Annotated in this window: 37 protein-coding genes; 24 read left to right on the forward strand and 13 right to left on the reverse strand. The window is 40.4% G+C overall.

Annotated features, from left to right (window positions below; all coding sequences use genetic code 11):
* Positions 1-176: 176 nt before the first annotated feature.
* Positions 177-734, reverse strand: coding sequence for a hypothetical protein (locus tag Q0954_RS14010; protein WP_299457860.1), 558 nt, complete (start codon positions 732-734; stop codon positions 177-179).
* A 237-nt stretch (positions 735-971) separates the two neighbouring features.
* Here Q0954_RS14010 and Q0954_RS14015 point away from each other — a divergent pair, with 237 nt between their 5' ends.
* The 3 genes from Q0954_RS14015 (at position 972) to Q0954_RS14025 (ending at position 4076) form a co-directional block, all read left to right on the forward strand.
* Positions 972-1412 carry a hypothetical protein gene (locus Q0954_RS14015; RefSeq protein WP_299457861.1) on the forward strand — a complete coding sequence of 147 codons (441 nt, stop codon included), beginning with the start codon at positions 972-974 and terminating at the stop codon, positions 1410-1412.
* Positions 1413-1462: 50 nt separating this feature from the next.
* The gene (locus Q0954_RS14020) at positions 1463-2872 is read left to right on the forward strand and encodes a M20/M25/M40 family metallo-hydrolase (protein ID WP_299457862.1); all 1410 of its coding nucleotides are present in this window, start codon (positions 1463-1465) and stop codon (positions 2870-2872) included.
* Between the two features lie 136 nt (positions 2873-3008).
* On the forward strand, positions 3009-4076 hold the full coding sequence (locus Q0954_RS14025; RefSeq protein ID WP_299457863.1) for a C1 family peptidase: 1068 nt from the start codon (positions 3009-3011) through the stop codon (positions 4074-4076).
* Between the two features lie 23 nt (positions 4077-4099).
* Here the strand turns inward: Q0954_RS14025 and ruvC are convergent, their stop codons facing one another.
* Positions 4100-4666 carry a crossover junction endodeoxyribonuclease RuvC gene (gene ruvC / locus Q0954_RS14030; protein WP_299457865.1) on the reverse strand — a complete coding sequence of 189 codons (567 nt, stop codon included), beginning with the start codon at positions 4664-4666 and terminating at the stop codon, positions 4100-4102.
* 324 nt (positions 4667-4990) lie between these two features.
* Here ruvC and Q0954_RS14035 point away from each other — a divergent pair, with 324 nt between their 5' ends.
* From Q0954_RS14035 to Q0954_RS14055, 5 genes are all read left to right on the forward strand, one after another.
* Positions 4991-6031, forward strand: coding sequence for a glycosyltransferase (locus Q0954_RS14035; protein WP_299457867.1), 1041 nt, complete (start codon positions 4991-4993; stop codon positions 6029-6031).
* Positions 6032-6225: 194 nt separating this feature from the next.
* Positions 6226-7713 carry an ABC transporter permease gene (locus Q0954_RS14040; protein ID WP_299457868.1) on the forward strand — a complete coding sequence of 496 codons (1488 nt, stop codon included), beginning with the start codon at positions 6226-6228 and terminating at the stop codon, positions 7711-7713.
* Between the two features lie 2 nt (positions 7714-7715).
* A complete protein-coding gene (locus tag Q0954_RS14045; protein ID WP_299457869.1) occupies positions 7716-8954 on the forward strand; it encodes a PP2C family protein-serine/threonine phosphatase in 1239 nt (412 codons plus the stop codon).
* A gap of 50 nt (positions 8955-9004) precedes the next feature.
* Entirely contained in the window at positions 9005-9646 is a 642-nt protein-coding gene (locus Q0954_RS14050) for a polysaccharide deacetylase family protein (protein ID WP_299457871.1), read from the forward strand.
* A 78-nt stretch (positions 9647-9724) separates the two neighbouring features.
* Positions 9725-10795 (forward strand): glycosyltransferase, encoded by a 1071-nt coding sequence (locus tag Q0954_RS14055; protein ID WP_299457873.1) that lies wholly within the window; start codon positions 9725-9727, stop codon positions 10793-10795.
* Here the strand turns inward: Q0954_RS14055 and Q0954_RS14060 are convergent.
* Positions 10792-11508 (reverse strand): hypothetical protein, encoded by a 717-nt coding sequence (locus Q0954_RS14060; RefSeq protein ID WP_299457876.1) that lies wholly within the window; start codon positions 11506-11508, stop codon positions 10792-10794. The genes Q0954_RS14055 and Q0954_RS14060 overlap by 4 nt on opposite strands.
* A gap of 96 nt (positions 11509-11604) precedes the next feature.
* On the opposite strand from Q0954_RS14060, the gene Q0954_RS14065 reads away from it, so the two are divergent.
* On the forward strand, positions 11605-12216 hold the full coding sequence (locus Q0954_RS14065) for an RNA polymerase sigma-70 factor (RefSeq protein ID WP_299457878.1): 612 nt from the start codon (positions 11605-11607) through the stop codon (positions 12214-12216).
* Between the two features lie 324 nt (positions 12217-12540).
* Here Q0954_RS14065 and Q0954_RS14070 read toward each other — a convergent pair whose 3' ends face one another.
* Positions 12541-13254, reverse strand: coding sequence for a DUF547 domain-containing protein (locus Q0954_RS14070; RefSeq protein ID WP_299457880.1), 714 nt, complete (start codon positions 13252-13254; stop codon positions 12541-12543).
* Positions 13255-13353: 99 nt separating this feature from the next.
* Here Q0954_RS14070 and Q0954_RS14075 point away from each other — a divergent pair, with 99 nt between their 5' ends.
* Positions 13354-14592 (forward strand): M48 family metallopeptidase, encoded by a 1239-nt coding sequence (locus Q0954_RS14075; RefSeq protein ID WP_299457881.1) that lies wholly within the window; start codon positions 13354-13356, stop codon positions 14590-14592.
* 268 nt (positions 14593-14860) lie between these two features.
* Here Q0954_RS14075 and Q0954_RS14080 read toward each other — a convergent pair whose 3' ends face one another.
* The 3 genes from Q0954_RS14080 to Q0954_RS14090 all read right to left on the reverse strand — a co-directional run bounded on the left by Q0954_RS14080 (position 14861) and on the right by Q0954_RS14090 (position 16685).
* Entirely contained in the window at positions 14861-15490 is a 630-nt protein-coding gene (locus Q0954_RS14080; RefSeq protein WP_299457883.1) for a hypothetical protein, read from the reverse strand.
* A 134-nt stretch (positions 15491-15624) separates the two neighbouring features.
* On the reverse strand, positions 15625-16077 hold the full coding sequence (locus tag Q0954_RS14085; protein ID WP_299457884.1) for a hypothetical protein: 453 nt from the start codon (positions 16075-16077) through the stop codon (positions 15625-15627).
* Positions 16078-16217: 140 nt separating this feature from the next.
* Positions 16218-16685, reverse strand: coding sequence for a DUF4920 domain-containing protein (locus Q0954_RS14090; RefSeq protein ID WP_299457886.1), 468 nt, complete (start codon positions 16683-16685; stop codon positions 16218-16220).
* A 345-nt stretch (positions 16686-17030) separates the two neighbouring features.
* Between Q0954_RS14090 and Q0954_RS14095 the strand changes: the two genes are divergently transcribed.
* The 13 genes from Q0954_RS14095 to Q0954_RS14155 all read left to right on the forward strand — a co-directional run bounded on the left by Q0954_RS14095 (position 17031) and on the right by Q0954_RS14155 (position 39951).
* Entirely contained in the window at positions 17031-17453 is a 423-nt protein-coding gene (locus tag Q0954_RS14095) for a tetratricopeptide repeat protein (protein WP_299457888.1), read from the forward strand.
* Between the two features lie 52 nt (positions 17454-17505).
* Positions 17506-18096, forward strand: coding sequence for a tetratricopeptide repeat protein (locus Q0954_RS14100; protein ID WP_299457889.1), 591 nt, complete (start codon positions 17506-17508; stop codon positions 18094-18096).
* A gap of 136 nt (positions 18097-18232) precedes the next feature.
* Positions 18233-18838, forward strand: coding sequence for a SiaB family protein kinase (locus tag Q0954_RS14105; RefSeq protein ID WP_299457890.1), 606 nt, complete (start codon positions 18233-18235; stop codon positions 18836-18838).
* Positions 18839-19045: 207 nt separating this feature from the next.
* Complete coding sequence (gene thrS / locus Q0954_RS14110) at positions 19046-20998, forward strand: threonine--tRNA ligase (RefSeq protein WP_299457891.1); 1953 nt, start codon at positions 19046-19048, stop codon at positions 20996-20998.
* Between the two features lie 183 nt (positions 20999-21181).
* Positions 21182-22381: a hypothetical protein gene (locus Q0954_RS14115; protein ID WP_299457893.1), complete on the forward strand. Its 1200-nt coding sequence runs from the start codon at positions 21182-21184 to the stop codon at positions 22379-22381.
* Between the two features lie 17 nt (positions 22382-22398).
* Complete coding sequence (locus tag Q0954_RS14120; protein WP_299457895.1) at positions 22399-23610, forward strand: molybdopterin molybdotransferase MoeA; 1212 nt, start codon at positions 22399-22401, stop codon at positions 23608-23610.
* Positions 23611-23701: 91 nt separating this feature from the next.
* Positions 23702-24139 (forward strand): DUF2452 domain-containing protein, encoded by a 438-nt coding sequence (locus Q0954_RS14125; protein WP_002701479.1) that lies wholly within the window; start codon positions 23702-23704, stop codon positions 24137-24139.
* A gap of 249 nt (positions 24140-24388) precedes the next feature.
* Positions 24389-32035: an ELWxxDGT repeat protein gene (locus Q0954_RS14130; protein ID WP_299457899.1), complete on the forward strand. Its 7647-nt coding sequence runs from the start codon at positions 24389-24391 to the stop codon at positions 32033-32035.
* A gap of 17 nt (positions 32036-32052) precedes the next feature.
* Complete coding sequence (locus tag Q0954_RS14135) at positions 32053-33603, forward strand: PorP/SprF family type IX secretion system membrane protein (RefSeq protein WP_299457901.1); 1551 nt, start codon at positions 32053-32055, stop codon at positions 33601-33603.
* A 321-nt stretch (positions 33604-33924) separates the two neighbouring features.
* A complete protein-coding gene (metK, locus tag Q0954_RS14140; RefSeq protein ID WP_299457902.1) occupies positions 33925-35178 on the forward strand; it encodes a methionine adenosyltransferase in 1254 nt (417 codons plus the stop codon).
* 134 nt (positions 35179-35312) lie between these two features.
* Complete coding sequence (locus tag Q0954_RS14145; protein ID WP_299457903.1) at positions 35313-35741, forward strand: alkyl hydroperoxide reductase; 429 nt, start codon at positions 35313-35315, stop codon at positions 35739-35741.
* Positions 35742-35821: 80 nt separating this feature from the next.
* On the forward strand, positions 35822-38752 hold the full coding sequence (locus Q0954_RS14150; RefSeq protein ID WP_299457904.1) for an NHLP bacteriocin export ABC transporter permease/ATPase subunit: 2931 nt from the start codon (positions 35822-35824) through the stop codon (positions 38750-38752).
* Between the two features lie 23 nt (positions 38753-38775).
* Positions 38776-39951 (forward strand): leucine-rich repeat domain-containing protein, encoded by a 1176-nt coding sequence (locus Q0954_RS14155; RefSeq protein ID WP_299457905.1) that lies wholly within the window; start codon positions 38776-38778, stop codon positions 39949-39951.
* Positions 39952-40058: 107 nt separating this feature from the next.
* On the opposite strand, the gene Q0954_RS14160 is transcribed toward Q0954_RS14155, so the two are convergent.
* The 6 genes from Q0954_RS14160 to Q0954_RS14185 form a co-directional block, all read right to left on the reverse strand.
* Positions 40059-40682: a superoxide dismutase gene (locus tag Q0954_RS14160; protein WP_299457907.1), complete on the reverse strand. Its 624-nt coding sequence runs from the start codon at positions 40680-40682 to the stop codon at positions 40059-40061.
* 120 nt (positions 40683-40802) lie between these two features.
* Positions 40803-41267 carry a nucleoside deaminase gene (locus Q0954_RS14165; RefSeq protein ID WP_299457909.1) on the reverse strand — a complete coding sequence of 155 codons (465 nt, stop codon included), beginning with the start codon at positions 41265-41267 and terminating at the stop codon, positions 40803-40805.
* A 21-nt stretch (positions 41268-41288) separates the two neighbouring features.
* Positions 41289-42044: a metallophosphoesterase gene (locus Q0954_RS14170; protein WP_299457911.1), complete on the reverse strand. Its 756-nt coding sequence runs from the start codon at positions 42042-42044 to the stop codon at positions 41289-41291.
* 613 nt (positions 42045-42657) lie between these two features.
* On the reverse strand, positions 42658-43428 hold the full coding sequence (locus Q0954_RS14175; RefSeq protein WP_299457913.1) for a glycosyltransferase family 2 protein: 771 nt from the start codon (positions 43426-43428) through the stop codon (positions 42658-42660).
* Positions 43429-43436: 8 nt separating this feature from the next.
* Positions 43437-44798, reverse strand: a complete 1362-nt coding sequence (locus Q0954_RS14180; RefSeq protein ID WP_299457915.1) for a glycosyltransferase family 4 protein — start codon at positions 44796-44798, stop codon at positions 43437-43439.
* Entirely contained in the window at positions 44747-45520 is a 774-nt protein-coding gene (locus tag Q0954_RS14185) for an FkbM family methyltransferase (protein WP_299457916.1), read from the reverse strand. Before Q0954_RS14185 ends, Q0954_RS14180 begins: the two co-directional genes overlap by 52 nt.
* 547 nt (positions 45521-46067) lie before the next feature.
* Between Q0954_RS14185 and Q0954_RS14190 the strand changes: the two genes are divergently transcribed.
* Positions 46068-48599 carry a hypothetical protein gene (locus Q0954_RS14190; RefSeq protein WP_299457917.1) on the forward strand — a complete coding sequence of 844 codons (2532 nt, stop codon included), beginning with the start codon at positions 46068-46070 and terminating at the stop codon, positions 48597-48599.
* The last annotated feature ends 418 nt before the right edge of the window (positions 48600-49017 follow it).

Raw genomic sequence — 49017 nt, forward strand, 5'->3', positions numbered from 1 at the left:
ATAAATAACCACATGTAGTGGGCTAAACGCTAGATCAGGTAGTTGCCTGAAGATCAGGCAATGCCTGTGGGGGCTACTGACTATGGACTTTCGTAATTCTCAAACTCGTAATTCCTAATGGGCGCGAAGCCACTATGGTCTACCGACTACTGACTATGGACTAATTCGTAATTAAACTACTCTCTATACCTAGCCATTTGAGTATCAAATTTTTTGTGGTAAGAGTTTCCTTTATTCCAGGCCAATTTTAGAAATTTTTCGCTTTGGTCAATCGTGGTCTCGTCAAATACCTGACGGTCTTTGACAATATGAATCGCTTTGCCTTTGTTAAAATAAATAGAAATTTCACCGTAGAGCTTTTTCTTATCGTTGCGCTTTTCATAATAAAAAATTAGTTGACCGTCCAAGTCATACAAAAACTCTTCATAATCAAGCGTTTTTTTCACTACTGTTTTTATGGTAATGGTACGAATAGTAGGGGCTGCCTTACCACTAAAACTGTAAAAATAGCGTTCCAACCTTTTGTAATCTCCTTGCCTAGGCAAGCCTTTTCCGGTAGAGTTAAAGTTATATTCGTTGATATAGTACTTCTCCTGAGTAATTTTATCTTTGATATAATAATATAAATCCTGAATGTAGCGTACTTTTTTGTTTTGAGCTTGCCCCATGCTTTGAGTGCCCAAAAACAACCCTGCTACCAATCCTAAAAGCAACCTCATTTTTCTCATTTTCATCAATATTTAAACTAATCCTGATTGTTGTTTTGTATCATGTACCCAGTTTTATAGCCATATTTTCCTAAAAAGATCATAAGTTTACGGGATAAATCTACACTGAGCAATTTTTTTGCTAACAACGAAAAGCTTATGTGTAACTTACCTTTACGGTGTGAAGGATGATGCAGCTACAAATCTTGTTTTTCTCTGTGTCGTGGTCATTGCTTATCAATGGTTTAATCGCTTGTTTTACATATGAAAAAACTCCTTATTCTTATATACTTTATTGCCTTGGGTAGCCCAGGCTTATATGCTCAAAATCCCTATGCTGTTTGGAAAACCCTTAAAGATATACAAATCAAAACTAAATATGATTCTCAAAAAAGATATGAGGTAGACATCCCACTATTTGGAAGCAAAGTAAAAGCCCTCAATGGCAAAAGTATCACCATCAAAGGTTACCTTATACCTATAGAGGCTTATACCAAGCAAGGCTTTTTTATACTATCAGCGTTGCCTTATAACCTTTGTTATTTTTGCGGAGGGGCAGGCCCCGAAACCGTGATGGAGGTAACCAGCACACAAAAGATTAAATACACTGACAAACCTATAGTGCTCAAAGGTATACTCAAACTCAACGCTACCGACCCCAACCACTTGTTGTATCGTTTGCAAAATGCAGTGGTGGTGAGGTAGTATTTGGTTTTTAACAATTCGTGATTTTCTCACTCGTAATTGAAGTATATATGAAAAAAAATTACTGTAACCATCCAAAAGCAATACTACTACTCATATTGCTCATGTGGTGGGCGGTGCCAGGGCAGGCACAAAACAATCAAAAGCCCACAAAAGACCAGCAACTCATTCGTAAAATGTATAATTTGTCGCTTACCCAACCCAAGGCCTATGAGTGGCTCGACTTTTTGTGCAACAAAATAGGTGGGCGCTTGGCAGGGTCGCCTCAGGCAGCAGCGGCGGTAGAGTTTACCCGGCAGGTAATGGATACTTTAGGGGTTGACCGAGTGTTTTTGCAAGAGGTAATGGTGCCTCACTGGGTACGTGGTGACCAAGAAGTAGGCAAAATTATAAACTCAAAAAACATAGGTTCACAAGAGGTGCGTGTATGCGCTTTGGGCAACTCTGTAGGTACGGGGGGGCAAGGCATTGCCGCTGAAGTAGTAGAGGTAAAAAGCTTTGATGAGTTGCGTAAACTGGGCAAAGGTGCAGTACAGGGCAAAATTGTGTTTTTTAATCGCCCTTTTGACAATACCAAAATTGCTACTTTCAGGGCTTATGGAGGGGCGGTCAATCAGCGAGGCTCTGGAGCCTCAGAAGCTGCCAAACTAGGTGCTATAGGAGTGGTGGTGCGTTCTATGACCGGGCGAATAGATGATCACCCTCATACTGGAAGTTTGCGTTACCAGCTAAATGTACCCAAAATACCTGCCGTGGCAATCAGCACCAAAGGTGCCGAATTGTTGAGTGGCTTGCTTAAAGACGATCGAAAGCTTAAGTTTTATTTTCGTACTACCTGCAAAATGCTCAAAGAGAAAAAATCGTACAATGTAGTGGGCGAGCTCAAGGGCACACAATATCCCAACGAAATTATTGTAGTGGGCGGTCACCTAGACTCTTGGGACACAGGCGATGGCGCCCACGATGATGGGGCTGGGGTGGTTCAGTCTATGGACGTGTTACGTTTGATCAAGGCAGCAGGTATCAAGCCTAAGAGAACAATCAGGGCAGTCATGTTTATGAATGAAGAAAACGGGTTGCGTGGTGGGCGCAAATATGCTGAACTGGCAGCGCAAAACAAAGAAAAACACATTGCGGCACTAGAGTCCGACGCAGGCGGTTTCAGCCCTCGTGCCATTGGGATAAACAATGATTTTAAGAAGTTTGACAAAGTACAAAAATGGTCAACACTTTTTGCGCCCTATGGTGTACTGTTGCGCAAAGGTGGGGGAGGGGCCGATATAGGTCCATTGCGTACCCAAGGCGTAACCATTATGGGGTTGAGCCCTGATGGGCAACGTTATTTTGACTACCACCACACCGAAACAGATACTTTTGATAAAGTAAACCCTCGTGAGCTACAATTGGGGGCGGCTGCCATGGCCACCATGGTGTATCTCTTGTCAGAATATGGTTTATAGCAGGAGCAGCGTATCATCATCTGCCAGACTCATCATCTGGCAGGTTTTGTTTTGCTCTAAAACTATGTAGCAAGCTGTATCGTTGCAAGTATTATTATATTGAACAAATTTTTTCGTTCAAATTAAAAAAACGGCAATGAAATATATCTATACTCTTCTTATGTTTTGCGCGGTAATATCACTCCAGGCGCAGCAACTCTCAGGATTTACCATTGTTAAAAAAAATGATGCTACTTCTATCAAAAACCAAAGCAGATCGGGTACCTGCTGGAGTTTTGCCGCAGTATCTTTTATCGAGAGTGAGTTGTTGCGTCAGGGCAAACCACCCCTCGACTTGTCTGAAATGTATATTGCCCGTATGATTTACCAACAAAAAGCCACCATGTATGTGCGTATGATGGGGCACTCTTTTTTTACGGCAGGTGGGCAACCCCATGATGTAATGAATGCCATACGCGATTTTGGTATTGTACCCGAAGGTGCGTATTCGGGCAGAATATACGGAGAACGGTACCACAACCACGCTCGGTTAGACTCTGCCGCAAAAAAGTTTGTAGTAGGTGTGACGAAGAAAAAAGGCAAGCATCGACCGGCAAACTGGCCAACAGATTTTTCGGCAATATTAGATGCTCATTTGGGTACCATACCCCAAAGCTTTGTATATCAAGGCAAAAGATATACTCCTCAGAGTTATGCCAAAACCCAGGTAGGTTTAAATACCAACGACTATATAACGCTCACTTCTTATAACCACCACCCTTTTTACCAGCCGTTTTGCCTTGAGTCGCGTTACAATTGGTCTTTTGGGTTATACCATAATGTACCACTCAGCGAGTTTATGCAAACCATTGACTATGCTCTGGGGCGAGGGTATACATTGGTATGGAACGGTGATGTTACCGAAAAAACGTTTAAGTTTCGTTCGTCATTGGCCACTATTCCGGGCAATCAAAACATTGACCAGCAAATGCGGCAAGCCAGTTTCGACAACCACGCCACCACTGTAGACCACGTGATGCACATTGTAGGAATTGCCCAAAAAGGCAAAGAGAAATACTACATTGTTAAAAACTCGTGGGGCACCCGCAACCAGTGTGGAGGCTATATGTATTTGTCAGAGGGTTTTATCAAACTCAAAACAGTATCGTTGATGTTGCACAAAAAGGCGCTACCCAAGACGTTAAAGAAAAAACTAAAGCTGTAGCTTGGCTTATTTTTTAGCTTGACTTACTTCTTGGCAATCCTGTTGGGGTTATCTTTCAGAAAACTTCCCCAGCTTTTTGCTTTGTTCATACCCCCAAGCTTGCCTTGAAAGTAATGGCAGAGCGCCACACCTAAGGCATCGGAAGCATCCAGTGTATCATTTTCGTGAAAAGTAAAGTTCAGTTGTTTTTCCAGCATTCTGGCTACTTGTTCTTTGGAGGCATTGCCACTACCCGTAACCGATTGTTTTACTTTGCGGGGGGCGTACTCGGCTATAGGTATTTGGCGCACTAAAGCTGCTGACATTGCTACTCCTTGGGCCCTGCCAAGTTTAAGTGCCGCTTGTACGTTTTTGCCCATAAAAGGTGCTTCCAGTGCCATCTCGTCGGGGAGGTATTCTTCTACTAACTGACTCACCCTTTCAAATATTTTTTTGAGTTTTAGGGCGTGATCACTGTATTTTGCCAAATGAATTACCCCATATTGTATGACGCTTACTTTTTTGCCTTTGACCAGGATCAACCCGTAGCCCATCAATTGAGTACCAGGGTCGATGCCTATGATAATTTTTTCGCCTTCCTTTTTTTCCATAAGTATTGATTTTCTCATTACAGAAACCAATGTTTTGCCTGAATTTTAACCGAGCTAGTCAAGCACTTGTCAGCTTAACCTTGTATCTTGCTGCTCAACTGTATTTGTGAATAAAAAACATTGAATTTCAAATTACCTTGGAGCACACTTTAGATGTGACCATCTCTTTTTATTTTATTCGGGTTTTACACCTCTGGCAACCCCTAAAGTATTGATCCCTTGGAGATTATTATTACCGTAATTCTTACAATTTATGCTTTTTTTGCGGCATATTTGATTTTTGGTTGGATAAAAATCCCTTTTTTTAGTATCCAGTCAAACCCTATGAGTTTTCCTGAAACATCTTGCGTGTTGTCGGTGGTGATAGTGGTACGCAACGAAGCCGAAAACATCCTGGCTTTGTTACATGATTTGAGTGCCCAAACCTTGCCCAAAGACTTGTTTGAGGTAATTATAGTAAACGATCACTCTACTGACCAAACCGTTGCCTTGATAGAAGCGTATGTTGCGCAAGCAGGTTTTAGCCTTCAGTTGTTGCATTTGCACCAAAACGAAGCAGAAGCATCTCCCAAAAAAGCGGGTATTCGCAAGGCAATTCAGGTGGCACAAGGTACCTACGTGGTTACTACCGATGGTGACTGTCGGGTGTTGCCTGGGTGGTTGCAAGTATACTATACGTTTTATCAGCAACATGCCGCACAACTCGTTAGTGGGGCAGTCACCTTTGCTCCAGCCAACCATTTGTTTGCCCAGGTACAAGTAGTAGAGTTTGCCAGCTTGATAGGGTCTGGAGCGGCTTCGCTACAGTTGGGCAACCCCAATATGTGCAATGGGGCAAATCTTTCATACAGTAAAGCTGCTTTTGAGGCTGTAGGTGGTTTTACTGGTACCGAACATCTGGCCTCAGGTGATGATGAATTTTTGATGCACAAAATTGCCCAAAAGTATCCCCACAGGGTCTATTTTGTAAAACACCCCCAAAGTATCGTCAGTACACACCCGGTACCAACCTTAAACAAGTTTTTTCATCAGCGTAAAAGGTGGGCGAGCAAATGGAGCTTTTACAAGGATTATAAAGTCAAAATGCTCGCTTTTTTTATCTTTCTTTGTAATTTTGGTTTATTGTTCGCTTTTTTGGCGTACCTTTTTGGAGGATATTCTGCAAATGCGTTTTTGACGCAAATAAGCATCAAATGCATAGTTGAATTTATATTTTTAAGTTTAGTGCTAAACTATCTCAAAAAAAGAAAGTTTATTTGGTGGATACCTATAGTTCAAACCATTTATCCTTTATATGTTGTTTTTTTTGGTTTATTGGCTCACCACAAGGGAGTTTATGACTGGAAAGGAAGAAAATTGAGTTAGCAAGACGCGAAAAAGAAAGTGTTTCAATAAAACAAAATACCTGTTTGGTGGAGTAAGCTATTTTTGTAGTTTTACTTAGAATAAAGCACCACGAGTAGTACACAAAACTTACTATTCAACCATTACCAGATAAGATTGCCTCAGTTATTTTACATTGTATATTACTATTAAAAAAGGCAATCATTTGCATTGTTATGGCAAAAAAGAATACAGAAAATAAAAGAAACAAAAAGACCAAAAAGTTGAAAAGCCTGATATTATCAGGTAAAAAACAACAGCAGTTAAAGACACCTTACTATTACGTCAAAAAACGACTCTTTGCCAATACTCCGGCAGTGTTTGGAATGATTGTAATTTGTATAGCAGTGGTCATTGCGTTGTTGGGGTATTCTATTATGCCAGACAACACACCCAATGCTAACGACAGGGTAGACCAGATCAAACAACAACCTCCAGGTTTTAGAGCTCGCATGCTCAAAATAAGAAAAGACCGCGCAGTAAAACAACACAATTTTTTTTATAAACTACTCTTTGGGCAAGAAAGCGACTACCGCATTATACCCCTTGCCGATACCTCATATCAGTTGTTGCCACCTCAAATAAAAGCCTTAGAGTCAAAGCTGCCTGCTAACCTGATAGATAGTTTGAAAAACAAACCCAAAATAACCTCTTTTCTGCGCCCCAAGGCTGATTTTGACAATATGTTAAGAAAAATTATAGGTGGTCAAAACACTGACAAATACTTGACTACCATTATCAAACAAGCCAATCAGGTGTTGCCCTATCAGATAGATGGTGTAAGTTTGACTTACCTAGAGTTTGGAGGTATTAAATCATCAACAATACAGTTGGTAGATGTTGTGCATAGTATTTCTACAGCCAAAGATATCAAAGTAAGTGGTAACCGGGTGACTTATTATGACTTGAAAGACCGGGCAAGAATGACTACGGCAGAAGAGTTAAAACAAAACTTTGTCAAGCATAACCTAGAGTATCGTACCTTTATTTTAGGTACCGACCATACCGGGCGCGACATGCTCAGTCGTTTGTTGTTTGGGGTGCGTATTTCGTTGGGTATAGGCTTGGTATCGGTAGCTATCTCATTGATGGTAGGGCTCACATTAGGCTCGCTGGCTGGTTTTTTTGGAGGCATGGTTGACAGTGTCATCATGTGGTTTATGACCGTGGTGTGGTCTATTCCGGGCATTATGTTGGTAATAGCCATTAGCCTTGCTTTGCAAAGTCGTGGGGTATGGGTGGCTTTTGTGGCTGTAGGGCTCACTACCTGGGTAGAAATAGCCCGCGTGGTAAGAGGACAAATATTATCTGTAAAAGAAAAACTATATATAGAAGCTGCCCGTGCTTTGGGAATGCATAGCTTGCGCATTATACGGGTACACATCTGGCCAAATATCATTGGACCTTTGATTGTAATCATTACTTCTAATTTTGCTTCAGCAATATTGATAGAAGCTGGTTTAAGCTTTTTAGGTTTAGGGGTAGCGCCTCCTATGCCTTCGTGGGGTATTATGGTGGCCGATGGTTTCAGGCTTATGACTACGCCTGGTGGTTTTTATCTGGTGTTTTTCCCAAGCTTTTGTATCAGTCTAATGGTGTTGGCGTTTAATTTGTTTGGTAATGGACTACGTGACGCTTTCGACCCTAAAACGATAACTCGGTGAGTATGTATCAGAAGAAATTTCATTTGATTGAACTAGAGCTTAACTCAATTCTTGAGATTACTCAAGTAATTAATAACAATGCTCCGGAAGACTCTTTGTACAAAATGTACAAATTTACACTTCAGGGTAATTTACAAGTAGAAAAGCTTGCCCTCTATGTTTTTGAAGATGATGACAACAAGTGGCAGTGTAAGGTAGACTTTGGTACCAATCTCGATTTTTCTCACATAGATCTGGAAGCGGAAGCCCTTTCCGACATTCGTGACATTTCTCCGGTAGACCATGTAGACTTTTCTACCGAATCTTTTAATGAGTTTGATGTAATTATTCCGGTTTTTCATAAAGACAAGGTGCTTGCCTATGTGTTTCTTGATTCTAATGAAAGCGATTCAGAGCTAAATGATGTAGATACCCGCTTTGTGCAAACCTTGAGTAATATCATCATTGTGGCCATTGAAAATAAGAAGTTGGTGCGTAAGCAAATCAGACAGGAAACCTTTAAAAAAGAACTTGATATTGCCAAGCAAGTGCAATCTATGCTTTTTCCTAAGTCGTTGCCCAAAACCAAATCTCTGCAGATTGAGGCTACCTATTTTCCTCACCATATAGTAGGGGGCGACTATTACGATTACATTCCTGTGTCAGACGAAGAGTTTGTACTGTGTATTGCCGACGTATCGGGCAAAGGAGTACCAGCAGCCCTGTTAATGTCTAACTTCCAGGCATCGTTGCGTACCCTTACCCGCCAAACGACTGATTTAAACGAAATTATTAGTGAGTTGAATAGCCTGATCTGGCAAAATGCCCAAGGTGATCACTTCATTACCTTTTTTATAGGGCTATATAATACCACCACCCGTCAGTTTAACTACATCAATGCGGGACACAATCCTGCGTTTTTGTTGTATAACAATGAAGCACACCAACTACACAGTGGCACTACTATTTTAGGTATTTTTGATCCACTGCCTTTCATCAACCAAAAAAGTGTAGACAATATAGACGAGTTTTTGTTGTTTAGTTATACCGATGGTATTACAGAAACCTCTAACCCTGAAGGCGAAGAATACGGCATTGAGCGTTTGATGGAGTTTATTACCAAAAACCGTGATATGGACGTAACCAAACTACACAATCAACTGATTCGAGAGATTCAGATGTTTAAACAAGAAAACCAGTACAGTGACGACATTACCATGTTATCTTGTCGTTATACCCAAGAAGAAGATGATGAAGGCTAAACTTTGTGGAAGATAAGTACTTCTTACAAAGGATGATTTAATACAATAATATGCGTTTTTTTAGAACTGCCTGGTGGGTACGTCAAATGTTTCCTCAGTATACCTGGAAAATAGACACTCAACACCCCACTATTTACCTCACCTTTGACGATGGACCTATTCCAGAAGTAACCGAATATGTGCTGGATCAACTCAAGCAATACCAGGCAAAAGCCACGTTCTTTTGCGTGGGTGACAATGTTCGAAAACACCCCGATATTTATCAGCAAGTGGTTGTCCACGGACACCGCACAGGTAACCATACTTACCACCATCTCAACGGATGGAAGACCGAAGACAAAGAGTACCTGGCCAATATAGAACAGTGTTATCAAACTATGAATGCTGCCAGCCATTCGCCCCATAAACCCTTATTTCGCCCACCTTATGGTAAAGTAAAGCGTAGCCAAATGAAGTCTCTTGTTACTCGTTATCAGGTTATTATGTGGGATGTGCTTACCTATGATTTCGACCCCACCCTCGAGCCTGAGGTGTGTTTGCAAAAAGCTATAGACTATACCACTTCTGGTTCTATTGTGGTTTTTCACGACAGTGTAAAGTCTATTGACAAATTGAGGTATGTACTGCCCCGCTACTTGGCACACTTTGCCGAGCAAGGTTTTGGTTTTGAGGCGATTGGGGATAACATCTGAGTTGCTGTAAGTATTGAAATAATAATAAAAAAAACATCTGCCATCATCTACCTACTCATTCTCTTAGTTATTTACCTCTTGCTGCAGACAGGTTTGCTGTTGGGCTTGCTTTGGCACAAAGATCATTGCCAAATAGCAAAGGTTGATGTGGTTACCAAAGTAACTATTATGGTAGCTGCCCGCAACGAAGCCGCCAATATTTTGAGATGCCTGCAAGCTTTAGAAGCGCTCAACTACCCCAAAGCCCACTTACAAATACTCATTGGCAACGATCACTCTACCGATACTACTGCCCAAATTATCCAAGGTTTTATCGTGAACAAACCCCATTTCCAACTCATCAACATTGAGCAAAACTTGGGCAAGGCAAAGGGCAAGGCAAATGTGTTGGCACATTTAGCGCAAGCCGCTCAAGGCGAATACTGGTTAGTAACCGATGCCGACATTGCCGTGCCTACGCATTGGGTGCAGGCAATGTTGGCGGCTTTGCAAAGCAAGGTAAAGGGGAAACCAGTAGGTATTGTCACGGGCTTTACCTTGGTGCGAGGCAAGCGCCTATTTGATAAACTTCAGTCCATAGACTGGGCTTATTCATTGGGGTTGATCAAGGTGTGGAGCAATTGGGGCATTCCAGTCACGGCGATGGGCAACAACATGGGAATATGTCCTGTAGCTTATCGTAAAACAGGGGGCTACGAACAAATTCCTTTTTCTATTACCGAAGATTTTGCCTTGTTTCGGGCAGTAGTGGCACAAGACTACGCTTTCAAAAATATGATTCACCCTGATGTAACAGCCTTGTCAGAACCAGTGCCCACGGTCAAGGCTTGGCTACATCAGCGCAAGCGTTGGATGTCGGGGGCTTTGCAAGCGCCTTGGTTTTTAGCCCTATTTTTTGGTTTGCACAGTAGTTTTTGGCTTCTTTTATTGGGTTTAAGTTGGTTTTCACCCCTTTGGGCGGTGGGTTTGGCAACAGCAAAGTTGTTGCTCCAGAGTGGCTTTATTGCTGTTACATTACAACGGGCAAAACACATCCACCTGGTCGTATATCTGGCATTGTTTGAAGTATACCATGTGACATTTACCTGGCTCATGACGGTGTTTTACTTGTTGCCTGTCAAGGTATGGTGGAAGGGGAGAAAGTATTAGTCTTTGTTTTGTTGCTGATGCAATGCCTTGAGTTTTGCCAGCATCCGGTTGCCACACCCTTGGTTTTGTTTACTGGAGTTATCAGATACCCCTACTTTCATTGTTTTACCAAAAACAAATTCGTTGCTCATTTTTCTTAGATTGTGAGCACCTTCTGCAATGTCAAAGTGGGCATCTATCATATAGTAGTTGGTTTTATGTTTCAACGACTTGGCGTTCCAGTGATTGGTATATTTGATTTTAATCCGATTGTCCGAATGAATCGTTACTGTAGTTTGATGTCGGCTTTGATCACAAACAGCCAGCACTGCATCTACTGCATCTACCTGAGAGGCTTGTGTTTCAAAAAAACGAAGCCAGTTAGACCTTTGACCAGAAGTTTGATTGGCTTGATCGAACATTTTTTCAACGAAAGCCTCCTTACTCTGCAGAGAAGCATACACTTCATCTTTTGTATAGCATTGAACCCCAACGGTGTACATAACCCCAGTTTTTTCCTTCACTTTGAGTGTGGCTTCGTAGCCGGTTTTCCATAGCTCTATTGTCCAATCAGTCACAGTGACACCCTGTTGAACAAGCAACTGAACAAGTGCTTCTATGCGAAGTATTTTATTCTTTTGGGCGTTTACTATGGGGTGTACTATAGATTGGGCTGAACTATGCATATATAAGCAACAGAGTAAAATAAAAGTAAGGTACGGTGAGTATTTCATTTTTTTACAAGTAGTTTGTTTCCTTCTTTGCAGTCAAATATTTAACTTACGCATTCCCTGCTTTTTTGACAATCAATCATTTGGTAAGTTTAACTAATGCATAAAAACGAATATAGTAAGTATACTGATGCACAAATTGTAGAGAAAATTAGCGCACACAACCAATCCGTTTTTGAATATGTGTTTAAACGCTACTATCAGGAGCTTTGCAACTTCGCCTTTATGTACCTTAAGGTAGAGCAATTATCGGAAGAAGTAGTACAAGAAACCTTCATCAATATTTGGGAAAAACGCCAAAAACTCAAAATACAATCTTCAATCAAAGCCTACCTTTATACATCAGTCAAAAACCGTTCTATCAATTATCTGAAAAGCAAAGCTACCCAAGTGTCACAAAAATCACATTCTACCTCATCCGACGAACACCCCATCTATATTGCTGAGAATGCCACTGTAGAAGAAGCCATGCACAATGCCGAACTTCAGCACGTGCTATCTCAGGCAATAGCAGCCTTACCCAAACGATGCAGCGAGATTTTTACCTTGACTCGCATCGAGGGCTTGAGCTATCAACAAGTGGCAGATCAACTAGGTATTTCCAAAAAGACCGTAGAAGCCCAAATGGGCATTGCCTTCAAAAAGCTACGTACCTTTATCAAACAACATTGGGAACTAATGATTGTGTGGTTATTAGCTGTTGGCTATTAGTTATTGAAGTGGGTTAAAAAATGGTTTTATGGTTCGCGAAGCGAGGCTAAAAACCACCGATTATTTTATTAGTAAAAACGAGAATGTGTGAGACCAATTAAAGACTCTGCAAACCGTAAAAAACTATCGATCATTGACCAATGCTGGCGTAGCTGACGCAGAGCAGAGTAGGCATCTAAGGACTCACTGCGCTCGGTTCCTTAGTGATGATTTTATGGCGTGTGTCAGGGAACAGGGTGTAGCACCGATATTCATCGGTATCTAAGGATTTGTGACTTGTCGCTTGCCCCTGTGGGCGCTATGGACTAACAAAAAGCCCCCTAACTACTCCCTGAAATTATCTAATATCACAGTCCAGTCATAAGGGCGAAACACCAAACGTGGGCGGGTATCTGTGGGAATAATACTGTATTGTTGAAGCATTCGAATGACACCATTTTTTCCGCCAAAATCCCCTCGAAACCATTGCATTAATTTAGCAATTTCTACCATATTCTTACGAGCATGATAAATACTCTCATTTTCGAGATAAGCAGCTGTGGCAAGGTCTAATTCCTCCTCAATGTTTTCGGCTGAGTAAAAGGCGATAGGGGGACAGCTTTTGGCGCCACAGTTGAGGGCAAAATGAATGCGGTAATCTACTTTGTCTACTCGTAGTTGTTTTTCTGTTTTACTCACAAATAGCTTATTGAAATACCCCAGGCTATACTTAAATTTAGAGCGGCGCAAAATGCCATGCTCTATCAAATCAAAACTCATAACTTGCCCTGCAATAGGAATACATTTTTTTGTGAAGAAATTGACAGGTTTTTGACCAGATGTTTTATAAAACTCTAGCAAGATGAAAGCATTGTAGATATTGATCCAAAAGCTCAATTGCTTGGCTTGCGAGTCTAACATATTTGCCAAACTTTCTACATTAAATGCCTGCAATGCCTTGAGGTGTTCTTCATGGGGCTTTTTGGTTTTGATGGCATACAAGAGTGCTTGTGCCAATTGAGTAGGTGAAGTAGTAGCTAGGTTAAATTGTTTTTCCATGCCTTATTCAACTATCAAAATTGCGAAATGGTTCACTGATTTTACAATTTAGGGAATATTGCTTTATTTTGACTTTGTTACTAAACACAAGCTGAAAATATGACTCCTCAAAATCTATTGATCATAATTATAGTTATACTCTGTTTTAATGAGTTATTAAGCAATCTATTGCTATGGCTCAACCTGAAAAACAGTCCGGCAAACTTACCACAAGCACTAGAGAGCTTGTATACAAATGATGAATATCAAAGGTCGTTAGCGTATAAAAAAGCAGTAGGGCATTTTTCATTGTTTACTGGCACCTTGAGTTTTGTAGTTACTTTGATGCTTATTGTTACTGGTGGGTTTGCGGTTGTGGCTGAGTGGGTCAACGGGCAAATAAATCATCCTATTGGACAAACAATGGCTTTTTTTGCGGTATTAATGCTCGCCAACGATGTCTTGACTTTGCCTTTTCAACTGTATAGTACATTTGTGATAGAAGAGCGCTTTGGGTTTAACAAAATCACCCCTAAAACATTTATCATTGACAAGGTCAAAGGGTATGTATTAGGAGGTATTTTGGGTGGTGTGTTAGGTTTTGCATTTTTATACCTTGTTGCCCAAATGCAACAGCAGTTTTGGGTGTATTTTTGGGTGGTTATTGCGGCGTTTATGGTGTTTATGAATATGTTTTATACCAGCCTTATTATGCCCTTGTTTAACAAGCTTACTCCGCTCGAAGAGGGCGAACTACGTACTGCAATAGAGCAGTACTGCCAAAAGGTAAGTTTCCCGCTTAATAATTTATTTGTAATAGATGGCTCCAAGCGGTCTACCAAAGCCAATGCATTTTTTAGTGGCATGGGTGCCAAAAAGAAAGTTGTATTATACGATACCTTGATTCAAAACCATAGTACCGAAGAGTTGGTAGCGGTATTGGCACACGAGGTAGGGCACTACAAAAAGAAACATATCCCAGTGAGCATGCTTATTTCGGTGTTGCAAATAGGGTTGGTTTTATTTATACTTTCGTGGTTTCTTTTTAATCCGGCATTGTCTCAGGCATTAGGAGCCTCATCGCTCAACATTGGGCTCAACCTTATGGCTTTTGGTTTTTTATACTCACCCATTTCCATGATCACTAGTTTATTCATGAATATTTTTTCCCGCAAAAACGAATACGAAGCCGATGCGTATGCTTGCACTACTTATAATAGCAAGGCACTTGCCAGTGCCCTCAAAAAACTATCGCGTGACAACCTAAGCAACCTAACTCCCCATCCGGCTTATGTGTTTTTCCATTATTCGCACCCACCATTGTTAACAAGGCTCAAAGCTATGCAAGAAGCTGATTAATACAATATTAGCGACTTGTCCAAGAAAGTATTGCCTGTTAGTGAGTTACCTGCTTGTTGCACCGATATACATCGGTATCTAAGGAATGGTGTAAAAATAAATTTCTATAGTAACGCTAAAATATTTTGTTGCTAGACGCGGTAAAAAATCGGCTAATAGCAGCGCTATTCGGCTATTTTTTAACAAAGTATAGCCTCAAAAGATGAGATTAAGAATGTAAATTTATTTTGGTACCATTCCTAAGGACTTAAAACTCACTGCTTGTTTCTTACAGAATAATTCGGGTATGAGGCATACGGTTTTGTAAGTGTTCAATAAACGCTTTACTAAACTGGTTGCCCTCAAGGTATAATTCTGTCAATTGGCGAAGCTCTAAAAACGAAGAAGGTAAGCTTGTGAGGTAATTTCTTTTGAGATTTAAATAGCGCAGATTTTTTAGTTGTCCGATGCTATCTGGCAGTATTTCCAGTTTGTTTTGTCCTAGCTCAAGCCATTCAAGCTTTTTTAGTTGTCCCAAGCTTGCGGGCAACTGGTGCAAGTAGTTACTGTCAAGATTTAAGTATTGCAATTTTTGTAATTTGCCAATGCTTTCAGGAATTACTTGTAATGCATTGGCGCACAGGTTCAGCATTTTGAGGTTGTGCAAACTTCCAATGGCATCGGGCAGGTGTTTTAGTTGTTCCAGAGCAAATAGTTCAAGTTTTTGCAAAGACTGCAGCGGTGCAAGTATGCCCTCTTCGAGGCAAAGAAATATTTTCAGAAATGTATTATTAAAATCGACATACAACTCTTTAGGAACACCCATCCCTTTTACAATCTGAAGCGCCATCCTTATATTAGTTTCCTCGTCGCTGTCTAGCAAGCACCTAATCTTATAAATATCTTGAGTAGTGTGCATCAACCTTTCAGGATGAGAGCCGCTATTTGTTAAAGCGCTATTCGATAAAGCTGTCATAAACACAAATTAATAAGTTCTATGGTTTCTTTTTCTAAACTATATCAAAGCCTGGTAAAGTGTGAAAACGTAAATAATTATTCTGAAATTTTTAGTTTTTTGATCCTTACCACAGGGCCAGGGCAATAGCTTTGATGGCAGGCAATGCAATTGTTTACCAGTAAATTGTATGCTTTCTTTTTATGTTTGGCTTTGTATATTTTTTGAGTATTGTCTACCATTAGTTGCGCCAATACTGTAAACTGTGGGGTTTTTACCTCAGCATCGGTAGGGGTAGCTACATGAATTGCTTTAAACTTCTTGAGCAACCGTGGTAGTTCTGATTGATTTACCACTGCTTTTTTGAGCAATCGCATGTCTTTATCCATTGCGCGCATTAACAGAGCCAATTCGCTGTCATCATTGGGGTACCTGCTACGGTCTTGTTCTGCCGCCAATTGCTTGAACAGTTTTTTATGGGGAGAAGAGCAATTGTAGTTTACTGCACCCAAAAAAATGATGATACTTACCAAAAGAAAAGATTTTTTCATACTAAACCGACAATTGAGGTGAGCATTGTGCTTGAACACTTCATAAGGTTTTTTTGCATGCTGCTTTGAATATTTTTCAACTAACAAACTTGATTACCAAGTTTGTTAGTCATTAAAGGATCCAACCGTAAGAGGGTATTTTATTTATCTGACATTAAAATAACTCCAGTGGCCTCAAAAGTATATTTTTTCTGTGGTTGATTAATTGCTTCAATCTCTTTTTTACTCTTTCCGGCGTCCTGTGCATAATGACGCAACTGAGCCACCGTAATTGTTTCTTTTTTGGCTACACCTTCAATTACTGCAGTTTTTCCGTCACAGTCTTTGGGTACAAAAAAACCATAGTCTTTGAAACGTATAAATAGCTTATCATTCTTATCGCCCATGTCCATTTTCATCCAACAGCCCTTTTTCTTACAAACAGCCAACACTTCCCCTTTAAGCTTTACTTTGCCACTTTTTTCTTTGGTCGCCAGAATTGTATACAACGACGAAGCATTTTGAGCTTTTTCAGGGGTTATTTTTTTTCCAAAGCGTTGCATGTTTTGAGCTTGGGCAAAGCAAATACTTATTGTGAAGAACAAGGCTACAACTAAAATATTTTTCATAAGCATGGTATTATTAATTTAAATGTAGTGAATGTCAATTTTTGTGTACAAATAGTACAGGTCTGATTTATAAAATGATGGGTGACTAATCTGTACAAAAATATAGAATATTAACGCAAATTTATTAAAAAGTCAGTAAATTTACTTGATTATTAGTAGTTTATGATAACAGACTTCAATCAAAAAACACAAAACATCGTTTCTTTGGTATGATTACTCATGTAACATGGCAAAAGATTTTATTTACAATGAACTTGTTTAAGGTTTATGCTTTGAGAGCAAAACTAGCTTTTTGAATTATTTGGAGAAACCTTAAACAAGTTCTATAACCCATCACAAGAAACAATGAGACAATTATACAAACTATGCATTTTTTCGGCGGTAATCGTTATGAGCTGTATGGCACACATTGCTCAAGCACAAGATACACCCGCTAAATTGCTTAAACAAGGTAAAGAAAAAAGCGCAGCTAAAGAATATAAGGCCGCGATTGCTTTGTTTGACCAGGCAATAAAACTTGACGGCAAGTTTAAACAAGCGTATTACCTTCGTGGTATGGCGTACTTTAAGCTTGAAGACTTTCAGGAAGCAGTAGCAGACTTTAATCGTATCATTGCCATTGATGCCAAACACGCGATGGCGTATGCAGGCAGAGCCCAGGTGAAGCATGAAGCAGGTGATAACGAAGGTGCTTGCGAAGACATAAAAAAAGCCGGCGAGTTAGGATTTGCAGAATCTAGTGTATATATAAAAAAGTATTGTCGCTAAAAGGTACTACACATTTAAAACAGGTGTAGTCAAAAACCATTGAGTATTAAATATGTTTTTTTTGAAATTAAATAGTTTATCATTTATAATCATCATCACTATTATTGTCGGGTGCATGTCTGGTCGCAAAGGAGCAGATGCCTATTTTAAATCGGGCAATATTAAATCGTATCAGGGAGACTACAAAGGAGCAGTGAAAGATTTTGGCAGAGCATTGAAAGTAAATCCATTGCATGCCAAGGCATACCTGGGGCGCTCTAATGTAAAGTATAACTTAAAAAACTACAGAGGAGCAATTGAAGATTGCAATACAGCCATACAACTCAATCCCGATTTGATAGACGCTTATTTTAATCTGGGTATTTCATATTATGAGCTCAAAAAATATAAAGAAGCAGTAAGCAAACTAAGTACATCTATTAGGCGTAAGCCAAACGACCCTGAAGCCTATTATATAAGAGGCAAAGCAAAAATGCACCTGGGCGATACACTGGGTGCTTGCAACGATTGGCAATATGCTGCCAGTATGAGCTATCTCAGGGCGGCAAAAATACAAAAGAAATATTGTACAGGTTTTAGTAAAAACGCTGCAATGGAAGAAGAAGCCCCAGCACAAGTAAGAGAAATAAGAGATAATAGGTAAAAACTTACTTAATATAAATAACGAATTTGGGCTGAAATTTGCTTTTGCAAAACAAAAATGACTTATTTGGGTATACTCAAAACGAGTAATCACTTTAATTAACCTTTTAAAATTAGCCGTAAAATACAGCGTTCCTATGTTATTAGACGATCTGCGAAATTTACGTAAGACGGTAGCTTCCGAGTCTATTCTTTTCTCATATCGGGGCGAAATTACCCAGGAATTAATGGTTTACTTTCTACGCATTGTAGATAAAAAACTGATTGGTTCTAAGGAAAGTCCCCTCATCAGAAGAAGAATACTCAATATTATGATCGAATCGTTGCAAAACGCGGTGAAACATGCCCGCGATTGGTACAACGAAAGCGAGATAGAACCAGAAAACGAAGCCATCTTTTTGCTGTCTCGTCGAGATGACAAGTATTTGCTGATCAATGGTAATGCTGTAAAAAACGATGTAAAACCTTTTATAGAGCGTAAAATAGAAAACATCAATAGCTTGAGCAGTGACAAGCAGCGTAAACTGTTTCGTAACATTATCAAGTATGGTGTGTATGGCTCTAAAGGTGGTGCCGGACTTGGCTTTGTTGACATGGCACGCAAATCTGGTGATTTAATTAATTTCGATTTTGAAGAAATCGACGAAAAATACTCTTATTTTACTTACCTTATTACACTTGACCGTAACTCTATTCCTGAGCCTGATCTTACCCCTAAACCCAATTCTGTATCTACAGTGTAAGCATCAACTGAGACACTTATTTGACCTAAACTCTTTGCCTATCACTGGCTTGGTTTTATAACAAATTATGGGCTCAACCGATAATTTCTCCATTATTATTTTCCCTTCTTAAAACTTTTACAATCTTTGTGACTTATTGTTGGATAGGCTACTCAAGGAGTGGGCTGTTTGTAAAGCACACCATTGTTTAGCTACTAAACCTATATCATGAGTAACATCAAAATTACCTTGCCCGACGGGAGCGTAAGAGAGTACCCCGCTGGAACTACCGGACACGAGATTGCCTTAAGCATAAGCGAAGGCTTGGCTCGTAATGTATTGACTGCCAAAGTAAATGGCGAAGTGTGGGAAAGTAGCCGACCCATTCATGAAGACGCTACCGTAAGCTTACTGACGTGGAAAGATGAGGATGGAAAACAAGCTTTTTGGCACTCTTCAGCCCACCTTTTGGCAGAAGCCATAGAAGCATTGTACCCTGGAACCAAGTTTGGTATTGGCCCCTCTATAGAAAGCGGTGGTTTTTATTATGATATTGATACAGGCGATGACGTGGTGATCAATGAAGAGGCTTTTCCTAAGATTGAAGCAAAAATGCTGGAACTAGCCAAGCAAAAGAACGAATTTGTACGTAAAGAAGTAAGCAAGGCTGAGGCCATTGAGTACTTTACCGAGAAAGGAGACGAGTACAAATTAGAGTTGATCGATCGTCTGGAAGATGGTACAATCACTTTTTATACCCAAGGTAATTTTACTGATTTGTGCCGTGGGGGACACATCCCCAGTACTGGGTTGATCAAAGCAGCCAAATTAACCAATGTGGCAGGAGCTTATTGGTTAGGGCAAACCGATCGTAAGCAGCTGACCCGTATATATGGCATCACTTTCCCTAAACAAAAAGAGCTGAAAGAACACTTGGCTTTGTTAGAGGAAGCCAAAAAACGCGATCACCGTAAATTGGGGAAAGAACTTGAGCTGTTTACTTTCTCTGAGCGAGTAGGCAAAGGTTTACCATTATGGTTGCCCAAAGGTACATTGTTGCGTGAGCGTTTAGAAAACTTTATGCGTAGGGCACAAATCAAAGCTGGATATTCGCCAGTAGTGACCCCACACATTGGTAGCAAAAAATTATACGAAACCTCTGGACACTGGGAGAAATATGGCGAAGATTCTTTTCAGCCTATAGCCACCCCACAAGAGGGAGAAGAGTTCATGCTTAAACCTATGAACTGCCCACACCATTGTGAGATTTATGCGTCGAAACCCCGCTCTTACAAAGACCTGCCTTTGCGTTTGGCAGAGTTTGGCACAGTGTACCGTTATGAGCAAAGCGGAGAATTGCATGGTTTGACCCGGGTACGTGGTTTTACCCAAGACGATGCGCATATTTTCTGTACACCAACGCAGGTAAAAGAAGAATTTGGAAAAGTAATTGACCTTGTACTGTATGTATTCAACGCCTTAGGTTTTGAAGATTACACCGCTCAAATTTCGTTACGTGACCCCGAAAATAAAAGCAAGTACTTTGGTAAAGATGAAGACTGGGAGCAGGCGGAGCAGGCTATTATTGATGTAGCGGCACAAAAAGGCTTAAAAACAGTGACCGAATTAGGCGAAGCAGCTTTTTATGGACCTAAGCTTGACTTTATGGTAAAAGATGCCCTGAAGCGTAAATGGCAACTGGGTACGGTACAGTTAGACTATCAATTGCCCGATCGTTTTGAGTTAGAATACATTGGTAGTGACAATGAGCGTCATCGTCCAGTAATGATTCACCGTGCACCATTTGGTTCATTGGAGCGTTTTATTGCCGTATTAACTGAACACTGTGCGGGTAAGTTTCCATTGTGGTTGGCTCCTGAGCAAATCGCTATCTTGCCTATTTCGCAAAAGTTTCATGAGTATGCACAAGAGGTCTACGCCCAACTCGAAGAAAACGACATTCGTGGTTATATAGATGAGCGTGCTGAAACCACCGGAAAGAAAATTGCCGAAGCAGAAGTGAAAAAGATTCCTTTTATGCTGATTGTAGGAGAACGCGAAGCCGAAGAAGGCAAAGTGTCTATTCGTAAGCAAGGCGAAGGCAATCTGGGAAGTATTACACTAGAAGAGTTTATCCAGAACTTTAAAGCAGAAACCAATGCTGTGATGAAGTTTTCATAGACCAAATCATAGTCAATCAATAATATATACACACCTATTTGAATGTTTTATGGGCATTCAAACAGGTGTTTTTTTATGTTGAATGTAAGAACTATAAAAGTTAAAAAAATAGTGATTCACAAAATCCATTGTATTTTTGTGAGCACCAAATAGAGGGTAAATATGGTTTAAGAAGTGTATTTTATGAAATTGATCAAGGCTCATTGGTACTTATTAGTGGCTGTTGCCGTAGCTGTAGCGCTACAACTATACAGTACCCAATGTGCGCCTGGCATTACCTACGATTCTAACCAATACCTTGCCTCTGCTAAAAGTTTTGCCAAGAATTATACCCTACTCCATGCTGATGACACCCCTCATATAGATCATGTCCCCCTTTATTCCTTAATTTTATCTTTGCTGGGTGAACACCGTTTGCAATTGTCAAAATATTTGAATACCGTTTGTCTGGTAAGTATTTTATGGAGTTTCATTTACCTGTGTCGCCAAACCTTGCCTAGTTACGTCAGTAAAATACTCTTTGCGTTGAGCCTGGGCATAGCCACCCCTCTGCAGCTTATTCATCATTTTATTTGGTCAGAACCCTTATTTGTGGCTTTAATAGGTTGGTTGATGGTGTTGTTGTATAAATACCAGCGCCAACCTCAAGCACGATATTATTGGGCAATGATAGTAGTAAGTTTCATTATGTGTTTGCAACGCAATCCTGGTATTTTTTTGGTAGCAGGCATTACCTTATCTCTTTGGTTTTTTACAAAAACAGGCTTTTGGCGAACTGTTTTATATGGAGTTTTGGCAGTGTCGGGTTGGGTTATATGGACTTTGGTAGGGATGCAAATTGCCAAGGAGGGGCTACACCCTGCAGCGTATAACATTTTTGGGAACATTTTAGTTAAACAAAACCTTGATCATTACCTCAATGCGGTAAGCGCCTGGTTCATACCTGTCACGGTTCCTTTGTGGGTGAGAGGGGGGGGATTTATTGTGGGTATACTTGTAGTGTTTTGGTGGATGAAAAAACGAAAATTGAAGTTAGATAACTTTACCTTGATGTTATTGGTTGTTGCCATAGTATACATTGTTTTCCTACAGTTAACCGAACGCATCAGTTTTCATGAAACAGAACGTTATGCTGCGGTGGTTTTCCCATTGTTATGGGGGGTGTTTTTTCAAGTGTATTACACTATAAGTCAATCTTTTTCTTCTACAAAACAGTGGCTAATGAACATACTACTAGTGCTATGGTTGAGTTATCCATTGCTTCGTACTGCCAAAAATATTCATTTATGGCAAAAAAGAGCGTGTCAGCCAACTTACATACGCCAACAGACCAATGACCCTAAAATGATTTTTTACAACGAAACAAATAAAGATAAAAAATAAGCTTTTTTTAAACAATCATGAGATCAGTAGACGAAGCAATACGTGTAATATTAGATCATCCTATAGATTTAGCAGTAGAAACCTGTTCCACTTCAAAGGCTTTGGGGAGAATATTGAGAGAAGAAATAAAAGCAGATAGAGATTTTCCTCCTTTTGACCGGGTAACTATGGATGGTATAGCCATCAACTATGAAGACTGGAAAAAAGGGCAAACAAAATTTTTGGTAATAGGAGTACAAACTGCGGGGAGCCCACCTCTTGAGATTGCAGTTGACAATGCAGCCCTGGAGATTATGACCGGAGCCATGCGCCCTGAAGGAGCAAGTGCTGTGATTCCAGTAGAAGAAATAGTGTTTGAAGAGGGACAAGATGGACAACGATATGCTACCATTACTGCTGAAAACATAACACTGAATCAAAATATACACCAACAAGGCAAAGATCGTAAGGCAGGAGACGTATTAGTACCAGCCAATACAACTATAGATCATGCTGAAATAGCAGTAGCAGTAACTGTAGGGAAAACGGAGCTAAAAGTGACTTGTCAGCCCAAAGTAGCGATTGTATCTACCGGCAATGAATTGGTAGATACCCACGAATCCCCGGCTCCTTATCAGATCAGGCGTTCTAATAGTTATGCGTTGTCTGCTGCACTTGCCAATAGAGGCATTCAGGCGCAACTTTGGCACCTACCCGACGACCAAACATTAATAAAAGAACAATTGACGTCAATTTTTCATGAGTTTGATATAATTATCACCAGTGGGGGAGTGTCTAAAGGGAAAAAAGATTATGTACCTACCGTGATGGAACAACTCAATGTAGAGAAACTATTTCATCGAGTAAAACAACGTCCTGGCAAGCCAATGTGGTTTGGCAAAAAAGACAACAAGGTATTGTTTGGGCTACCGGGTAACCCTGTATCAACTTTAGTGGGTTTATTTAAATATGTAATCCCTTATTTAGATAAAATAGAAGGGAGAACAACCAACCCTGTTAGGTACGCCAAGTTAGGACAGGACTTTAAGTTTGATAGAAATTTAACTTATTTCTTGTCTGTAAACGTAATTAACAAAGAGGGTGAATTATGGGCGAATCCAGTGCCTGGACACGGTTCAGGCGACTTTGCCAACCTTTTGGAGTGCAACGCATTTTTAGAATTACCCGAAAATCAACAAAACTTTTTGGCAGGAAGTGTTTACCCTTTGATACCTTTTCGCAATATATAGTAAAAGATACTGGTGATAAGTGATACTGCTATGAGGTAGTGTATATATTTAAATTTAAAAGAAAAGATTAAAGTTTTATTATAAAACCAATATGGAAGAGAAGAAAGTTTTTGTAAATCCCATTGACAAAGATAAAATTACCGAAAACCCAAGTACTTTGCCTTATGCACACACAGTAGGAGGTTTTAAAATAGAGCCTACTAAAAAAGGGCAAATCAAAGGGCAGGCAATTGCAGCTATGGAAGAACAAACCGATATGCAATTGGCGCAAATACAAAAGCAAGTAGAATTGCTGGCGGTTCAGGCAAAAAAAATTCAAGAAAGGGTAGACATATCAAGAACCATCTACAACGCTGAGATGAGCTTTACACCATTGATTGGTAGATTATATCACCTATATCAGCGCAAAAATCAACAATACTTACTTTCAATTATAGCACCCAACGAATGGCGGGATAATATGCCCTATGAAAGGTTCGTTGCTTCAGTAAGGTTGTTAGCCGACCATACCTGGGAAGTATTAGATTAATTTACTGCTTAGGAATTGGCATAGTTTGTTTGGTACATTACCTGTTTGCAAACCCGTGCCTCATCATTTTTGTTTTTAAATAAATTAGTTAAATCCAATTTTGAGGGGCATTCCAACAACATCAATTACTCAGTTTCGTACTGACTAGTAATTAAATGTTTAAAGAAATATTGTTTTTTCTGTTTTTTTTACAGTTAAGCAAGTGTCTTTGAGTCACTGTTTTTTAAACTTAAACCCACAAATCTTACAATGATAAGTTTATCAAAGCCATTGAAGGGCTTTTCAAAGTTTAGCTTCTTTTTACTGTGCCAATTCCTTATTTTTTCCAGCCTGCAGGCACAACATCAAGAACCCGTAGTAATAGATGTTTTTCCTGGTTTTAATAATTCCAGTAACCCCAGTGAACTCACCGCAATTGGTGACAAACTAATCTTTAATGCTACTGGCTCAGGAGTAGGAAAAGAGCCACACATTAGTGATGGTACGGTGCCTAATACTGGTATCTTGTCAGATATTTTTGCTAGTTCTAACAGTTCTAGCGCAAGTTATTTTACTGAGTTTAGCACTGGAGGACAAACCTACGCCTACTATTTTGCCAACGATGGCACCAACTCTGGTGCTTTGTATCGAACCAATATGGCAACTGGCACCACAGAGTTTGTCGAGAATGTAAACCCCACAGGAAGCCCCAGTCCAAACCAGGGAGCAGGTAATGGAGAGTTTTTGGTTAATGTAAATGGTACATTGTTTTTTGCTGGGCAACACCCCTTAAAACGACAAGAACTTTTTAAAAGTGATGGAACAGTAGGCGGAGCCTCATTAGTAAAAGATATTAACAATACAAAAGTTGGCGGAGGAGTGGGTGGTCCAGCAGACCCTACCATTCCTTCAAACCCCGAAAACCTTACCAATATTAACGGAACCCTGTTTTTTACAGCAGATGCTGATTTTGATGGGGGAGGATCCTCAATAAACCGTGAGCTGTGGGTAAGTGATGGAACAGAAGCTGGTACGCAGATGGTGTTAGATATTAACCCTGGTGGTAGCTCCAATCCCAGTAATTTGGTAGAGAAAGATGGACTTTGCTACTTTTTAGCAGACGATGGCACTGGTACCGCCCTTTGGAAAAGTGATGGAACTCCCGGAAATACTTCAAAAATCACTTTCCCTGCAGGCACCACAGTAGATGCTAACGCAGGCTTGGTAAATTCTAACAATATCTTATTTTTTGCGGCAAACGATGCCACTGACGGTACAGAACTTTGGATCAGCCCGGATGGTTCTACTGTAGGGCGCTTGAAAGATATTTTTCCTGGAACCAGCAGCTCTAATCCTACCGGCTTTGTAGATGTTGGAGGTATATGTTACTTCTCAGCAGTAGGCGAAACTACAGGTGCTGAGCTATGGAAAAGTAACGGTACCGCCCCAGGTACTGTTTTAGTAAAAGACATCCAACCAGGTTCTTTCCCGTCAAGCCCACAAAACCTCACCGCTGTACGAGGGTTGGTAAATGGAGCCACTAAGTCTATAGTATATTTCACCGCTTTTAGAGGAGATAAAGGAATAGAACTTTTTAAAAGCGATGGTACAGATGCTGGAACAGTATTAGTAAAAGATATTAACCCATTGACTGCCTCAGGAGCATCTAAAATTACTGGATTAACGGCTGTACGAGTAAAGCCTGACAAAGACGGACTTTTCTTTGCTGGTTTTGACGGTGATCAGAATATAGGTACCGAGCTCTGGTATGCCAAGCCTTGCCCCACGGCCTCTCTTACTTATGGAACCCTCTCGATATGTAAAAATGCAGGCTGTGCTTCACCCACTCTTACAGGTGAAGATGGCGAGGATGTTTCTGGGGGTACTTATACAATTAATCCTACTGGTTTGCCTATTGATGCCTCTACCGGAGAGCTTTGCCCCAATGCAGGGGTGGCATCAGGAGCTTACACTATTACATACAAGGTAACTAAGGGCATTTGTGATATTGAAGCCAAATACACAATCACCGTAGTAGATGGAGGGAGTAGCTCAAGCCTTCAGGTAAGTTCGTTTGCCACAGGTTTCAATTTTAATGTTGACCCAAGCGATGGCAGTAACGGTAACGAAACCACCTCTGATGCTCCTGCTGGAATGGTAAAATCTCCTGATGGAGTATATTTGTATGTATCAGATGAAAGGAATCATGTAATTAAAAAAGTTCGGGTATCTGATAGTACTGTTTCAATTGTAGCTGGAAGCGTAGGAGCCAGTGGTTTGGTGAATGACCCAGTAGGTACTAATGCCCGCTTTAATCACCCTTCTGGTTTAGCTATTGACGATGCAGGAATACTGTATGTAGCAGACAAAGACAACCATGTCATTCGTGCTATAGCTAACCCTGATGGAGCAGCTACAGTTACTACAGTAGCTGGTGATGGCACTAGTGGTGATGCAATAGGTGCTTCTACTTCAGCTCGTTTTCGTGAACCTTCTGATGTAGCTGTAGATTTTTCAGGTAATTTATATGTGGCTGATAAAAACAATCATAAAATCAAAAAAGTTGATTTAAATACCAATACAGTGTCTATTTTGGCAGGACCAGCGGTAGGCACAGTCTTTCCGGCAGGTGCAACTGATGGAACCGCCAGCATCGCCCGTTTTTTCTTTCCTACCAGCATTGCTCTTGACCGTTCAGGTAACCTTTTTGTGGCAGATCGTCACAATAACATCATTCGTCAAGTAGCCACTTCCAGTGGCGCTACTTCTACTTATGCTGGTGACATTTCTCAAACAAATGCTTTGTACGTAGATGGTGCGGCAGCCTCTGCTCGTTTCAATCACCCCACAGGCATTACAGTAGATATGGTAGGGAACGTGTATGTAGCTGATACCCGAAACCAAGTGATTCGTAAGATTAGCGGAGGGCAGGTCACTACTATTGCTGGTATAGCCAATGACAGAGGGTTAACGAATGGAACTGCTCAGGCAGCTAAATTTAATTACCCAGGCAGTATTTATGCCGATTTGGAACAAAATATTTATGTAGGTGATAAGGTAAATCAAATAGTTCGACGATACTATATCAGTAACCCAAGCGGATTTGTGACTACTGGTCGAGCAGTTTGTGCAAGTGTTGCCGGAAACCTTACCTTACAAGACGCCACTGGAACAGTTACAAAGTGGGAATCGTCTACTGATGGAACCACCTGGACAGAAGTTCCAAGCTCAGCAGGACTCACTACTTTACCTTTCTCAAATTTGACTTCCAATACTTTTTTCAGGGCTTTTGTACAAAACGGAGCCTGCGCTGCGGAGGCTTCTAACTATGCCGTACTGCTCATAGGAGGACCTAGTGCCCCAACTTCTGGGGGAGATCAGTCTAGGTGTGGTACAGGTACGGTTGATTTAACCGCCACTGGTTCAAGCGATGGCAATTACCGTTGGTATTTAGCCGCTACCGGTGGTACTTCACAGGGTACTAATGCTACTTTTACTACACCAAGCCTTGCTGCGGGCAGCCATACTTTCTATGTAGCCATAGCTGGGGCTACCTGCGAAAGCGCCCGTGTTCCGATAAACGTGACCGTAAATGCAGATCCTACTCCGGCAGTGGCAGGAGCCACCACTGCTTGTCCTGCTCAAACAGAGACTTATACTACTACCAACAATGCCGGAAATACCTATAATTGGGAAGTAACCAATGGTACCATTACCACAGGTCAGGGTACTGCCTCGGCTACGGTAGAATGGGGAACGCCTGGAGCAGCCACTGTAAAGGTAACCGAAACCACTCCTGATGGTTGTGTTGTTACGACAGCTGACTATGCTGTGACTATCAATGGCGCATCTGCTGAGCCTACAGTAACCAACGGGTCAAACTGTGGTACAGGTACTGTAAACCTAAGCGCGGGTGGAGCTACCGGACCAATGAAATATCGCTGGTATGATGCTGCTACGGGTGGCAATATGTTGAAAGAATCAGCCAATGCTGCTGACCCTAATTTTACAACACCTTCTATTGCCACCACAACAAGTTATTTTGTAAGTATTATCAACGGCACCTGTGAAAGTGATAGGGTAGAGGTCATTGCAACTATTTTTCCGGGGACACCCGCTGACCCTACAGCAGCCGCTACACCTGACACTCGATGTGGAGCTGGAAATGCCGACTTTACTGCCTCAGGTTTGGCAGCCAGTGGAGAAACTTATCGTTGGTATGATGCATCTACTGGAGGAAACTTGCTACAGGATGATGCTTCTCCAAACTTTTCAATTGGAGTAACTGCTACTACTACTTATTATGTAAGCATTAATAACAATGCTTGTGGAGGCGAAAGTAATCGGGTACCTGTAACTGTGACTGTTACAAGTTCAGGTGGAACTCCTCCTAATGTAACCAATCAGTCTCGCTGTGGTACAGGTGACATTGTTTTGACAGCAGCAAAAGCAGATGCTACTGCCCCTGCTGCCGGAGAAGAGTTTAGGTGGTATGATGCAGCAACCGCAGGAACTTTACTGGAAAGTAACACGGGTTCTTTTACTATTACAAACTTATCAACTACCAGTAGCTACTATGTAAGCTTTTATAATGGAAGTTGTGAAACCGACCGGGTAGAGGTGACTGCCACTATAGAACAGTTGCCTACGCCTGCCGTTGTTGATGCTTCAAGGTGTGAAGCTGGTACTGTGACCCTTACTGCCAATGGCGCGGGTGCAGGGCAAGTCTACAAATGGTATTTAGACGCTTCTACTACATCGCATTTGAAATTGTCAGCTGACGAAAACGACAATACCTATACTACCCCAAGTCTTGCTTCCACCCGTGATTTTTACGTGGCAATTGCCAAGGCTGATGGCTCTTGTGAAGGTAGCCGCTCTAAGGTAACAGCCATTATCAATAGTGCAGGTACTTCACCAACAGCTCCTACAGCAGTGGCTATTCCAGCTGCACGCTGTGGCGCAGGAACATTTTTACTGGATGCTTCTGGAGCTACTGGAGGGCAAGTTTACAAATGGTATGATGCTGATCAGACTACCTTACTTAAAACCAGTACAGACCATTTAGATACTACATTTACTACGCCTTCTGTTGGTGCTACTAAAAGTTTTTATGTAAGTATATTGGATGCAAGCTGCGGAAACACAGAAAGCACACTTACTCAGGTAGATGCAACTGTAAGTGCAGGTGTGGCTGACCCCGTAGCAACTGCTGGCGAAAACTGTGGACCTGGTACAGTGACACTATCGGCTACAGGAGGAGTTGATGGGCAATACCGTTGGTATGATAACCCAACTAGTACCACAAGTTTGGGGCAAAACTCAAGCTTTACTACTCCAAGTCTTACTGCCACTACTACTTATTATGTAAGTTTATTTAATGGCACTTGCGAAACTGACCGTGTACCGGTAGTAGCAACGATTAATGCCAACCCTACCCCGACAATTTCAGGAACTAACCTTGCCTGTACTGGAACTACAGTTACTTATAACGCCGGAAGCACAGGCAACACTTATGTTTGGAATGTTACAGGGGGAACCATTCAATCAGGAGCTGGTACTGCATCCATCACTGTAGATTGGGGCGTGGGTACTGTAGGCTCTATTACCTTGGATGAGAGTATTGGAGGATGTACCGCACAAATTGTGAAGAATATTAGCATCAAACCTGTGCCCACTCCTGCTTTAGTAGGAATTGTAGGAAACTGTATCGCAGAACAAACTACCTATTCTACGGCAGCAGTATCAGGAAACACTTATACCTGGACAGTCAATGGAGGTACAGTAGCTTCGGGGCAAGGTACTAATTCTATTACCGTAACCTGGGGCACTTCAGGCGCTAAATCGATAAGTGTAGAAGAGGATAATGGAGCTTGTAAAGTAACAGCAAGCGCCAATGTAAACCCAACCCCTGTAATTACAGGAGCTACTACTGCTTGCCAGAACGTAGCTGGAACCATTTACTCTACCCCCAACAATGCTGGCAATACCTATAATTGGGTGATTACAGGTGGAACTATAGACAATGGGGCAGGTACTCATCAGATTTCGGTCACCTGGACTGATGCTACAGCCGGAACCCTTACATTGACTGAGACCGACCCACTGGCATGTGCTACCACCACGGCAACATTCAATGTTTCTATTTTTACCAAACCTACAGCTCCAACTGTTACTGGTGATATGAATATCTGTGCGTTTACTACTGGTACCACTTATGAAGCTACTTATACTATTACTTCGCCAGATGCTAACTACATATACTCTTGGAGCATAGTAAATGCCAGTGATGGACAAATAGTGTCTACTAACACGGCTGATTCTACTGAGGTAAAAATCAGGTGGAGCAATAATTTACCGTTTAGTGGGTTAGATGTAGCTGACGCGAAATTTAGAGTATTGGCCAAAATCAAAAGTACGAACTGTAGTGGAGATTTTAATGAGCAAACGGTTACTGTAAAACGTACACCAATAAAACCTCAATTAACTGATAATACTGACTCTGTGTATGTGAATAATGTAAGAACCTATGCGCTTACCACCAATAATACAGGGAGTACTTATGCCTGGACAGTAACGGGAGGAACGATTCAATCGGGTGCTGGTACCAACCAAATTACTGTAAAGTGGGCGGCTACTGCCGGTACAGGCGAAGTATACGCCAAAGAGATAGTAACCAATACCAATTGTGAAAACTTCTCAGATACAGCCAGGGTAAGCATTTTCCCTTATAGTATTACTGCAAGTGCTTTATCACCTCAAATTTGCGAGGGTGGGCAAGTAAGACTCAAAGGAGTGGATGCCAACGCTGCGAAATTTGAGTGGTATGATGCTTCAACTGGTGGTACCAAACTGGGAGAGTCTACCAATAGTGGGTTGTCATCTGATACCTTACGAATTACGCAAAATAATTTAGGTAATTTTATTTACTACGTCACTCCTGTCACAGCGTCTGGAGCCAAAGGAGCTGATGATTCTGCTGGAGACAATGCCCGTATTCCAGTAGTATTTGATGTGGTAGTAAACGATCCTACTAACTTTACAATTGTAGGCGATACTACCAATGCTCAAAACTGTACGCCTAATGGAGCTGGTGGTGGAGCAGTAGCACTTACCACAGTTTCGGGAGGTTTTGGTGGAGCACCTTATACCTATCTTTGGACTAAGACAGGTGATGCTGCTTATAATGCTACTACAAAAGACATTACAGATTTGACTCCGGGGACTTATAATGTACAGGTGACCGATGCAGGAGGGTGTACTTCTAACATTATTTCTTTCCTTATAGAAGATAGACGTCAATATGTAACTGATGCTAAGATCACTCCTACAAGTTCTGGAAGCTTACTGGTAAACTCAGTAGGAGATACTGCTACCATTACAGTGGGCGAGTCAGTTATACTGGCTGCTACTGCTACCGATGCGGCTACTTTTGCCTGGACGGCAGATACCGATGCCGATGTGGCAAATATTTCGGATGCTACATTAGGAGCACCTACAATGACTCCTAAGCAAACGACGCGTTATTCAGTATTACTAGCCAATAGTAAAGGATGTGATACTACGGTATCAGTTGTAGTAAGGGTTCTAAGTTTTCAGGTATTTGTACCTACTATGTTTACCCCTAACAATGATCAGAAAAATGATTTGTTCCAGGTCTTTGGCAACCAAGTAGAAACATTGGGCATAAAAGTGTATAACCGGGAAGGCAAATTGGTATATGAAAGTAATGATAAGGCGGAGTTTTTGGGAAGCGACGAATTTGGAATAAAAACAAGTGAGACTCAAAACAAAGGTTGGGATGGAACCTTTGAAGAAAAACCGTTGCCTAAAGGAAATTATGTATGGTATTTGACAGGAAAGTTTAAAAATGGCGTAGAAATTAAAAAATCGGGCAACGTGCTGTTGGTACGATAATGTATATAAAGAATTGTATGAAGTTGAAAATGAACCACCATAAAGCAAGAAAAGTATTACTAGGAGTTTTAATCATTGTGTTGATAACCAGTGTCAGGTTGTTGGCACAATCGGTTTCTTACTCCCAGTTTCACCTTTCTCCTATGCAAACAAACCCTGGAATGATAGCATCTTATAATCAGCCACAAGCGATTATGAGTTACCGTAGAATGAATGTAGGTGGAGGAGTAGGGGCAGCGTTTGAAACCCCTATGTTTTCGATCACTCATCCACTGATTACAAAAACCAGGGGGAGAATAGCAGGTTTTGGTTTTTCAGCCGTAAATGATAGGTTAGGAGCAGACGGAGCATTACAGATTACAGGTTTAAGTGCTGGTGCAGCTTATAACCATCAAATAGGCCGGGCACAATACATTAGTTTAGGTGTGCAAGGTGGTTATTTCTGGCAGAGTATCAACATTGACCGTTTGACAACCGGGAGTCAATGGATTAACGGGGAGTTTTTGAATACAGCGGCAAGCAATGAAGTTTTTGATATTACCGCCATTAGCTACCCAACCATGAATGCTGGGCTATATTGGTACTTTACCGATTCAGACTCTACCTCTAATACCAGGGCTTTTCTGGGTATTTCGGGGCAAAACCTCAATCAACCCAATGTTTCGTTAAGTGCTAAAGAAGAGCGAATACCCATTAGCCTTGTTTTTACTGGAGGAGTTACTGCTTACCAGAGTGAAAAACTTAAGATTATGCCTAATATACGTTGGATACAGCAAGATGGGGGCAACCGACAGGTGAATATTGGTTCTATGTTTTGGTATAATTATGCACCATTTAGTGGATTTATCAAACCTGGAAATGTAGGAGTGGGGCTTTGGTATGAGTTAAACGGAGCCGCCATTGTGTCTGTAGAAATGAACCAACCCAAGTACTCGGTAGCTTTTAGTTATGATTTAAGTATGGATCGTCAGGCGAAAAGGTTAAGTGCTTTTGAGCTGAAAGTAGGGTTTAGGATAGGTAAAAAAGAAGTAAAGCGTAAACCAAAACCTGATGAGATCAAACAAGATACAATACGACCAAAAGATGATAAGTTTATTTACACAGTAGTAGTTACCAAGCGTAACCGTAGAATAATAGGCCGTGATACTATTGCTACTGATCCTGTAAAGGCTGATAATGTGCCTCCAAAGAATTTAACTACCCGTGACCTTGAGATACTCAAGTCTACGGCGTATTTCTATTATACCAATGATGATATTAATAAAGCAACGGAATCATTGTTAAACGACATTGTTGTAATTCTTAAAAAACACCCTGACATTTATCTGGAGCTCGAAGGACATACCTGTAACATAGGGGAAACCGAAGACGCCAATCAAAATCTTTCGGAAAGAAGAGCAAGTGCGGTGAAAAAATACCTGGTAAATAAAGGAATAGATACGGATCGACTAAAAACCGTAGGATATGGTTCTAAGAGGCCAGTAGCGTCTAATAAAACCGAATTTGGTAAAATAAGGAACCGAAGGGTAAAGTTTAAGTTGATAAAAACTGAAGAAAAGAAAAAATAGAAGAATAAAAATTACTAAAAAAGGAGAGCCTGTGAGTTACTAGGTTCTCCTTTTTTATTTGTCTGAGAGTGAAAAATATGGTGAAAGGCATATTTGCTTTGATATAATTTGGGTCTTATGCATTAACGTAGAAAAAGCAGTATTTTATTTTGTTGAATATACCCTGTTCTTCTTTATTTTAAAAGGTTATTTTTGTTGGGGGATTTAGAACTTTCTACATAGGCTAGAATGAATCCCGGTGGTGCTTTTCTTTTTTCGATAAAATTCTTTTAACTTTGGCTGCTTTTTAAATTAATTAGGAAACAATATTAAATAGACTCAATGGCATATTTGTTTACGTCTGAATCAGTTTCGGAAGGACACCCTGATAAGGTATCTGATCAGATTTCTGATGCACTTATCGATTATTTTTTAGCTTATGACCCTAGCTCAAAAGTGGCTTGCGAAACTCTTGTAACTACTGGACAGGTTGTTTTGGCAGGTGAAGTGAAGTCTGATGCTTACCTTGATGTACAGGAAATAGCAAGAGAAGTAATCAAGAAAATTGGTTATACCAAGTCAGAATACATGTTTGAAGCAACTTCTTGTGGTGTTTTGTCTGCTATCCACGAACAATCTCCTGATATTAACCAAGGTGTAGATAGACAAAAGCCAGAAGAACAAGGCGCGGGTGATCAGGGAATGATGTTTGGTTATGCGACCAACGAAACTGCCAACTATATGCCACTAGCCTTAGATTTGTCGCACAAAATTCTGAAAGAGCTTGCGGATATGAGACGCGAAGCAAGCGATATTAAATATCTTAGACCTGATGCAAAATCTCAAGTAACTATTGAATATAGTGATGATAATAAACCTGTTCGTATAGACACCATTGTTGTATCTACGCAACATGACGATTTCGATACGGAGGAAGCTATGCAGGCAAAAATTCGTGAGGATATTATCAGTTTCTTGATTCCTCGTGTGAAAGCCCAGCTCCCTGAACATATTCAAGCGTTGTTCAACGATGATATTACATACCATATCAATCCTACTGGTAAGTTTGTAATTGGTGGTCCTCATGGAGATACTGGATTGACAGGTAGAAAAATTATTGTTGATACTTACGGTGGCAAGGGAGCACATGGTGGAGGTGCTTTTTCTGGAAAAGACCCTTCAAAAGTAGATAGAAGTGCAGCGTATGCTTCTCGTCACATTGCCAAAAATTTGGTAGCTGCCGGAGTAGCTGACGAAATTTTAGTACAAGTTTCTTATGCTATTGGTGTTGCCCAACCTACCAGTATTATGGTAGATACTTACGGAAGCGCCAAGGTAGATATGACCGACGCTGTAATAGGACAAAAAGTAGCAGAAGTGTTCGACATGCGTCCTTATTACATTGAGCAAAGGTTGAAGTTGCGTAACCCGATGTATCAGGAAACAGCTGCTTACGGCCACATGGGGCGTGAGTCTGAAACCATAACCAAAACTTTCAATGCAGGGAAATCAAATGAAAAGACTGTAGAAGTTGATTTGTTTACCTGGGAAAAATTAGATTATGTAGATAAGGTAAAGGCAGCTTTTGGCTTGTAGTTATCCAACGAAACCGAAAACATAAAAAAGCCCTCTAAACATTTTTAAATGTTTAGAGGGCTTTTTTAATAGTTGAATACAAACAAACATGTATATAGCAAAGTTGTGATGATACAACAAATTAATGTATACATATGCAAGAAAGATCGTTTCCGAAATGGATGACTACTATGCTGCGCATGGCAGCTATTTACAACATACTATGGGGAGCCTGGGTCACCTTATTTCCTTTTCATTTTTTTGATTTAGCACATTTGCCCCGCCCCAATTATGCAGCTATCTGGCAGGCAGTAGGAATGATTGTAGGTTGTTATGGAATAGCTTATTGGGTAGCCTCTTACAACCCTTACAAACATTGGGGAATTGTATTGGTAGGTTTTTTGGGTAAAGTGTTTGGACCTATTGGTTTTTTGCAACACGTAATGCAAGGTTCTTTGCCGTGGGTGTTTGGATTGCATAATATTACCAACGACCTGGTATGGCTTGTTCCTTTTGGCTTGGTATTGTATGGCGCATATAAACAGTACAAGCAAGCATCAGGTAAAATAAAAGAAGTGGCATAAAAATCATTTGTGTTTTACATCTTCTGGCGTGGTTCATGAAATCTTTATAAATTTACCAGACACAATTTAAAAAGATTTCTGTGGAGGCATTTTTAGAGATTATCAGACAAGAAGCAAAGCCAATACAAATGACGGTAAATACGCCGTTTTTGATGGATAAACCTGGAAAAGTATGGTTTATTGATCAAGGACAAATCAATGTATATACTGTACAATTGAAAGGTGGCAAACCAGAAGGGCAACGCTTTTATTTCTTTACTGCCGAGCAACAACAACTTTTATTAGGGCTTGATTCTGCGAATTCTATGCATCACATTGGTTTTTCGGCAGATGCCACCAAAGATACATTGGTGTATGAGTGCGACCTTGCCCGCTTGAAAGAATTGGCACTCATGCCCGACTACTCGCCTATAATAGCTGGCTTGATCAGTGATTGGGTAACCAATTTGTTTTTTGGTATTTCAGAAAATGAAAATCACCCCAATAAAGCGGCAAATGTATTAATTAAAAAGGGGGAACGAGTTATTTTGAGAGAAGGCGACAGTATATCGGCTCAAAAAAAGGTAGTTTGGGCAGTAATTAAACCCCGTAAAGCCAATACCTTACTCATCAATGGTTCAGGAAAGCTTGATCAACCCACCCAAGAACTTTTATTGCCTTTGTGTCGAGAGTCGTTTTGGGAGTCGAATGGAAATCTGGGGCTAAAATTTATAGGTACTACCGAAGCAATTCAGCAAGAAGCCGCCTGGCAAGGTTTAGAGGCGCTTGATAACACTTTGTTTTCGCTTGAAAAAAATGCCATTGATTTTGTGGCGCGTAATGAACAAATTCGCCTCAAGTCCAAATACCAAAATCAGTACATTAAAACCATTCAAACCCTTAAAGATGCTGAGGCTATTCTCAACCGTGAGGCTGCCGACAAATACGCCAAAGGCCTAAGGGTGCAAACCGACGATGTACTGTTCAACGCTTGTCAAGTAGTGGCCGATCCTGCCAAAATACGTCTGGTGCCTCCGCTTGAAAACACAAAAGAGGGGTATGACCCTATTGGAGATATAGCAAGAGCATCAAAGGTAAGGTATCGTGAGGTACTGCTAGAAGGCAAATGGTGGCAACAAGACTCTGGAGCACTGCTCAGCTTTTTGAAAGAAGGCGATACACCTATAGCTTTGATGCCTGTTAAAGGCAATCGTTATGAAGCCTACAACCCTGTAACCAAAGAGGCTTTCAGAATTACCGAAAAGAATCAGCACCTAATAGACAAAGTAGCTTATACATTTTATAAACCATTTCCTCAGAAGAAAATCACCCTTGTAGACCTCCTCAAATTTGGCTTGTTTAAAGAAAAAAGAGATTTTTATATCTTGATTATTATGGGGCTTGCTGGAACAGGTTTAGGACTCATTACACCTATTCTTACAGGAGTGTTGTTTGACACTGTAATACCTAACGCGGGCAAATCTCAGGTAATGCACGTAGGTTTTGCCTTGTTTATGGCGTTAATTGGTTACATTTTGTTTGAATTAACCGAAGGGTTTGCACTGTTGCGGATAGAAACCAAAATGGACCATAGTTTACAGGCAGCAGTTTGGGATAGATTATTGGATTTGCCTGCCTCATTTTTCAGAAAGTTTACTACAGGCGACCTGGCAGATCGGGCAATGGGAATTAATGAAATACGTAAATTATTGTCGGGTGTAGTAATTACCGCCATTTTAAGCAGCGTTTTTTCATTGCTTAATTTTTTGTTATTGTTTTATTATAGTGTAAAACTGGCCTTAGTAGCTTTGGGTATTTCTTTGGTAGAGGTACTGATCATGTATTGGATTGGTAGGTGGCAAATTTCTAAAGAAAAGCAGGCCTTGAATTATGATGGAAAAACTCAAGGCATTGTTTTACAGTTGTTAAACGGGATAAGTAAATTTAGAGTAACGGGTACTGAAATAAGGGCTTTCAATCATTGGCTAAGGCTTTTTACCAAATCTAAACAATTTTCTTTTGAAGCAGCAAGGGTAGAAAACATTCAAACAGTCATTAATTCAATGATGCCTCTGCTTGCCAGTGGGATTATTTACTGGACTTTTTTTTCCTCTAGTGAGTGGGGAAAATTGTCTACCGGTCAATTTTTAGCTTTTAATGCTGCCTATGGTGCTTTTTTATCGTCGATATTGGCAATGAGTGCAGCTTCATTGACCATATTTCAGGTTTTTCCTATATATGAGCGTACACGCCCAATATTAGAAACTTTGCCCGAAAACGATGATCGCAAGTCGAACCCAGGGAGATTGAAAGGGAATATTGAAGTATCTAAAGTAAATTTTAGATATAACAAAGATGCCCCATTAGTATTAAATAATATATCTTTGCAATTAAGGTCAGGAGAGTACGTCGCTTTTGTAGGAGCATCTGGTTCGGGTAAGTCTACACTAATCAGGTTGTTGTTGGGTTTTGAGAAACCTGAGGTTGGAAGTATTTTTTATGACAATCAAGATTTAAATAAGTTAGATTTAAGGCTGGTAAGGCGGCAAATTGGTGTAGTATTGCAAGATGGTCAACTTACACCAGGCGATATATTTTCTAACATTGTGGGATCATCACCACAATTGACTATGGATGATGCCTGGAACGCTGCAAAAATGGCTGCATTTGATGAAGACATCAAACAAATGCCTATGGGAATGCATACAATTATTAGTGAGGGTGGTTCTACCCTTTCAGGAGGGCAAAAACAACGTTTGCTTATTGCCAGAACTCTGGTACATAAGCCGCGCATTGTCATGTTTGATGAAGCCACCAGCGCCTTAGATAATCGAACGCAAGCTGTAATTACAGAAAGCTTGAATAAACTACAGGCAACCCGCATTGTGATTGCGCACCGGCTGAGTACTATTCGTAATGTAGACAAAGTTTTTGTGTTTGATCAAGGTAAAATAGCTCAAACAGGAAGCTACGAAGAGTTAATTCATCAGGAGGGGTTGTTTAAAGATTTGGCAACCAGGCAACTGGCATAACATTACACATAAATGACCAAAAAATGATAAATATACAAAGGGTGAAGGTAGTCAAATTAATTTACGCAAGCATTTTATCTTTGGTATTGACAGGCTGTGGAGGGACAGAAGAACCTTTTTTGAACTCACCGGGATTATTGAGCGATATAGAGTTGGATAAAAAACCAATCTATACATCGTTAGAAGTTGCTTTGGAGCAACCCAATGATGTATATATGATGAAACTGGCAAACAAAGATATGCTGGTGCTTTCTAAAAAAATAGCCCTTTTTAAAAACCTTCAGGTATTAAACTTACAACAAAATAAACTCACAGAACTACCCTCAGAAATCGGCGACCTAACCAAGCTTCAAAAATTAATTTTGAGCAATAACCAATTAGAGAAGTTACCTCCGGAAATAGGCAAACTAACCCACCTTTTGGAGTTGCGGGTAAGTGCCAACCGTTTAACTACCCTGCCTCCGGAAATTGGTAAACTCAAAAGCCTTCAGTACTTATATATACCCAATAACAAGCTTATTACTCTGCCGCCAGAAATAGGGCAACTTACTCAGTTAAAACGTTTGTTTCTAGAGCACAACCAGCTAACCCAATTGCCTGCCTCTATAGGGCAACTAAACAATCTTCAGTCGTTGATTTTAAATAATAATCGAGTCAATCAGTTGCCCCACGAAATAGGACAGTTAAAAAACTTGCATACTTTTTATTTAGCAAACAATCGCTTAAAAGAACTACCTCGGGAAATACTTACCTTACAAAACCTTCAGAAACTCTACCTGGTAGGCAACCAATTACAGCAATTGCCCCCCCAGCTGGCAAAATTAGATAAGTTACAAATTTTAGATCTGCAAAAAAATAATTTTTCAGAAGTGCCTGCTGCTGTTACCAAACTTACCAAGTTGCAAAAACTTTGGCTCAACAACAACCAACTTACCTCGCTTAATGCTGAAATAGGCAAGCTCCAAAACCTGCAAATATTGTATCTGGAAGAGAATAAAATCAAAGAGTTACCCACCTCTATTGGGAGTATTCAAAGCTTAAAACACCTAAGCCTGAGCGATAACATGCTTACTTCACTACCTCAGGAAATAGGTCAGCTACGCAAGTTGCAGGCATTGTACCTACGCAACAACCAACTACCCAAAACCGAACAAGCTAAGATCAAAGAATGGTGTGGCAAAGCATACATTACCTTTTGATCTTAAACCAAAAAAACCTTTTGATACAATAAGTACCAAAAGGTTGGTTATTATAAAAACCTGACTAACTATATTTAGTACAAGTTTACAATAAGTGCACTAAGTAACTACTTGGCAGCAGCATATTTTTCGGCTGCTTTGTATTTTTCACCTACTTTTTCCCAGTTGATGATATTCCAAAATGCAGAAATATAATCAGGGCGACGGTTCTGATACTTTAAGTAGTAAGCGTGCTCCCATACGTCTAAACCAAGAATAGGAGTGCCTTTTACTTCAGCTACATCCATCAAAGGGTTGTCTTGGTTAGGCGTAGAAGTCACATGCAATTTTCCATCTTCACCTACAATCAACCAAGCCCATCCAGAGCCAAAGCGAGTAGCTGCAGCAGCGTTAAACTTTTCTTTCAAATTATCTAAAGAACCAAAAGCGTCTTTGATAGCTGTTTCAAGGTCTCCACTTGGAGCGCCACCTTTGGGACTCAAAATTTCCCAAAAAAGACTATGGTTATAAAAACCACCGCCATTGTTGCGAACACCAGCGCTGTGGCTTCCAGCATTTTTTAATATATCTTCTATAGAATGGTTGGCCAAGTCGGTTCCTTCGATAGCATTATTTAACTTTGATGTATATCCAGCGTGGTGTTTACCATAGTGAATTTCCATTGTTTTTGCATCAAAGTGTGGTTCTAGTGCGTCGTAAGCATAAGGTAAAGCTTTCTGTTCGAATGCCATAATTTCGTGCTTTTTTAAGTTGTAAAATGTTTAAAAGACAGTTGTAAATGGTAAAATCAGCCTCATTCATCTGAGTGCCTTATTGTCTTACCATTGTATGTATAACAAAACAAATATAAATTAGTTTCGCAATTTTTGAAAGAATCGCTGTAAAAGTTCTGTGCACTCGTTTTCGAGCACCCCACCCACTTGCACAGTTTTTGGGTGCAACACTGTTATCGCTTTGTTGTTAGTACCTTCAGTAGCAGACTCAATACGAGAGAACCCCCTTTTAGGATCGTAAGCACCAAACACCAGCCTGCCCAATTGAGACCAGGCTATAGCACCAGCACACATTACGCAAGGTTCTAGAGTTACATACATTGTACATTGGTTAAGGTACTTTGCTCCCAGGTAGTTGGCAGCTCCTGTTACTGCAAGTATTTCGGCATGAGCAGTTACATCTAACAACTGTTCGGTTTGGTTGTGAGCTCTAGCTATGATTTTGTCTTGTACTACTACTACAGCTCCTACAGGTATTTCTCCTTTGTTATAAGCTGCTACTGCTTCTTTATAAGCTTGTTGCATATAAAACTCGTCGTGCATTGGGAATTTTTCTATGGGTGATTATATTCTTTTTACTTCACAATGTACCCTTTGTGTTTCAGGGTGTATGTTCAACACCTGATACCCCGGAGCCAACTTATCCAGGGCAAACTCAGGGGCATAAGGGTTAAATTGATAAGAGGTAGCTGGTGCCGAAAAATACTGCACTCCCTTGCGTTGCCAGGCGTGGGCGTGGTGTATGTGCCCACAGATAACTGCTCGTACCTGAAGGAATGCGTCAATGATTTTATAAAAATCATTTTTATTAGTCAACCCTAAACTATTTGTCCAGGAGCCAGGGGTTGTCAAAAGCTGATGGTGTAACGCAATGATGGTAGAAGTATTAGTGGCTTCTGCCAATGATTTTTTCAAAAATAGAAGTTCATCGTCAGGCAAAAAGCCCGCCACCGCCTTTTCTTGCCTATCAGTGCTGTTTAACAATATAAAACGAGTTCCTTTGATTTCAAACACATTGGTATTTTGCACCTGTACTTTAGGAGCGATTTGCTTCATAAGCACAGCACTGTCGTGGTTGCCCGGTAGCCAATAATAAGGAATCCCCAAAGGTGCCAGCAACTCGTCTACATGAAAATAACTTTCTTTTTCCTGTTTGGCTGCAATGTCTCCTGTGATCAATATAAAGTCTAATGTGTCTTCTTGTTTCAGCAAATCTACTACATTACAAAAACTTTGATAAGGATGATGTTGATGATACATAAAATTCTTGTACTTGTACAAATGCAAGTCAGACAAGTGAGCAAACCTGAGAGTATTCATGCTGTATAAGTGTTTTTGCAAATATGTAGCATGAATCTAAGAATATAAAAAATAGTTTGAAATAGAAAGGGAGATAGCAGAAGGGGGGATAAAGAGATTGTTTGGCAAAAGAGATGCAACCAACCCGTAATATAAAAGCATAAGTCAACCTGCTAAGAATCAACGTACTGCATTTGGAGCAAAAGAATAGAAAAAATATGGCGACTTCATTAGCAATAAATGTGCCTTGAAAAGGTTATTATTTGGAGAGCAGTATAATTTTACCTATCTTGTCCCGTGTTCAAAAAAAAAGGCATTGCAGTTTGAAAATCAAACCGAATGCCCGTTACAAAAATGACACCAAAATTAATAGCAATTATATAAGTACAACAACAATGCCAAACTGGCTTTTTAATAGCATATTCTACCTTTGTAGAAAATTTTTGCTAGTTTGCATCGTTTATTGATTATAATTCAATGTTGAATACAATGCTTCATCTTTTAGATGAGTCGTCCGTTATAAAAATGACGTTTACATCATTAATAAGATAGTTGTTAGAAAAACAACAACAATGCCAAGCTAAAAAGCTTGGCATTTATTTTTCGATTAAAATTGACTTGTTGTGACCAATAGTTAATACCCTTTGCCACGTTTAAGAATAAACCAAACGCTGCGTAGTACAATCAACACGTGATTTTTGAGCGTAGTCCACAACCCATAATGTTTCTTGAGTATTTGGTAGCGATCTTTGAGCGAAGCCTTCAGGTGTTTGCGAGAAAACCCCCCTTGTAAATATATTGCCAGGATTTGGTGAGCATTGATTGTTTTTTTTGACCGTTTTAACACCTTAATTACCCAGTCAATATCAGCACTGTAAGGGTGTTGTTCATAGTCATAAGGCTCAGCAATGCTTTTGCGCACCAAAATGGATTGGTGACAAACAACCATGCCTTGTTGCATGTCTTTCCAGTGAAGTTGCTCTGGTAACCTGTGAGGAGTAGCTTTACTTCTGATGCCCAGCGGGTTACGTTCAAGATCGAGAAACTCAGTCTCACCATAGTAAACATCGCCATCGGTTTCTTTGGCAAACATATCCGTTAGCACTTCAGGAGTCCTTATTTCATCTCCGGCATTCATAAACCACACAAAATCGCCTTTAGCAAGCTCCATTCCCTTATTCATTGCATCGTACAAACCTTTATCTGGTTCGCTAATCCATTGATCAATATTGGCTTCATACTTTTTTATAATGTCCAGTGTACCATCTTTCGACTGCCCGTCTATAATCAAGTATTCTATATGAGGGTATGTTTGGGTTATAATGCTTTGAATGGTACGCTCCAGGTATTTTTCGGCGTTGAAACACACCGTAATGATTGATATTCTGGGTAGAGATTGATTCATAGATTATTTTAATCAAGTATCTTTTTATATAACTGTACATACTGATTACTCACTACCTCTTCGGTAAAGTTGTCCAATACTTTTTGTCGGGCATTTTTCGTAAGTGTTTGATTATCTGATTGATACAGTGTCCAGTAAATGCCCTTGGCAAGGTCTTCGGCAGACTTGTACGACGCCAGGTAACCGTTTTGCTGATGGTCGATCAAATCGCCCACCCCGCCTACATCAAAGGCAATTGCTGGGGTGCCACAGGCCATTGACTCCATAATGGTGTTGGGGAGGTTTTCTTCCAACGAAGGCATCACCAACGCATCTCCCAGGTTATAATTTTGTCGCAAAGCTTCGTCCCCTGAGAGCAACCCTTGTAAATGAACGGTGTAAGGAGACAATGCTTTTACTTGCGCTCCTGCACCACCAAACACCAACAGTTCAACTTCTTGCAAGGTGGCAGGGTATTGTTCCTTCAATATTTGCAAAGCTTCCAGAAAGTAGTCGATTCCTTTCCTCTTGTCACTGATTTTGACTGAGCCAAACAATAAGTACTTTTTATCTACAGCCAGTGACCTTTGTTGGCGCAGTATCTTTTTATCCAAAGGGGTGTAAACTGTAGTATCTATAGGGTTAGGAATGCTCTGAATACTACTTTTGGTAGATACCTCAGCACTCATTAAACCACTTTTGGTTGCTTCGTTGGCAATCCATTGGCTACAGCCTACCAAATGCAGTGATTTGTCTTTATAAATGGTAAGCTTTCTCTGGAAAATCCGGTAAGACAAATCTTTTGGGTGAGGGTGCTTTAGAAAAACACAATTGCCACATTCTCGTTGGTAATGGTCACAGTTGCGGGCGTGATGGCAACCCCCAGTAAAAGCCCACATATCGTGCATCGTCCATACAATGGGTTTGCCAAGCGCAAAGAGTGTTTTGAGTGATTTGAGAGACAAAAAACCAAAAACAATCCAATGTAAGTGAATAATATCAGCTTGCTTTATCAATGGGTGTTGGCTAATATTGGTACCAATATAGGCCGGCGAAATAGCATAACGGGTGGCTTTTGACTTAGCCTGTCGCCAAAAAAGCAGGCGATCTACAGTAAACCTAAGGAAAGCTCTTTTCTTGCCCCACCAGGTGTTGGCTACTGCCTGTAGGTGTTGCTGTTTTTGGGTTTGTACTTGTACCAGTAGTTGAGGCTCTACCAAAGGTTGGTCTTGTAGTGCCTTATGGAGGCGTTGTGCGGCTACTGCTGCCCCACCAAAATCCTGGAAAGTGTTAACAATTGCTACTTTTATTGCCCTCTGCTCCATTGTTTCTTGCCTCATTACTTCTTTATTGCCATAATAGACGCCCAATGCTTGGTATCTTTCCAACATTTAAACCCTTGCTGGCTTACTATATCTATAGCTTTTTGTACAAACTCGTCTTCGTGCAATTCTATATTCATTGCTTGTACTTTTTGCATCCAGCTTAGGTCGTCACTTTCCAATATATTTTTTTCGGCTCCTTCAATGTCCATCTTCATATAGTCTACCTTATCTAACGAGTAGGTGGCCAAAATGTCGCTCAGGCTGATAGAAGGCATTTCTTTGGTAGCAGCTTGGGTATTCTCAGTAATGGCATACGCGTCAGTATCTGCATTGTCTGCATACTGTATAGTACCAGTGTTTGTCCACACAGCCTTATTGGTAATGGTTACCCCAGGCAGTTCAGCACAGTTTTTTTTACAGGTTTCAAAATTTTGCTTATCCATTTCAAACCCAAAAATTTTGCTCTGAGGGTAGAGATGTTTAAAGTGGCGTATAGTAAGCCCAATGTTGGCTCCCAGGTCTAATATCACCGCATCGGCAGGCAAGTCAACAGGGGGGAGATGGTACTGGTGATAAAATACATATTTTATTACACTTCGGTCTATAGCATTATTACTACGTATAGTCACTCCTTCATTATCTAAGGTTTTAATGTGTAATTGGATGTCATCATTCCCTGTCTTATCAAAGTATTTTTTTCTTTCTTTGAATGGTAAAATTTTAAAAAGGATATAGTTCTCTAATAAGTAATTTGTAACCGGTAAAAGTGCTTTTTTGAAGCTATTCATCTTAAGGTGTTTTTCTTGAAAATATGAAGGCTACATTAGCCTTGGTAGTGAATGAAATAAAAGGAAACTGTGTACCTCATACTATCTCTTTAATTGTCTTATACATCAGTATAACCAAGACATGCTTAAGCAAGAGAATTGTGCAAAAGTAATAAGTTTAAATCTTTTTGATCAATTTAATTTTGATATGTTTGAGTTTATCTCCTTTCTATTAAGTAAAAGCGCTTGTTTTAGAGTGGCTATTTCCGTGTTTTGCAAGGCAAATGCCCTGCGAAATCAGAATCACCTGTTTTGTGAGTCTCTATGCTTATAAGAGCTTGTTGGGATTTTGTTTTTGCCAGTAAACCTTCTACTTTTGCTGCGTTTAAGGGCTCATCTCTAGTTTTTGTTTTGCCCAATGGCAGACAAAATGAGTGAGTTCTGAGCCTTACCACTTTTAATTTAGCATAAAGTGGATATAGGTTTGTTTGCCATAGAGTTGCAACAGCAAATGCATGATGTGGTTTTACCTTTGTATTCTAATTCAACAAACATAGCATAGTCTCCGATGAGCATCAAAAAAATATTACCAGACTTAGCCATTATCTTTTTCTTTTTTATCCTAAGTGCCATTTATAATTATCCAGAGTTATCAGGAGAAAAGCTGCCTCAAAATGATGTGCTGCAAGCTCAGGGAGCATCTAAAGAACTGAAAGACTACAAAGCAAAAACGGGTAAAGTGGGGCTTTGGACAAATAGTATGTTTAGTGGAATGCCCGCAAATATGGTATATTCTGAGCGTCCCAACAGCTTACCTCTCTGGTTGGGGCGTGCACTACACTATGGCTTAATGCCCTTCACTATCAATACAGTGTTTATGTTATTGGTCACCTCTTTTTTGGCATTCCTTATCTTGGGCTTCGATCGATGGATAGGTGTGTTGGGAGCCATAGGAATCGTGTTTGCTTCTTATAACTTTATTAACATAGACGCTGGGCACGTGTCCAAGCTTGTTGCTCAATCGTATGGGTTTCCATTGATTGCCTCAGTGATCATCACCTTTAGAGGCAAGTACTTGGTGGGAGGGGTATTGACCGCATTGTTTGCTGGGTTGGAACTATACAGTAACCACGTGCAAATCACTTACTATATATTCATTATTTTGCTTATTATAAGCCTGTATGAGTTGATAAGAGCCTTTCAAGCCAAGCAAGTCAAAGAATTTATGATAGGCGCGTTGGTATTATTAATTGCCGGAGGTATTGCTTTTGGGTCTAATGCTTCTTTGCTGGTGCCCAACTACGAATACTCCAAGCAAACCATTCGTGGCCCATCAGAACTTACTACTAACGACCAAACTAAGGGCGGAGGACTTGATATAAAATATGCCTTTCAGTGGAGCTATGGCAAAATGGAAAGTTTTACTGTGTTGGTGCCCAACTTTTATGGTGGAGCATCGGGCGGAGAACTGAGCAAAAAATCTAACATGTATGAAACCCTCACCCGGCGAGGTGTACAAGGCAGACAGGCAGAGCAGTTTGTAAAACAGCAACCTTTGTACTGGGGTGATATGCCATTTACTTCAGGACCTGCCTATTATGGTGCTATTATCTGTTTCTTGTTTGTTTTTAGCCTCATTGTTGCCAAAAATGACTTTAAGTGGTGGTTATTAGGCATTGTTGTGTTTTTGTTGCTTTTATCATGGGGTCGCAACTTGACCTGGTTCAATAACTTCTTCTTTTATAATGTACCACTTTATAATAAGTTCAGGGCAGTAAACATGCTCTTCTCTTTGATCAATATTTTTATGGTGTGGGGCATTGCTTTGGGGCTAAGAGACATATTCAATGGAGAACTCAAGGGCAAAGACCTGATCAAGCCGTTGGGTTATAGTGTAGCTATTGTAGGAGGGTTGACTGCTATTTTTGCGTTGTTAGGTGGTGGCTTATTTAGCTTTGAGGCTGCCGGAGATCAAAAATACCTGGAACAACTTGAAAAAATGACCGGAAGCAAAGGGTTTGCTATGGATTTGCTTAGTGCGCTGCAAGCCGACCGTGCTAGTTTGCTAAAAGCCGATGCGTTACGTTCATTGATATTTATTTTATTAGCCGCAGGAATATTGTGGGCATTTTTCACCGAGAAAATTAAAAAAGAATATGCTTTGATTGCAATTACTTTGCTGATATTGGTTGACTTATGGGGGGTAAACAAGCGTTATTTGAACACCAAGAGTTTTAAAAAGCCACGTAATGTAGAAGCTGCCAAAAAGCCTCAGCCTTATGATCTTGAAATTTTGCAAAAAGGGCAAAAAGACCCACATTACCGGGTGTTAAATACAGCCAAAAGTCCTATGAACGATGCTATCACTTCTTTCCATCACAAGTCTATAGGAGGTTATCATGGTGCCAAGCTACGTCGCTACCAAGAGCTTGCTGACGCCCACTTTACCCGCAACATGACTGCTGCTTATATGTTGAGAACCGCCCAAGGTAAGCTAAGGCAACACAACCCTAAAGATACCAACAATGTATCGGTATTGAGCATGTTAAATATGAGGTTTTTGGTAGACAGGGGGGGCAAAGTGTTTGAAAACACCAATGCTATGGGGCATGCCTGGTTTGTAGATGGCTACAAAGTAGTCAATAGTTCAGATGAAGAATTGGCTTCGCTTACCAAGTTTGACCCTAAGAAAATAGCTTTTGTCAACCCTAAATATGCTAAAGAAGTACAAGGGCTTACCATCAAACCTGATAATAATGCTACCATCAAACTTTTGTCTTATGCCCCCGATGTAATGAAGTATGAAGCCAATGTGGGCAGCACACAGTTGGCAGTTTTTTCTGAGATTTTTTATGACAATGGAGCGCGTTGGGTTGCCTACATCGATGGCAAGCCTGTGTCACACCTTAGGGTAAACTATGTGCTCAGGGCGTTGGTAGTACCAGCAGGTAAACATACCATAGAGTTTCGTTTTATTTCCAAAACTCTTGCTATAAGCGAAAGCATTGCTTTAATTTCATCTATATTGCTGCTACTGGGCATAGCAGGGGCAATTGTTTTGTATTTTAAGAAACAAAAGACGGCATCGAAGCCAGAGTAGTAGCTAATATTCGTATGAAAAAGGGTGTATCACAAATTTGTGATACACCCTTTTTTAATATACACTTGATCCAATGTACTCACTACACCATCAATTAAGTTTGCCAAATACTTTTAGCTGTAGCTAACTAAAGTAAAGCAAAACCGTGCAAAGCGAAGCCCAAATAAGATGGTGCATTCTGCAATTAAATCTCGTTTACAATACCAGTTGTGTGGGATTATAAACTCAGCGTTATTTACTCCCAATTTGAAACCGTACACTAATTTTTAGCTATTAATATTTGCTTAGAAGTTAACTTTATCAACTTTAAAAGTGCTTGAATAACAAGGCCTTTCTTTCCGCCTTAGGAATTGTTCAAAAATAAATTTACACTCTAAGGGGTGATTTTTCGCCTTGATACTTCGTTATTTTTATTGCC

The organism is uncultured Microscilla sp. (assembly GCF_947493425.1).
Lineage (GTDB): Bacteria > Bacteroidota > Bacteroidia > Cytophagales > Microscillaceae > Microscilla.

What these genes read in the sequence shown, in the direction of transcription:
- Q0954_RS14010 (WP_299457860.1), bottom strand. Translation starts at nt 734, where the DNA reads ATGAAAATGAGAAAAATGAGGTTGCTTTTAGGATTGGTAGCAGGGTTG.
- Q0954_RS14015 (WP_299457861.1), top strand. Translation starts at nt 972, where the DNA reads ATGAAAAAACTCCTTATTCTTATATACTTTATTGCCTTGGGTAGCCCA.
- Q0954_RS14020 (WP_299457862.1), top strand. Translation starts at nt 1,463, where the DNA reads ATGAAAAAAAATTACTGTAACCATCCAAAAGCAATACTACTACTCATA.
- Q0954_RS14025 (WP_299457863.1), top strand. Translation starts at nt 3,009, where the DNA reads ATGAAATATATCTATACTCTTCTTATGTTTTGCGCGGTAATATCACTC.
- ruvC (WP_299457865.1), bottom strand. Translation starts at nt 4,666, where the DNA reads ATGGAAAAAAAGGAAGGCGAAAAAATTATCATAGGCATCGACCCTGGT.
- Q0954_RS14035 (WP_299457867.1), top strand. Translation starts at nt 4,991, where the DNA reads ATGAGTTTTCCTGAAACATCTTGCGTGTTGTCGGTGGTGATAGTGGTA.
- Q0954_RS14040 (WP_299457868.1), top strand. Translation starts at nt 6,226, where the DNA reads ATGGCAAAAAAGAATACAGAAAATAAAAGAAACAAAAAGACCAAAAAG.
- Q0954_RS14045 (WP_299457869.1), top strand. Translation starts at nt 7,716, where the DNA reads ATGTATCAGAAGAAATTTCATTTGATTGAACTAGAGCTTAACTCAATT.
- Q0954_RS14050 (WP_299457871.1), top strand. Translation starts at nt 9,005, where the DNA reads ATGCGTTTTTTTAGAACTGCCTGGTGGGTACGTCAAATGTTTCCTCAG.
- Q0954_RS14060 (WP_299457876.1), bottom strand. Translation starts at nt 11,508, where the DNA reads ATGAAATACTCACCGTACCTTACTTTTATTTTACTCTGTTGCTTATAT.
- Q0954_RS14065 (WP_299457878.1), top strand. Translation starts at nt 11,605, where the DNA reads ATGCATAAAAACGAATATAGTAAGTATACTGATGCACAAATTGTAGAG.
- Q0954_RS14070 (WP_299457880.1), bottom strand. Translation starts at nt 13,254, where the DNA reads ATGGAAAAACAATTTAACCTAGCTACTACTTCACCTACTCAATTGGCA.
- Q0954_RS14075 (WP_299457881.1), top strand. Translation starts at nt 13,354, where the DNA reads ATGACTCCTCAAAATCTATTGATCATAATTATAGTTATACTCTGTTTT.
- Q0954_RS14080 (WP_299457883.1), bottom strand. Translation starts at nt 15,490, where the DNA reads ATGCACACTACTCAAGATATTTATAAGATTAGGTGCTTGCTAGACAGC.
- Q0954_RS14085 (WP_299457884.1), bottom strand. Translation starts at nt 16,077, where the DNA reads ATGAAAAAATCTTTTCTTTTGGTAAGTATCATCATTTTTTTGGGTGCA.
- Q0954_RS14090 (WP_299457886.1), bottom strand. Translation starts at nt 16,685, where the DNA reads ATGAAAAATATTTTAGTTGTAGCCTTGTTCTTCACAATAAGTATTTGC.
- Q0954_RS14095 (WP_299457888.1), top strand. Translation starts at nt 17,031, where the DNA reads ATGAGACAATTATACAAACTATGCATTTTTTCGGCGGTAATCGTTATG.
- Q0954_RS14100 (WP_299457889.1), top strand. Translation starts at nt 17,506, where the DNA reads ATGTTTTTTTTGAAATTAAATAGTTTATCATTTATAATCATCATCACT.
- Q0954_RS14105 (WP_299457890.1), top strand. Translation starts at nt 18,233, where the DNA reads ATGTTATTAGACGATCTGCGAAATTTACGTAAGACGGTAGCTTCCGAG.
- thrS (WP_299457891.1), top strand. Translation starts at nt 19,046, where the DNA reads ATGAGTAACATCAAAATTACCTTGCCCGACGGGAGCGTAAGAGAGTAC.
- Q0954_RS14115 (WP_299457893.1), top strand. Translation starts at nt 21,182, where the DNA reads ATGAAATTGATCAAGGCTCATTGGTACTTATTAGTGGCTGTTGCCGTA.
- Q0954_RS14120 (WP_299457895.1), top strand. Translation starts at nt 22,399, where the DNA reads ATGAGATCAGTAGACGAAGCAATACGTGTAATATTAGATCATCCTATA.
- Q0954_RS14125 (WP_002701479.1), top strand. Translation starts at nt 23,702, where the DNA reads ATGGAAGAGAAGAAAGTTTTTGTAAATCCCATTGACAAAGATAAAATT.
- Q0954_RS14130 (WP_299457899.1), top strand. Translation starts at nt 24,389, where the DNA reads ATGATAAGTTTATCAAAGCCATTGAAGGGCTTTTCAAAGTTTAGCTTC.
- Q0954_RS14135 (WP_299457901.1), top strand. Translation starts at nt 32,053, where the DNA reads ATGAAGTTGAAAATGAACCACCATAAAGCAAGAAAAGTATTACTAGGA.
- metK (WP_299457902.1), top strand. Translation starts at nt 33,925, where the DNA reads ATGGCATATTTGTTTACGTCTGAATCAGTTTCGGAAGGACACCCTGAT.
- Q0954_RS14145 (WP_299457903.1), top strand. Translation starts at nt 35,313, where the DNA reads ATGCAAGAAAGATCGTTTCCGAAATGGATGACTACTATGCTGCGCATG.
- Q0954_RS14155 (WP_299457905.1), top strand. Translation starts at nt 38,776, where the DNA reads ATGATAAATATACAAAGGGTGAAGGTAGTCAAATTAATTTACGCAAGC.
- Q0954_RS14160 (WP_299457907.1), bottom strand. Translation starts at nt 40,682, where the DNA reads ATGGCATTCGAACAGAAAGCTTTACCTTATGCTTACGACGCACTAGAA.
- Q0954_RS14165 (WP_299457909.1), bottom strand. Translation starts at nt 41,267, where the DNA reads ATGCACGACGAGTTTTATATGCAACAAGCTTATAAAGAAGCAGTAGCA.
- Q0954_RS14170 (WP_299457911.1), bottom strand. Translation starts at nt 42,044, where the DNA reads ATGAATACTCTCAGGTTTGCTCACTTGTCTGACTTGCATTTGTACAAG.
- Q0954_RS14175 (WP_299457913.1), bottom strand. Translation starts at nt 43,428, where the DNA reads ATGAATCAATCTCTACCCAGAATATCAATCATTACGGTGTGTTTCAAC.
- Q0954_RS14180 (WP_299457915.1), bottom strand. Translation starts at nt 44,798, where the DNA reads ATGTTGGAAAGATACCAAGCATTGGGCGTCTATTATGGCAATAAAGAA.
- Q0954_RS14185 (WP_299457916.1), bottom strand. Translation starts at nt 45,520, where the DNA reads ATGAATAGCTTCAAAAAAGCACTTTTACCGGTTACAAATTACTTATTA.
- Q0954_RS14190 (WP_299457917.1), top strand. Translation starts at nt 46,068, where the DNA reads ATGAGCATCAAAAAAATATTACCAGACTTAGCCATTATCTTTTTCTTT.